Origin of the sequence: Pseudomonas sp. WHRI 8519, assembly GCF_040224055.2 — a bacterium.
Taxonomy (GTDB): domain Bacteria; phylum Pseudomonadota; class Gammaproteobacteria; order Pseudomonadales; family Pseudomonadaceae; genus Aquipseudomonas; species Aquipseudomonas putida_X.
Genome location: NZ_CP167996.1, coordinates 4,564,816 through 4,620,108, shown reverse-complemented (window position 1 = coordinate 4,620,108; position 55,293 = coordinate 4,564,816). Strand labels below are relative to the sequence as shown.

Here is a 55,293-nt window from a genome sequence, read left to right as displayed (position 1 = left end):
GTGGACTGGCCATAGCCGGGGGCATCCCAGGCGATCACCCGTGCCCGCTCGCTCAGGTTCAAGGCCACTTGCAACCAGCTGGCCGCGCCCGAGCCGATGCCATGCAGCAGCACGATGGCAGCGCCGCTGCCCGCTTCACGTACTGCCTGCAGGCCCTGGTCAAGGCGTAGCAGGCGCTGGGCGAAGCGCTGTTCGAGCAGGCTGAGCAAGGGGGCGATGAGGGTGATCGGCATCATCGGCTTACCCGCGCTTGATCGAGGCCAGCGGGTGCGCTGGTGGATAGGTCGGGGTCAACGGCTTCTTGGCACCGAGCATCACGCACATCAGTGCGTCCTCGTCGCCCACATTGATCTCTTCGCGGTACACCCCTGGCGGCACCGAGATCAGGTCGCGGTCGGTGAGGATGGTTTCGAAGCGCTCGCCGTCTTTTTCGATGATCACCTTGAGCTTGCCGCGCAGCACGAAGAACACTTCCTCGACGTCGGTGTGCAGGTGGGGCGGGCCTTCGTGGCCGGCTGGGATGACCATGGTGGAGAAGGTGAAGTGCTCGGAGGCAATAGTGTTCATGTCACTGCCAACGCCCGTGCCGCCGGTGCCCACGTAGCGCATCTGCGCGCGGCGGTACTTGGGGTCGTAGTCGGCCTGGAACTTCAGCGCATCCCAGTCGTAGCGGCGCGTTTCATAGCGCGCGATGCGCGTCTGCATCCAGCTGGCCAGGTCGGCGTCGGCGGGGCGGTCCCAGGTCTTGGGGGCGTCGTGTTGCACAGAGAGGTCGGTCATGAAGGTCTCCTTTGCTCAGGGCATGACGAACCCGCCGTTGACCGGCAGGGTTTGTCCAGTGATGAAGCGCGACAAGTCGGACAGGGCGAACAGCACCGCGCCACTGACGTCGTCGGGCAGTTGCGGGCGCTGGATTGCCCGTTGTTCGGTGTACAGGCGGTGGCGGGCCTCGGGCACATAGGCGGTGGCTTCGACCAGCACCAGGCCGGGGGCGATGGCGTTGACGGTGATGTTGGCGTTGCCCAGCTCGCGGGCCAGGCTGCGGGTCATGGCGATCACCGCCCCTTTGCTGGCGACATAGGCCAGCAGGTTCGGTGCACCCCACAGGGGGGTGTCGGACGCCAGGTTGATGACCGCGCCACGGCCACTTTCGCGCAGTGCCGGGAGGGCGGCGCGGGTCATCAGCCAGGTGCCGCGCACATTCACCTGCATGACCTGGTCCCAGGTCTCGATGTCCAGTTCCTCGCAGCTCTTGCCGCCGGAATTGGTGATCGAGGCGTTGTTGACCAGGCCGTCCAGGCCGCCCAGGCGTTTGACCGTGCGCTCGATGCAGGTCTCGATAGACTCGGGGCTGGCAAGGTCCAGGCTGACGCCGCTGACATCCAGGCCCATACCGCTCAGCTCGCAGGCAGCCTGTTGCACACGCCCGGCGAGCACATCGGCGATGACCACCCGTGCGCCGGCCTGGGCTATGGCCTGGGCAAAGGCATAGCCCAGCCCGCGGGCACCACCTGTGACCAGCACGCGGCGGCCCTGGAGAAGGTTGTTGAAGCTGCTCATCATTGGCTACTCAGCATGGCTTTGGGGAGGTAGTGCAGGACGCGCTTCTCGGCCCACACCACGGCGCCGTAGGCGAGTACGCCGATCAGCGTGAGCATGACGATGGCGACGAACACGCCTGCGGTGTTGCCCTGGCCTTCGGCATCCACCAGCAGGAAGCCCAGGCCCTGGTTGCCGCCCACCAGCTCGCCGACGGTGACGCCGATCACGGCCAGGGTCGAGGCGATGCGCAGGCCGGAGAACAACGCGGCCATGGCCGAAGGGAACTCCACCAGGCGGAAGATCTGCCAGCGGCTGGCGTTCATGGTGCGCACCAGGTTGATCATGTCGGGGTCGACGGTGCGGATGGCCGAAAGCACGTTGATCATCACCGGGAAGAACACGATCAGGATGGCGATGAGGATCTTCGGGTAGATGGTGTAGCCCAACCACATCACGAACAGCGGGGCGAAGGCCACCTTGGGCGCGATCTGCAGCGCCAGGATGTAAGGTGAAAGCATCGCTTCGGCCGAGGGCGACAGCCCCAGCGAGACGCCGATAGCGACCCCCAGCAGAGCACCAAGGGCGAAGCCGACGATGATTTCGAAGGCGGTGATCAGGGTGTGTTCCAGCAGGCCGCCGGAATGCCACATCAGCACGCTTTCCTGAGCCACCCGGCTCAGTTGCGGCATGACGAACTCGGGCATGCCGACCAGCCCCGGGCCCCATTGCCAGAGCACCAGGAACAAGACCAGCAGGGCGATGCTGCCGGCCACGGAAGGGTTGAGCTTTCTCATCGGGCGCTTACCTTGTCATTGCCGGGCCGTCATTGGGCCGCGGTTCGGGTTTCGATGAACTGGTTGCTGTAGAGCTCTTCGAGCTTGGGTTCGCGGTTGACGATGCCCTCGCTGACGTAGAACTTGCGCACGGTGTCCAGGCGCACCGGGTCGATGCGGCCGAGTACCGGCTGGCCGGCGTAGACGTATTCCACGTACAGGCGCAGGGTCTTTTCCAGCGAGGCCTCTTTGCCGGCGTAAGCCGGGACTGCACGGGCGAAGGTGGCGGCGGCGGCCTTGGGGTCATCGATGATGTCCTGCAGGCCGCGCAGGGTGGCCTGAACCACACCGCGAACGATCTGCGGGTGATGTTCGATGGCGTCGTCTGACGCGAGGATCGCCTGGGCCATGCTTTCGAACACCTGCTCGCGTGGAATCAGCGCGTACTTGAGCCCGGCGTCTTCAGCGTTGACCACCCAGTCCGGTACCCCGGCCATGGCCTGGGCCTTGCTGGCCGAGAACAGTTGCCACACGCCCGAGGGGCCGGCTGCCTGGATATCCACATCGTCCTTGCTCAAACCAGCCTTGCGCAACGAAGCGAGCAGGGCGTAGTAGGTGGTGTCGGAGTAGGACATCACCGTCAGTGTCTTGCCCTTGAGCTGGCTGACCGAGTGGATGTTTTCGCCGGCGTTGGTCGCGATCATGGTCACCCCGCCGCCACCGAGCACCGCCACTGCACGTACCGGGATGCCGTTGGGGCGCACGATGATCGGCGTATCACCGATGGCGCCGCCAACCAGGGCGTTGCCGGCGCCGATCTGCTTGGCCACGTCGACGCCGCCTTTGGCGGCGATGAAAGTCAGGTCCAGATCCTGGGCCTGGTAGTAGCCTTTCTCCTTGGCGATGATCCACGGCGCGAACGCTGGCAGGCTGGGTGGAGCAGGCAGCAGGTAGGTGACCTTTGTCGGCTCGGCCTGGGCCTGGGCTGCCAGGCTCAGTGCCAAGGCTGCCAGGGCGGTATGAGCCATGCGCTTGAGGTGTGTGGTGAACATGCTAACTCCCGAGTGGTGAGTGGGGCGTCGGTCAGTGCAGGTCGAGGTCTTCGCCGACCTTCAGCAGATCCATCAGGCGGCCGGCCAGCGGGCCGATTTCCGGCAGCTTTCGGCGTTCCAGCGGGTTGTTGCGATAGGGCAGGTCGATTTCGATCTCTTCGATGATCGTGCCGGGGCGGGCGCTCATCACCAGCAGGCGGTCGGACAGCGCAATGGCCTCGACCAGGTCGTGGGTGATGAACAGGGCGGTCTTGTTTTCCTCGAACAGCATTTGCGCCAGGTCCTGTTGCAGGATCATCTTGGTCTGCGCATCAAGGGCCGAGAACGGTTCGTCGAGAAACAGTACCTGCGGGTCGATCGCCAGGGTGCGGGCGAGCGCGGCGCGCTGGCGCATGCCACCTGACAGTTGGAATGGGTAGTGGTCGGCGAAGCCTTGCAGGTGGCAGCGCTTGAGCAGATCCTCGGCGATGGCTTTGCGTTGGCTGGCAGGCATGCCCTGGATTTCCAGGCCCAGCTCGACGTTGCGGCGGATGCTGCGCCACGGCATCAAAAGGTCTTTCTGCAGCATGAAGGCGACTTTCGGGACCGGGCCGTTGACGGCTTCACCGCCGACCAGCACTTCGCCTTCAGTGGGCCGGTACAGGCCCGAGCCCATGTTGAGGATGGTGCTCTTGCCACAGCCTGAAGGACCGATGATCGACACCACTTCGCCGCGACGGATCTGGAAGTTCACGCCATGAATGGCGAACGGGGCATCGGCCTGGCCCTTGGCGGGGAACGCCTTGCCGACATTGCGGAATTCGATTTCCGTGGGGGCCGGGTGTTCGTTGCGCTGCGGTTCATGCCATTGCGGGGCGATTGCGTACATCTCTTTCACAGCCATGGGCGCGGTCTCTGGTCTGTTTTATAGGTGATACGCCGTTTAGTGCATGAACAATGCCAGGTGAGAAATTTCCAAAATTAAATATGAAAGTGTTTATTTATTAATGAGTTGCGAATTTCTGATATGTTTTGCTTTGTTTTATATATGAAACGTAGTTTTCTATGTGGCACAAAAATGCCCAGCAACTGCGCATGAGTTGGCTTCGTGCGTAGTTGCCGGGCATTTTCGGTAACGTGAAACTGTGTGGTTTTACAGGTGAAACGGTGTTGCGTTCATCGCCGGCGAGCCGGCTGCCACCGGGATGCGCCAGCTTTTAGCAGTTGACCAAGACAGTTGCTTCCACAGGTAAAGCGCAGGTCTGAAGAGCTGCGCGATCGAGGTGGGAGCCGGCTTGCCGGCGATGGGCTGCGCAGCAGCCCCCATAGCGGAGTTGTAATACCCCGAGCGCGCTCGACTGGGCCAGCGAGCATCTGGGTCCGCGTTGCGGCCCATCGCCGGCAAGCCGGCTCCCACTTGAATTGCGCCAGCTTTTACTTTTAGAGGTTGAGCAAGACAGCTGTTCCCACCGGGATCGCGCCAACTTTTAGAAGTTGAGCAAGGCAGTAGCTCTCTCTCAGGCCAGGGCGCGGCGCGTGGGCTTGAGGACCAGCCAGAGGGCGGCTGCAATCAGCACGCCGCCATACAGGTGGCCCATCGACAGCGATTCGTCCAGCAGCCACGCACCCCACAGCACGCCGAAAACCGGAATCAAAAAGGTCACGGTACTGGCCTTGACCGGCCCTATCTCGGCCAGCAGGCGGAAGTACAGGATGTAGGCGAAGGCCGTGCACACAAGGCCCAGGCCCAGCAGCGACAGCCATACCTGCCAGCCGCCCCAGCTGGCAGGCGGCTGGGTCAGCGCACTCCAGGCAAACAGGGGCGTCATCATCAGGGTGGCACCGAGCATGCTGCCGAGCGCTGACAGGCGGCTGTCCAGGCCACTGATCCAGCGCCGCGCCAGAAAGCCTGCGAAGCCATAACAGGTGGTTGCCGCCAGGCAGGCCAGGGCGCCTTGCAGCAGTGCCAGGTCCAGCGCCACCGGGCCCGCGCCACTGAGAATGCCGACACCGAACAGGCCAAGGAAGATGCCGCACAGCTTGGGCAGGGTCATGGCCTCGCGGAAGAACAGTGCGCCAATCAGCACACCCATCAGGGGCGTGGTGGCGTTGAAGATCGCCGAATAGCCTGCCGGCAGTACCTGGGCTGCCACCGAATAGAAGGTGGCGGGGATGCCTGAGTTGATCATGCCCAGCACCAGGCAAGCGCCGAGTTTGCCCTCGAAGTTCCAGCGTACGCGCGCTGCTGCGAGTATGGCGATCAGGCCCAGGCAGGCGATGGAGACGCGAAAGAAGGCGGTAGGCACGGTGCCCAGTTCAGGTGCGATGATGCGCATGAACAGAAAGCTCGCCCCCCAGACGGCGGCAAGGGTCAGCAGGCGGGTAAGGGCGATGGGGCTCACGGTGGTCTCCGGGTACAGGGCAGGGCGCGAGTGTACGCGATGGCGCTCGGGCTGTTCTTGTCCTTTCTTGCGCTGCAAGCCGGTAGAGGCTTCGCAAAGTTCCACCGGCGGCTAAGCTGTCTATCTCACCCCGCACCGAGGTGTCCTGCATGACCCAGCACTGGCCGGCCGGCGAAATCGCCCGAATGATCCTCGATGGCTTCGATGACTACCGCGAACACTTTCGCCGCATCACCCTGGGCGCCCGCGAGCGCTTCGAGCAGGCGCGCTGGCAGGATATCCAGCGGGCAGCAGCGGCGCGGATCAACCTCTACGAGCAGAAGGTCGGTGAGGTCAACGGCTGGCTGCGGGACGGGTTCGACGAGGAGGTGCTGCTGGAGGTCGAGCAGTGGCCGTTGGTGAAAAGTGCCTATATACGCCTGATCGACCCGCGGCTGGACGATGAGCTGTCGGAGACCTGGTACAACTCCTTGTTCTGCAGCCTGTTCAGCCATGATCAGATCAACGACGGCTGCATGTTCATCCATACCACCCGGCCTTCGATACGCAGCCACGAGCGCGCCGCACAGACCCACACCTATAGACCCGACGGCAGCCTCAAGGGCCTGTTGCGGTCTATCTTCTGCGCCTATGCGTTCGATTACGGTGACCTTGAGAGCGACCTGTCACGCCTTGAAGAGCAGTTGCGCGACTGCCTGCCTGACTGGGTGTGCAAGGACCCGGCGCTGGCCGTTGAGTTGTTCGTGCCGGTGCTGTACCGCAACAAGGGTGCCTACCTGGTGGGCCGGCTGTACAACAGCGACGAGCAGTGGCCCCTGGTGATACCGCTGCTGCACCGCGAAGGCCATGGCATCGAAGCGGATGCGCTGATCACCGACGAGGCCGAGGTGTCGATCATCTTTTCCTTCACCCGTTCGTACTTCATGGTCGACGTGCCGGTGCCGGCGGAGTTCGTCAATTTTCTCAAGCGCATCTTGCCAGGCAAGCATATTGCCGAGCTGTATACCTCGATCGGCTTCTACAAGCATGGCAAGTCGGAATTCTACCGCGCCCTGATCAACCACCTGGCCAGTACCGACGATCGTTTCATCATGGCACCCGGTGTGCGCGGCATGGTCATGAGTGTGTTTACCCTGCCGGGCTTCAATACCGTATTCAAGATCATCAAGGACCGCTTTTCGCCCTCCAAGACGGTCGACCGCGCCACCGTGATCGACAAGTATCGCCTGGTGAAGAGTGTCGACCGGGTCGGGCGCATGGCCGATACCCAGCAGTTCGCCGACTTTCGTTTCCCCCGGGGCAAGTTCGAGCCAGAGTGCCTGGCCGAGCTGCTGGAGGTGGCGCCGTCCACCGTGACCGTGGAGGGCGACACGGTGCTGGTCCGCCATTGCTGGACCGAACGGCGCATGATCCCGCTCAATCTATACCTGGAGCAGGCCAGCGCAGCCCAGGTACACGAAGCGCTGGAGGACTATGGCCTGGCCATCAAGCAGCTGGCCGCAGCCAACATCTTTCCGGGGGACATGCTGCTGAAGAACTTCGGGGTTACCCGCCATGGTCGTGTGGTGTTCTACGACTATGACGAGATCAGCTACCTGACCGAGGTGAACTTCCGCCATATCCCACCGCCGCGCTACCCGGAGGACGAGATGTCGGGGGAACCGTGGTATTCGATCGGGCCGCACGATGTGTTCCCGGAGGAGTTCCCGCCGTTTCTGTTTGCCGATATCGGCCAGCGGCGTTTATTCAGCAAGTTGCATGGGGAACTGTACGACGCGGACTACTGGAAGGGGCTGCAGGCGTCCATCCGCGAAGGCAAGGTGATCGATGTGTTCCCGTATCGGCGCAAAGGGCGCTGAGGCGGGTTGCCGGGCTGCCTGCCTAGCCCTTCAGGCACTTGAGCTCACTGAAGTCGGTACGCACCTTGGCCAGCCGCTGCTCAAGGTACTGCCGCTGGGCCGGGCTACTCTGTTGCAGCAGGTCGATCAACAGGCTGCGTGTCTGCTGTTCGCTGTTCTCAAAGGCGGCGCGGTATTGCGGGGTCCACAGGCTTTCCTTGCGCTGCAGCAATTGCGCAAGGCGCGGTTCGAAACTGGCATCGCTGCGCTGGTTCATGGCCAGCATCAGCTGTTGTTGCCAGTGCGCACGGTTGGCGATCCACTGGCGGTTCTGGTCGCCCAGCGCCTGTGCCCAGGCTTGCACACGCTGGCGTTGTGCGGTGGTGAGTTCGCCGAACCAGGGTGCCAGGCGTTTTTCCATGCGCTCGGCACGGCGGGCGACTTGTTTGGGCAGGGGGGTATCGACGTATTTCTTTTGCCGTTCACTGATGTCTTCACGGAATGCATCGCCCATCTGTGCGACCTGGGCGTCGCTCATGCCACGCAGCAGCTCGGTGGCCGACGGGGTGATCGCTTCTGCGACGCGACCGATCGCCTGGCGGGCTTCATTCATGCGCTGTTGCAGCGCCTGGTCAGTGACTTGCCCCTCGGCGACCATGGAGCGTATGCGGTCGAGCCAGTCCAGGTAGCCAGGCAGTTGGGTCGTGCAATGCCAGGCCAGGTGCTGCTTGAGCCGTTCGTCGAGCAGCGACCGCTGCTCGCGGTTCATGGCCAGGTAGTCGTCCAGCGACCACGGGACCAGCCGGTCGAGGTTGCGGTAGGCCAGGTCTATACGGCTGCAGGCCACCAGTGCCAGCGCGAATGCCGTGGCGATGATCAGGGCTTTGGACAGGCGTAGAAACATGTGCTGATCCCTTGCAGATGGCTGGCCACACGGTAGACGCGAGTACCCCGCGACGGTTCCGCCGAATCAGCGGTCGGGCGGCGCGCTGGCTTCAGGTGTAGAATAGCCGCCTTGTCTTGAGGAACATCGGAAATGGCTCTGCTTGGGCGTTACAACAGTTTGCAAATCGTGAAACACGTGGACTTCGGCCTCTACCTGGACGGCGGCCCCGACGGCGAGATCCTGCTGCCCGGGCGCTATATCCCGAAGAACGCCGAAACCGAGGTCGATGACTGGCTCAACGTGTTTCTCTATCTGGACAGCGAAGACCAGCTGATCGCCACCACCGAGAAGCCCAAGGTGCAGGTGGGCGAGTTTGCCAGCCTCAAGGTCAAGGACATCAACGGTGCGGGCATCTTCCTCGATTGGGGCCTGTCCAAGGACCTGCTGATGCCGTACTCGGAAGAGGCGCGGCCACTGAAGGTCGGCGATTACTGCGTGGTGCATGTCTACCTCGACAAGCGCACCCGGCGCATCACCGCCACGTCACGCCTGGACCGCTATCTGGACCGCACCCCGGCCGATTATCAGGTCGGTCAGCCGGTCGAGCTGCTGGTGGCGGGGGAGACGCCGATGGGCTTCAAAGCCATCATCAACAACCGCCATTGGGGCCTGATTCACAAGAATGAGATCTTCAAGTTCATGCGTTCGGGCATGCATGAGAAGGGTTTCATCAAAGAAGTGCGCCATGACGGCAAGATCGCGTTGAGCCTGCAGCCGGTCGGCCAGGCCCTGGCGGACGGGCTGCATGAGCAGATCATGCAGCGCCTGGAGGCCGAAGGGGGCGTGTTGCCGGTGTGCGACAAGAGCGACCCAGAGGTGATCAGCCGCATGTTCAACGTCAGCAAGGGCAACTTCAAGAAGGCCATCGGCGCGTTGTTCAAACAGGGCCGGATCGTCATCCATGACGATCGCATCGAGCGGGTTTGAGGTCAGGCCTGCACGAATGTGCTGAAGTCGAGCTGCTCGCCGCCCGGGCGGGTGTCGCGCAGCAGCGAATCACGGTCGGCGCTCAGCGCCAGGCTGATGGTCGAGCGGCGCTTGCCAGCATTGCGCACTTCCATCTGCTCCTGATGCGCCTTGAGGAAGTTGGTGGGGACCTTCAGGTGCTGCAGTTCGTCGCTTTCAGGGCTGTGCAGCAGCAGGTTGACCCAGTCGGGCTGGCCCTTGCGCAGCAGCGCCACCGGCACTTCGAACCACCACAGGTTGCGTTTGGGGTCGAGGATGGCGAACAGCGTGTTGGCACTGGTCAGCACTGGCTTGGCCAATGCTTCGTTGCGCCGGGCAATGGCGGCGGGTTTGTCGAGTTTCATGCAGGTTCCTGCGGCGTGACGCTATAAAGGGCTGCATTGTGAGGCGTGGCGGGTAGCGGAGCAAGGTTTGCGGGCCTCCTCGTCGCGTACCGGCGAGGAGGCCATCGACACTAACGGCGAAGCGGCTGGCTCAGCTCGGAGGTCGCGCCGTCTGCCGTGGTCACGGTGGCGGTGAAGCTGCGCATCCCCTCGGCATTCTCCAGCACCTGGGCAAACTGCGCCTGCCCCTTGGCATCGCTGTTCACCAGCACTTCCCCCAGGTACTGCTCGGCCTCAGTGCCTTGTACCTGGGCATTGCCAAACAGCTCGATCCGCAGCAGGCTCGATGCCGGGCCCTGCACTTCACCGCGCAGCACATTGCCTTCCAGGGCCAGCAGCCGTGGGGCTTGCTGGTTGTGGTTGGGCAACGCCTGGCAGGGCTTGGGCTGGCCCTGGGCATCGCAGATCACGGCCTGGTCCTTTTTCGGCAGCTCTGCACCGACCCCGCGTGAACCTACGTACAGTGCATGGGCCTGGGCTGGCACGCCAAACACGATGGCGCCTGTGCGCTGATCGGGTACGCAGGAGCCGCCAGCTTCGCAGCGGCGGATATCCTGGCTGTTGCCCCAGATCCGGTTACCGGTCAGGCGCGTGGTGGTGACCTCCGGCTCTGGGCGCAGGGCCACGCCGATGCGGTTGCCGTGGATCAGGTTGCCGTCGAGGATATTGCCTTGGCCGGTGACGCTGACCCCGATCGAGTTGCCGCTGAAGGTGTTGGCGCCCAGATAGTTACGGTTGCCCCAGTTGATCTGCAAGCCGTCGGAGTAGTTTTCGAAACGGTTGCGGACCACGCTGTTGTCGTTGCCCAGCAGAATCTCGATGCCTTGGGACGGCTCTGGGTTGGCGTCAGTCGAGCGGAACAGGTTGTCGGCCACCAGGTTGAACGCCGCGCCGCGGGTCAGCTCCAGGCCGTCGCCATTGTCGATCAACTGGTTACGCAGCACCTTGTTGTTCACCGTGGTGGTGGCTGTGGGGTTACCGGCACCGTCATCGCCGGTGAGCATGATGCCGGCACCGCCCTTGTTGGCGACGATGCGGTTGTCTTCGATGACGTTGTGGCTGGCGCGGTTGACCAGAATGCCGATGCAGAAGTTACGCACTTCCAGGCCACTGAGGTGGACGCCCTGGGTGTCGCGCAGCACCAGCCCTGGGTTGGTGGTGGTGCGCACGTTGGTGCCGAACTGGCCGGGCAGGGCGCCGGGGCAGGTACGTACACCCTGGTCCTTGATGTAGCCGGCGCCGTCAATGGCGATGTATTGGCCGTCGCGCGCCCAAGGCAGGCCGGTGATCTGCACCGGGCCTTTGATTTCAGGCAGCGCGCGGGTCGGCCGAATGACGAACGGCGCTTGGCCGACTGCGGCGATGTCGATGCGGTAGTGGCCGGGGTTCTGGTTGCTGGTTTCGATCGCCCAGCGCAGGGTGCCTGGCTGGCCGTCGTCGGCGTAGCGGTCGACCCGCAGGGTTTCGGTGGCCGGTGCGCCAGCGAGCGCAGGCAGGGGAAGCAGCGGCAGCAAAGCTGCGAGCAGGGGCATCAAACGCATGGGTGCAGGGTTCCGTAAGCTGTTGTTTTTATAGGCATGCAGCCGCCATTGGGCTGCTGTTTGCCCGCGATTCTAGGGCAGCAGGCCGGCAATGCGCAGGCGTAGGAAGCCGATTCAGTGCGGTATTCGCCCGCAGATTTACCGCTCAGCTTGCGAGTGCAAAAATGTTTGAAACTCCTGGCGTGGCCGCTGGGTCCACCTTCTGTCGACACGGTTTACGTGTCTCCATTTGCAGGAGATTTGCCATGAGCGGCACCAAAGACAAAATCAAAGGTATGGCCAACGAAGCAGTGGGCAACATCAAGCAAGGTGTTGGCAAAGTCACCGACAATGACAAGCTGCGTGCGGAAGGCAAGGCCCAGGAAGTCAAGGGCGAAGGGCAGCAGATCAAGGGTGACGTCAAGGATGCTGTGAAAAAGCCTTGATCGAAGTATGAGCACAGCCCCGTCGCCAGCAGACGGTGATGGGGCTGTCGTTCAAGAGTGCGAATTTTCTTCAAGTCCAGCAGGGAGCAGCACACCAGTCGCGTGGTCTATTAGACTTCCCTGATGTACTGATCAAGCGGCGAAAGGAGACGCTATGATTTTTCCCGACCTGGGTGGCTTGCCCCTTCACCGTATTCTGGTGCGCACCGTCAAGGAGTTCCTTGACGACGAGATGTCCACTTACGCCTCTGCGCTTGCTTACCAGATGCTGTTTTCCTTGTTCCCGTTCCTGCTGTTCCTCATTGCGCTGATCGGCTTTCTGCACTTGCCGGACTTTTTTTCCTGGCTGCGCCTGCAGTCGGAACTGGTATTGCCCCCCCAGGCGTTGGAACAGGTCAACCCGGTCATCGATCAGTTGCAGCAGTCCAAAGGTGGCCTGCTGTCGGTGGGTATCGTCATCGCGCTGTGGACTGCATCTGCAGGCGTACGGCTGATGATGAGTGCCATGAACGCCGCCTATGACGTGCCCGAAGGGCGCCCGGTGTGGAAGCGCATACCGTTGTCGATTTTCTATACCGTCGGCATTGCCGGTATGTTGCTGGCTGCGGCCGCATTGATGGTGCTGGGGCCGCAGGTGATGGAGTGGATCGCCGCGCAGATTGGCATGCAGGAAGTGATCGTCACGGTGTGGACGATCTTGCGTTGGCCGGCAATCATCATCCTGATGATGGTGGCGGTGGCGGTGATCTACTACGTGATGCCCGACGTGAAACAGAAGTTTCGCTTCATCACCCCAGGCTCGGTGCTGGCGGTGGTGGTCTGGATCATCGCCTCGCTGGCTTTCGCTTACTATGTGAAGACTTTCGCCGATTACAATGCCATGTATGGCAGTATCGGTGCGGTCATCGTGTTGCTGTTGTATTTCTACATTTCTGCCGCCGTGTTGTTGTTGGGTGCGGAGATGAATGCTGTGATCGAACACATGTCCGCTGAGGGCAAAGACCCTGGCGAAAAGGACTTCGATGGCGATGAACCCAAGCAGACCCTGACCGTGCTCGGCCATGAACACCCTGTCGAGCCCCAGCCCACCGAGCCGAACCCGCGATGATCCGTGACATCCTCAAGATGGGCGACGAACGCCTGCTGCGCGTCGCTGCACCCGTGCCAGCAAACCTGATCGGCAGCGCCGAACTGCAGCAGTTGATCGACGACATGTTCGAAACCATGCGCCATGTCGGCGGCGTGGGGCTGGCCGCACCGCAGGTCGGTATCGACCTGCAACTGGTCATTTTCGGTTTCGAGCGCAGCGAGCGTTACCCGGATGCCGAAGCGGTGCCACAGACCATTCTTCTCAACCCGGTGATCACCCCGCTGTCCACTGAGATCGAGGAGGGTTGGGAAGGCTGCTTGTCTGTACCCGGCCTGCGCGGGGTCGTGCCTCGCTACAAGCACATCAGCTATGAGGGCATCGACCCGCAGGGCAATCCGGTCAACCGGGTCGCTGATGGGTTTCATGCCCGCGTGGTCCAGCATGAGTGCGACCACTTGATCGGGCGGCTGTACCCTTCGCGGATTCAGGATTTCGCCAAGTTCGGTTACACCGAGGTGCTGTTCCCTGGCCTGGACGCCAGCGACGATTGACCCTGCACCATCGCTATCAGCCGTTTGCTGCGTTGATAGCGGGCCAGGCGTGACCCCAGCGCTTCAGGCAACACGCTCGCAGGGGAGAAACCCAGGCGGTGGTAAAAGGCTTCGAGGTCCGGGTGGCAGAACAGCCACGTGGGGCCACGCCCTTCGCCCAGTGCTGCGTGGACCAGGCGTGCGGCGACACCTTGGTTTCGCCACGCTGGCGCTACCAGCAGGCCGGTGAGCCACTGGCCACCGGCAACAGCGCTCAAGCTCAAGCCACCAATGATTGCGCCGCTGCGCGCCACCCACAACTCACCGTCGCTGGCTGCGCGCATACGCGAGCCATTCTGGCGATAGAAGTGGTCCAGCAGCCGCCGTTCCAGGTCGGTCAGTGGGGTACAAAGGAGTGGAGGCATGGCGTTCCGCTGGCAAACAGCTCTAGCCCAATGATTTCGGGCCATCAAACCGTTTCGCTTTGTCGCAGATTGTTGCAAAAACTGCAAGGGTGAATGTCCGAGTTCGGGGTTCAACTATTCCATACCGGGAGTAGAATTTGACCTATCCCCCCTGGCAGTACGACACAGCGGGATCGGTACTTCGTGTCATCTTTGCAGTTGATGACAACTTCTCCGCGCCATTGACGGCATATGAAGTCAATCGATCAGCTTGATTGATTCAAAGGCCAAACATCCATGAAACCATTACTGATTCTTGCATTGGTCGGTATGTCCTCGTTCGCCCTTGCCGATGAGGCCAAACCCGTCTCCACCGAGCCTGTGGCCCAGCAGTACGACTACTCCATGAACCTTGACATCAAACGGGTGATCAACCTGTCGACCATCCCCAATGTCTGCGAAGTGGTGCCTGCGACCATGACCTATGAAGACCATCAAGGCCAGGTGCACACCATTCAGTACCGGGCCATGGGCGAAGGTTGCCAGCAGGGTTGATGGTCCTGCGTCAGCGGCCTATTCGCACCGGGCAGTAGCGGGCAGGCCGCTTGCGTCACCCTCGGGTCATTGGCGGGTCAGTACCTGCCGTACCACCTCCAGCCCTCGTTTCAGTTCAGCCCGGCTGCTTGCCGCCGACAGGCTGATGCGCACGGCCTGCACCTCGCTCGCGCCAATGGCGAAGACACTCGCCGGGACGACCTCCACACCTTGCTCACGGCACCGCCGTACCACCCCCTCAGCCCCCTGCGGCGTGCCCAGCCACGCATGGGGTGAAGGCTGGCCTGTGTTGTGCAACCCATCGGCCAGCAGCCTGCGTGCCAGGCGCCAGCGCTGGCTAAGTTCTGCTTTCTGCCAGGCCAGCCGCCGGGCGGCAGTGCCGTCATCGATCCACTGGCAGGCGACATGCAGAGCCAATGGCGACACTGGCCAGTGGCTGGCCTGGGCGTGCGGGTCGACCTGTGACAGCAACTTCGGGCTGGCCACGATCCAGCCCAGCCTCAAGCCTGCAGCCACCGTCTTGGACAGGCTGCTGATGTAGATCCCCTGATCGCCCAATAATGGGTAGAGCGGCGGTCGTCCGCTGAGCGCGCCATAAACATCATCCTCGATCACCAGCAGCCCCAGGCGTTTGACCACCCCAGCGATTGCCTGGCGGCGACCATCATCCATGCAGGCGCCTGTAGGGTTGTGCAGGGTGGGGGTGGTCACCAGCACGCGGGCACCGCTGGCGCGCGCCACCCGGTCCAGGTCATCGGGCCGCAGGCCTTGGTCGTCCAGGGCCACGCCATGCACGGGCAGCCGCAGTTGCCGGCAGGCGGCCTTGATGCCCGGCGCGGTCAGGGCTTCCAGCATCACGGGCTCGCCCGCCTGGCAGAATGACTGCAGTACCAGTGCCAGCGCTTGCTGGGCGCCGCCGCACAGCAACAGTTGGTCCGCCGACAGGGCCAGGCCGCGATTGGCCAGCCAGTGGGCGCCACGGATGCGCCCCAGCAGCAACTGCTCGGGGCCCAGGTAATGATCGAGCAAGCCCTGGTCGCGATCTTGCAGCAGCTGGCGCAAGCAGTCGTGCAGATCATGATTGTGCGGATCGGCGACTGGCACATTGGTCGACAGGTCGATCAGCGTTTTTTGCCCTTCGCAGTGCTTGAGGCGAAACAAGGTCGCTTCCTTGCTTCCAGCCAGCACATAGGTCCCGCGGCCCACCTCGCCGGCCACCAGGTGGCGGGCGGCGGCTTCACGGTAGGCTTGTTGGGTGGTGCTGGGGTTCAGGCCCAGTTTCCAGGCTAGCCGCCGTTGCGGCGGCAGGCGGTCACCGACCTTGAGCACGCCGCTCTCGATTGCGTTGCCTATTGCATCGACCAAGGCTAGATACCGGGGTTGGTCATCATCGACGAGCTGCGGGATCCACACGAAATTGCTACCCATGCAATATAAGGTTGTACCCATACAATGCCCGTCGCTTAGGATCGGATCAACTACACACCGAGAAGGGATGATCGCCATGTTCGACCTCGCCGCCCTGCGCGAAGCCGCCGATTACGTTCACCAACACGTACCCGCCACCCCCCAGCACGCCTGGCCGTTGCTGGCTGAGCGGCTGGGCTGCAAGGTGTGGGTGAAGCACGAAAATCACGCACCTACCGGGGCCTTCAAGGTCCGGGGCGGGCTGGTGTATGTGCGCTCGCTGCTGGCCGGGGGCAATCCTCCCCGCGGGCTGGTGACCGCGACACGTGGCAACCACGGGCAAAGCATGGCCCTGGCGGCGCGGCAGGCAGGCATTGCGTTGGTCATCGTAGTGCCTGAGGGCAACTCCTCAGAGAAGAACGCTGCCATGCGCTCACTGGGCGCCGAGTTGGTCGAGTATGGTGTGGACTTCGATGTGGCCCGTGAGGAAGCGGCGCGGCTGGCTGAAGAATTGGGTTATGCCATGGTGCCTTCGTTTCACCCGGAGTTGGTGCGCGGCGTGGCCACTTATGCCCTGGAGCTGTTCGAGGCTGTGCGTGATCTGGACTGCGTTTACGTGCCGATTGGCATGGGGTCAGGCATTTGCGGGCTGATCCAGGCGCGTAACCTGCTAGGTTTGAGTACCCAGATCGTCGGTGTGGTGTCCAGTGCCGCCGATGCCTATGCACAAAGCTTCGAGCAGGGTCGTATCGTTACCACCGCCACTGCTGAAACCTTCGCCGATGGCATGGCTTGCCGGGTACCCCATCCACAAGCCTTTGCCCTGGTGCACGAACATGCTGCGCGGATCGTGCGGGTCACTGACAGTGAGGTCGCCGAGGCCATGCGGGTTTACCACGAGGCTACGCACAACACTGCCGAAGGTGCAGGCGCTGCAGCGCTAGCCGCGTTGATGCAAGAGCGCGAACGGCAGGCCGGCAAGCGTGTGGCGGTGGTGTTGAGCGGGGCGAACGTGGACCGGGGCCGGTATGCGCAGATTCTCACGGGTAGTGAAGGTTTTGAATGATTCTTTTGCCATGAGTGCCAGCTGGGTTTGACAGCCTTGTTGTGATGGGAACCTGATGCAACCTACTCGTGGTAGGCTCTACGGCGCTCATCAGCGGCCATCGAGTACCCCATGCCTTTCTCCAACGGTTTTCTCCTCAGCCTGTCCTTGTGCCTGGATATCGGTGTGGCCAATATCGCCATGATCACCTTGGCCATGCAGCGCGGTTTCCTGCAAGGCTTCTGGCTCGGCCTGGGGACGTGCGTCGGTGACCTGGTGTACGCAATCGCAGCGCTGGCCGGCATGACCGTGTTGCTGCAGTTCGAGAGCGTGCGCTGGGCCTTGTGGCTGGGTGGTTCGGCGCTGCTGGTGTGGTTCGCCCTGAAGATGCTGCTGGCGGCCTGGCGCGGCGGGCATATGCAAGTGCGTAGCGAGGCGGTGGCGGAATCGGCCTGGCGCGAGTTCATGCGCGGTATCTTCCTGGCCATGTCGTCGCCCACCGCCATTTTGTGGTTCGCCGCTGTCGGTGGCGTGCTGATATCCCGCTCCGGTGGCGGTAGCTTGCTGGAAGCCGGCTTGTTTCTTGGCGGCTTTTTCGCCGCAGGGCTGGTCTGGTGCCTGAGCCTGTGCGGCATCGCCAGCCATGGTGGGCGCCTGCTCGGTGACCGTTTGCTGACCTGGTCGTACCTGCTTTCGGCGGCGATTTTCTGCTATTTCGCGGTGTACGTGATCGTTTCAGGTTATCGCGAATTTATACTGGCCAGCCCGGCGGTGTAGGCGGCTACTGGGGGGCAACCACGCTCTTCAGCCTTTTTTCTGCCTGTTGTCGATTTGCAGCGGTCCCGTTCGACCAGTGGTGAAGGCGCCGAGTACCGGCGCCACCAGCACGTCGGAGAGCTCCTCATGAATACCCAGGCCGAAAGCGAAATCCGTGAACTGATCGAGCGCTGGATGCAAGCGGTGCGCGATCGTGACATCCCAGCAATCACCGCCCCCTATGCCGACGACATCGTCGCCTTCGATGCGATCAAGCAATTGCAGTTCAAGGGCAAGGCCACGTACCAGGCCCATTGGGAATTGTGCATGGGCTTTTGCACCGGCCCGATGATTTTCGAATTGGCCGAACTCACGGTATACGCCGATGGCGACCTGGGCCTGGCCCATTGGCTCAACCGCTGCGGCCCGTCGGACGACGAAAGCCAGTGCGGTTTCATGCGTGTCACCGTGGGCTATCGCAAGGCCGCCGGCCAGTGGCGGGTCATCCACGAACATTGGTCGGCGCCTTTCGATATGGAAACCCAGAAAGCGCTGTTCGATCTCAAACCCTGATCCGCTATCGCCAAACGCACGTTGCCAATGCCGTGGAGATCACCATGAAATACCTGTGCCTGGTCTATTGTGACGAGGGGCTGCTGCACAGCCTGCCCGACAGCCCCGAAGATGCCGAATGCATGGCTTACGCCGAGTCGCTGCAGCGCTGTGGGCGCATGCTCGCGGCCGAGGCGCTGAAACCGGTGCAGACCGCAACCACGGTGCGCGTGCGCAGTGGCCACATGAGCCTGACCGATGGCCCGTTCGCCGAGACCAAAGAGCAGCTCGCGGGTTTTTACCTGGTCGATGCCCGCGATCTCAACGAGGCATTGAACATTGCCAAAGGCATCCCGGCAGCACGGGTCGGCAGCGTTGAAGTGAGGCCCGTGCGCGACCTGCAACCCTGACCGCAACGGAGAACAACAAGAATGAGCCTTGCCCAACCTGCGCAAGCGCAGCACGAGTTGTCCATCAGCCGCCTGATCGACGCCCCGCCCGCCAAGGTGTTTCGTGCCTGGACCGAACCCCGGTGGCTGATGCAGTGGTGGGGGCCGCATGGCATGACCACGCCGGAATGTGAAATGCAGCTCTGGGTCGGCGGCCTGTTTCGTACCTTGATGCGCGCGCCCGACGGTACCGAGTACCCCACCCAGGGTGTGTTCCTGGAGATTGCCGCGCCACGTCGGCTGGTGTTCACCGATGCGTTCGGGCCAGGCTGGGTGCCGTCTGCCAAAGCCTTCATGACCGCAGTGGTGACGTTTGACGAGGAACATGGCAAGACCCGCTATACCGCTCGGGCCTGGCACTGGAGCGCTGCCGACTGCACGGCCCATGAAGAAATGGGGTTTCACCAGGGGTGGGGAGAAAGCCTGGACCGCCTGGTGGAGGTGGTGACCCAGCGGATGCCGGACTGATGGCAACGCTGTTGCAGGTGCGCGCTGAAATCGAGGCGGTTTACCGCCGGGACTCACGGCGTATCCTGGCCACGCTGATCCGCCTGCTGGGGGATTTCGACCTGGCAGAGGAGGCCATGCATGATGCCTTCTTCATTGCCGTCGAGCGCTGGCAACGCGACGGTATCCCGCAAAATCCACGTGCATGGCTGGTATCGACCGGCCGTTTCAAGGCCATTGACGCGGTGCGGCGCCGCGCGCGTTTCGACCGTTCCCAGGCTGACCTGATCATGCTCATCGAGGGCCAGGGGCCAGACCCCAGTGAAGAGGCGTTGCTCGCCGATGATCGCCTGCGGCTGATTTTCACATGTTGCCACCCGGCCCTGGCTGCCGATGCGCAGGTGCCTTTGACCCTGCGCGAAGTCTGTGACCTGACCACCGAGCAGATCGCCCGTGCCTTCCTGCAGAGCCCGGCGACCATCGCCCAACGCATCGTGCGCGCCAAGGCCAAGATCCGCGATGCACGCATCCCTTACCAGGTGCCGGAGCTGAACGAATTGCCTGAGCGCCTGGAAAGCGTGTTGCGGGTGATTTACCTGGTGTTCAACGAAGGCTATTCGGCGTCTTCGGGCGAGGCTTTGTTGCAGCAGGCGTTAAGTGACGAAGCGATTCGGCTGGGCCGCTTGCTGGTGCAGTTGCTACCGGACCCGGAGGCGGTCGGGTTGCTGGCGCTGATGTTGCTGCAGGTCTCACGCCAGCGAGCACGGTGCGATGCCGAGGGCAATCTGGTGCTGCTCGACCAGCAGGATCGAAGCCTGTGGGACAGTGCGCAAATCAATGAAGGTTGTGAACTGGTGCAGCGGGCGTTGCGCAGCCGGGCGTTCGGTGCCTACACGGTGCAGGCGGCCATTGCAGCGGTGCATGCGCAGGCCAGGAGCGCCAGTGAAACGGACTGGGCACAGATTGTCGGCCTTTACGATGTGCTGCAGCGGCAATGGCCGTCACCAGTGGTGGCGCTCAACCGAGCGGTGGCACTGGCCAAACGGGATGGGCCGCAGGCGGGGTTGGTGGAGGTTGAAACGATCCTGGCGACGGGTGAGTTGCGCGACTACCACCTGGCGCATGCGGCAAGGGCGGAGCTGCATTGCCAGTTGGGGCAGGTTGAAAAGGCCCGTGCGGCCTGGCGGCAGGCGCTGGACTTGACGCGTCAGGCGCCGGAGCGGCGGCATATCGAGGGCAAGCTCAAGGCGTTGGAATGACCCGGCAGCACCGGCCCTGTCGCCGGTACTGCCTGAATGATCAGCTGGCGACGAAGTTCGGCGGCGATATCAGCTCTACCGTCTGCTGCTTGCGCGGCGCCAGGATCTCTGCCTCGCCCTCTACCACCAGCTCATCGTTCTGGTTGTACACGTTGGTGGCGATACGCACTTTGAATTTGGGCAGCTTTTCGAGGATTTCCAGGCGTACGGTCAAGGTATCGCCGATTTTCACCGGCTTCTGGAAGCTCATCTTCTGGCCCAGGTAGATGGTCCCGGGGCCGGGCAGGGTGCAGGCCACTGCCGCGCTGATCAGCGCGCCGCTGAACATGCCATGGGCGATGCGCTCACGGAACATGCTCTTGGCTGCGAATTCGGCATCCAGGTGCACCGGGTTGTGGTCACCCGACATCGCGGCGAACAGCTGGATGTCACGTTCTTCCACAGACTTTTCGTAACTGGCCTTCTGGCCGACTTCTAGAGCTTCGTAAGGCGTGTTGGTGACCTGGGTCATTGGCGCTTCCTTGATGGGCGGACAAGGCCGTTATCATTCACTGCGGGCAGGGCGGCCAAGGGCCAGCGCCTGTTCCAGCCACGCGAGGATATCGGCGGTGACCTCGTCCCGGTTGAGTTCATTGAGCACTTCGTGGCGCGCCTTCGGGTAGACGCGCAGTTGTACATGTCGATTGCCGGTCGCGCGCAGGGCGTCGGCCAGATGGGTGAGACGCTTGCCGGCACTCACCGGATCACATTCACCGCCAATCACCAGCAACGGCAGGTTCGGATCGATCTGCGCAAGGTTCTTCGCCTGGCTGATCTGCGCCAGGCCGAGCAGCAAGTCTAGCCACAACTGGTTGCTGCAGCGAAAACCGCACAAAGGGTCGCTGACGTACCTGTCCACCTCGTCAGGGTCGCGGCTGAGCCAGTCGAAGGGTGTGCGGTTGGGTTTGAACGCGTTGTTGAACGAACCGAACGACAGCCACTCGATCAGCCCACTCTTGCCTTGCGGCCCTTGGCGCCAGGCCTCCAGCCGGGCGATCAGGCGCGCCAGGCGATACAGCGCCGGCGGCTGGAAATTGGAGCCACTGAGGATCGCCCCGTGCACGCTGCCACTGTGGTGCATCAGGTAGGCCTGGGCGATGTAGCTGCCCATGCTGTGGCCGAACAGGAACAGTGGTGTGCAGGGGAACTGCTGGCCGATGTGCTGGGTGAGCAGGGCCAGGTCGTTGACCACGGCATTCCAGCCATGTTGCCGGGCGAACAGGCCGAGGCTGCCCTGTTCGGCGGTACGCCCGTGGCCGCGCAGGTCTGCAGCCAGCAGCGCATAGCCGGCAGCGCTCAGCGCCTGGCCCAGGTGCTGGTAGCGCCCGCCGTGTTCGGCCATGCCATGGGCCAGCAGCACCACCGCCTTGACCGGGGTAGCCGGCAGCCATTGGTGCACGTAGAGGTTGCAATGCTCGCTGGCCGGCAGCCAAAAGGCGTCGTAAGGCATGGCGTATCCTTTGCGCTGGGGTACGATCACAGAGTATGCGCAAGCGGCCGGATTGCAGGAAGGGCACAAATAAGATTCACAATGTTAATGGCGGCCCTTGGCATATAGGCCACCTCTGGCTTACCTGCTAACGTCGGTTGAACGCCTTTTTGCCATCAGGCAAAGGGATTACAGGCTAAGAGCGGGTTCAGGCAGAGGAACAATAATAAATGCAAGCCGACTTCTGGAATGACAAGCGCCCGGCGGGCGTGCCTTCCACCATCGATATCCATGCGTATAGCTCGGTCGTCGAGGTTTTCGAGCGCTCCTGCAAGCGCTTCGCTGACCGCCCGGCGTTCAGCAACCTGGGCAAGACCCTGACCTATGGCGAACTCGACCGCCTGTCGGCGGCCTTTGCTGCCTGGCTGCAGCAGCACACCGACCTGGTGCCGGGTGACCGCATCGCCGTACAGATGCCCAACGTGCTGCAGTATCCCATTGCGGTGTTCGGCGCCCTGCGCGCCGGGCTGATCGTGGTCAACACCAACCCGCTGTACACCGAGCGTGAAATGCGCCACCAGTTCAAAGACGCCGGTGCCCGCGCCCTGGTCTACCTGAACCTGTTCGGCAAGCGGGTCCAGGAGGTGTTGCCCGATACCGGCATCCAATACCTGATCGAGGCGAAGATGGGCGACCTGTTGCCTACGGCCAAGGGCTGGTTGATCAACACCGTGGTCGACAAGGTAAAGAAAATGGTCCCGGCCTATCATCTGCCGCAAGCCATCTCGTTCAAGCAGGCACTGCGCGAGGGCGCGGCGCTGAGCCACAAACCGGTAACGCTGAGCCTCGACGACATCGCCGTGCTGCAGTACACCGGCGGCACCACGGGCCTGGCCAAGGGCGCCATGCTCACCCACGGCAACCTGGTGGCCAACATGCTGCAGGTGCTGGCGTGCTTTTCGCAGCATGGCCCGGACGGGCAGAAGCTGATCAAGGAAGGCCAGGAGGTGATGATCGCGCCGCTGCCGCTGTACCACATCTATGCCTTTACCGCGAACTGCATGTGCATGATGGTCACCGGCAACCATAACGTGTTGATCACCAACCCGCGCGATATCCCTGGCTTCATCAAGGAACTGGGCAAATGGCGGTTCACCGCACTGCTGGGGCTGAACACCCTGTTCGTGGCGCTGATGGATCACCCGGGCTTCCGGCAGCTGGATTTCTCGGCGCTCAAGGTGACCAACTCTGGCGGTACGGCGCTGGTCAAAGCCACCGCCGAACGTTGGGAGAGCCTGACCGGCTGCCGCATTGTCGAGGGCTACGGCCTGACAGAAACGTCGCCAGTGGCCAGCACCAACCCTTATGGCGAGCTGGCACGCCTGGGTACCGTGGGCATACCGGTGGCAGACACCGCGTTCAAGGTGATCGACGATGAGGGCAATGAACTGCCGTTGGGCGAGCGGGGCGAGTTGTGTATCAAGGGCCCGCAGGTGATGAAGGGGTACTGGCAGCAACCCGAGGCGACGGCGCAGACCCTGGATGCCGATGGCTGGCTGAAGACTGGCGACATTGCGGTGATCGACCCGGACGGCTTCACGCGTATCGTCGACCGCAAGAAGGACATGATCATCGTCTCTGGCTTCAACGTGTACCCCAACGAGATCGAGGACGTGATCATGGGCCACCCGAAAGTGGCCAACTGCGCCGCCATCGGCGTGCCGGACGAGCGTTCGGGGGAGGCCGTGAAACTGTTCGTGGTGCCCCGTGAGGGCGGCCTGAGCGTCGATGAGCTGAAGGCCTACTGCAAGGCCAACTTCACAGGTTACAAAGTGCCCAAGCACATCGTGCTGCGTGAGTCGTTGCCGATGACACCGGTGGGCAAGATCCTGCGTCGCGAGCTGCGCGACATCGCCTAGGGAGCTGCAAGCTTCAAGCTTCAAGCTGCAAGCTGCAAGCGGGGCGCGCATGGCTCTAGCTTGCAGCTTGCGGCTTGAAGCTCGCCACTTTAAGTCAAATACTCTAAAAATGACTTGTATCGTTCATTGAGTCATTTTTGTGACCATAAGGCCCGATTTGGCCTCTAGGCGACCCTTTGCAAAGCTGTTACTCTCGGCCCGCTTTCAGATGATTCGGTTTGCAACGAACCGCCATCTCATATCAATAATAAACGCATCGACGCGTAAATCGAACTTCGCTGTTGCTGAAGGAGTGGGCTTCCATGATCGACCATTTTTGGAAGGATAAATACCCAGCCGGGATTACGGCGGAAATCAATCCTGACGAATTTCCCAATATCCAGGCGGTACTCAAGCAATCCTGCCAACGCTTTGCCGATAAACCGGCCTTTAGCAACCTGGGCAAGACCATCACCTACGGCGAGTTGTATGCCCTGTCGGGCGCTTTTGCGGCCTGGCTGCAGCAGCACACCGACCTCAAGCCGGGTGATCGCATTGCCGTGCAGCTGCCGAATGTCCTGCAGTACCCGGTAGCAGTGTTCGGCGCCATGCGCGCCGGGCTGATCGTGGTCAACACCAACCCGCTTTACACCGCACGGGAGATGGAACACCAGTTCAACGACTCCGGTGCCAAGGCCCTGGTGTGCCTGGCCAACATGGCTCACCTGGCCGAAAAGGTGGTACCCAAGACCCAGGTCAGGCATGTCATCGTCACCGAAGTGGCCGACCTGTTGCCACCGCTCAAACGCCTGCTGATCAACAGCGTGGTCAAGTACGTGAAGAAGATGGTGCCGGCCTACAACCTGCCGAACGCCGTGCGCTTCAACGATGCCCTGGCGCGGGGCAAGGGCCAGCCGGTGGTCGAGGCCAACCCGCAAGCCAATGATGTTGCCGTGCTGCAGTACACCGGCGGTACCACCGGTGTGGCCAAGGGCGCAATGCTGACGCACCGCAACCTGGTGGCCAACATGCTGCAGTGCCGGGCGCTGATGGGGTCGAACCTGCATGAAGGTTGCGAGATCCTCATCACGCCGCTGCCGCTGTACCACATCTATGCCTTTACCTTCCATTGCATGGCCATGATGCTGATCGGCAACCATAACGTGCTGATCAGCAACCCGCGTGACTTGCCGGCAATGGTCAAGGAACTGGGCAAGTGGAAGTTCAGCGGCTTCGTCGGCCTCAACACCCTGTTCGTTGCCCTGTGCAACAACGAGGCGTTCCGTGCGCTGGACTTCTCGGCGTTGAAGATCACCCTGTCCGGTGGCATGGCGCTGCAGCTGAGTGTGGCCGAGCGCTGGAAAACCGTCACCGGTTGCGCCATTTGCGAAGGCTATGGCATGACCGAGACCAGCCCGGTTGCGGCGGTCAATCCGGCCGAAGCCAACCAGGTCGGTACCATCGGTATCCCGGTGCCCTCGACCCTGTGCAAGGTCATCGATGACAGTGGCAGCGAGCTGCCGCTGGGCGAGGTGGGCGAGCTGTGCGTCAAGGGGCCGCAGGTGATGAAGGGCTACTGGCAGCGTGAAGAGGCCACCGCCGAGATCCTCGACAGTGACGGCTGGCTCAAGACCGGGGACATTGCCCTGATCCAGCCCGATGGCTACATGCGCATCGTCGATCGCAAGAAGGACATGATCCTGGTCTCGGGCTTCAACGTGTATCCCAACGAGCTGGAGGACGTACTGGCTGCCCTGCCGGGCGTACTGCAGTGCGCTGCGATCGGTGTGCCGGACGAAAAGTCGGGCGAATTGATCAAGGTGTTCATTGTGGTCAAGCCGGGCATGACCGTCACCAAGGAGCAGGTGATGGAGCACATGCGTGCCAACGTCACCGGCTACAAGGTGCCGCGTTACATCGAGTTCCGCGATGCGTTGCCAACCACCAACGTGGGCAAGATCCTGCGCCGCGAGTTGCGTGATGAAGAGCTGAAGAAGCAGGGCCTGAAGAAGATCGCCTGATCCTCACCAACGCCCGGCAATATCCGCATCACACTGGAAATCCGGGGCCGCTTCGCGGCCCCTTTCGCGACATCCCGCCGCGCCTGCCGGGGAGTGCAATCAGCGCAGTTTTTCCAGCATCTGGTAGTACCACATCCCCGCCGCCAACAGCGGATTGCCCAGCAGGTCCCCCATCGGCACCTTGATGTGCTTGCACCCGGCAAAGGTATCGAACTTCTCCAACGTACCGGTCAGCGCCTCGGCCATGATTTCGCCCATGATGTGGCTGGTGGCGATGCCGTGCCCCGAATAGCCCTGGCAGTACCAGACGTTGTCCGAAAGCTTGCCCAGTTGCGGTATGCGATTGACCACGATCCCCATCGCGCAACTCCACTGGAACTCGATCGGCACCCCTTTGAGGGCCGGGAAGGTGCGCTCGATGCATGGGCGCAGCTCACCTGCGATATCACGTGAATCCTTGCCTGAATAATTGGCGCCGCCGCCGAACAGCAGGCGTTTGTCGGCAGTGAGGCGATAGTAGTCGAGCACGAAACGGCAGTCGTACACCGCCAGGTCCTGGGGGTTGATCTGTTCGGCCAGTTCGCCCAGCGGCGCGGTGGTGACGATGCCGCCCATGGCGGGGAAGATCTTGCCCTTGAGCTGACGCTTTTCCAGCTTGTGGTAAACGTCGCCGGCCAGCATCACCTGGCGTGCTTCTATTCGGCCTTGGGCAGTGACCACTGCAGGGCGCGGGCCGTGCACGATGTCCAGCACCTCGGAGTTCTCGAAGATCAGCGCGCCCAAGGCGTGCGCGGCACGCGCTTCGCCCAGGCACAGGTTGAGCGGATGCAGGTGCAAGTTGCGCAGGTTCTTCAGGGCGCCCAGGTACAACGGGCTTTGCAGATGTTCGGCAACCGCGTTGCGGTCGAGCATCTGCACCTGGTCGCCCATGCCGCGGCGATGCGCCTGGGCTTCGAAGGCGCGCAGTTCGTTGAGGTGTGACGGTTTCATCGCTGCATGCAGGTGGCCGCGCTTGAGGTCACAGTCGATGCCATAGCGCTCGATCCGCTGCTCGATGATCTGGTGCCCGCGCCAGCGCAAGTGCCAGATAAAGTCATCCACCTCGCTGCCCAGGCGGTCGCGCATCTGCGTGCGCATGGCCTCGTCGCCCGAGAGGCTGCCGGTGACCTGTCCGCCGTTGCGGCCGCTGGCGCCCCAGCCGATGCGGTTGGTTTCCACCACCGCCACTTTCAGGCCGCGCTCGGCCAGCTCCACGGCGGTGGCCACGCCGGTGAAACCGCCGCCGATAATCGCCACGTCCACCTGCACAGTGCCCTTGAGCTGCGGGTACTGCGTGTGGTCGTTGAGCGAGGCACTGTAATAGGAGGGCGCGCGCTGGGCCGGGCCGTTGTTCACTGCTGCGTTCATGGGTGTTCCTTATTTTGAATAGGGTGAGGCTCAGGCCTGGTGCAGGTACCAGCGCCAGTCCTGTTCGCTGACTTCGGCCATGAACTGGCGGTACTCGGCGCGCTTGACCTTCAAGTACACCCCGAGGAAGTCCTTGCCGAGTGCTTCGCGTGCCCACGCCGAACGCTCCAGGGCGTCGAGGGCGGTCAGCCAGTCGGTGGGCAGGTGCTCGGTGGCCTGGGCGTAGCCGTTGCCTTCGACCGGTGCGCCCGGGTCGAGTCGTTCGCGGATGCCGCAGTGGCTGGCCGCGAGAATCGCCGCGGCGGCCAGGTACGGATTGGCGTCGGCGCCACAGATCCGGTGTTCGACATGGCGGCTGTTGGCCGGCCCGCCGGGCACGCGCAAGCTCACGGTGCGGTTGTCGACACCCCAGGTTGGCGCCAGCGGTGCATAGCTGTTGGCCTGGAAGCGGCGGAACGAGTTGGCGTTGGGGCAGAACAGCAGCAGCGCGTCGCGCAGGTGGCGCAGCATGCCGGCAACCGCTTGGCGCAGCAGCGGGGTGCCGGCCTTGTCCTGGCTGGCGAACAGGTTGTTACCGGCGCTGTCGGCCAGGCTCAGGTGCATGTGCATGCCGGTGCCGGCCAGTTGCGCGAAGGGTTTGGCCATGAAGCACGCCTGCATGCCGTGGGCGTGCGCCACGCCTTTGACCAGGCGCTTGTAGCGCACGGCCTGGTCCATCGCTTCCAGAGCATCGCCATGCTCGAGGGTAATTTCCACCTGGCCGGGGGCGTACTCCGAAATCGCCGTGCGGGCCGGGATGCCCTGGGCTTTGCAGGCCGCGTAAAGGTCGGCGAGAAACGGCTCTATCTGCTCCAGTTCACGCAGGCCATAGACCTGGGTGCTGCGCGGGCGGCCACCGTCGTTGTCCAACGCCGGTTGCGGACGGCCCTGGGCGTCACGCTGCTGGTCGAGCAGGAAGAACTCCAGCTCGCAGGCCATCACCGGGTGGTAGCCATCGGCCTTGAGCGCTTCGATCGTGCGTACCAGTACATGGCGTGGGTCGGCGACGCTGGCCGGCAGGCCTTCGCTGGGGTGCATGCTGACTTGCACGGCGGCGGTCGGTACGCGGCGCCACGGCAGGCGCACCAGGCTGCCCTCCAAGGGGTAGGCGCGACAGTCGATGTCGCCGACGTCCCAGACCAGCCCGGAGTTTTCCACGTCATCGCCGTTGAGGGTCAGGCCCAGGATGGTGCTGGGCAGTGGGCGGCCGCTCTGGTACACCGCCAGCAGTTCCTCGGGGTGCAGCAGCTTGCCGCGCGGCACACCGTTGGCGTCGAGGATGAACAGTTCGAACAGCTCGATATCGGGGTTGTCGGCAAGGAAACGTTGGGCGTGTTCTACGGGTGCAAAGTGCATGAGAAATTCGCTCGTGAGCATACAGGGCCGCCGCCTGGTGGCGGCCCGGCTGAGTCAATCGGCCGAAGGGTGGCCGGGTTTTGTCAGATGCGCGAGTGAAGTGTCCGGTGGGCGGGCGTGGCGACAGTGCCAGAGAGCCCAGAAGGCCAGGATCACATGGACCAGCGGGTTCTCACCGGCGCACGTGCGGGCCTTCGGTAGCGAAGGGCGCGAAAGCGGCGGGGCGATGGGCTGGGCACAGATCATGCGTTGGATACTCACATGCGACGTCAGGTTGATTAAAGCAGTGAATGGCAACCTTCACTCTGGTATCGGCTAAACATTCGGGCGGGCCGGTACACACAGCAAAATGCCGGTAAATCTGCGACAATCGCGCATCCATCGAATGCCGATCATGCACAAGCAGGCTCACCTGCATCACTAAAAAGCCCCATGACTGACCACGCCATCGACAAACTGCTGCAAAACCTCGACCACGCCATGATCGCCGACCGCCATCGCCTGCGCCGGCAACTGCATGAGCTGCGCAAGCGCCCCGACGAGGCCAAGCTCGCGCAGTGGGTGGAGAAGGTCCAGGCGTCTTGCGCCCAGGTCACCGCGCGCCAGCACAGCGTGCCGCGCATCCGCTACGACGACAGCCTGCCGATTGCCGCCAAGCGCGACGAGATCAAAAAGGCATTGGCCGAAAACCAGGTCCTGGTGATTGCCGGTGAGACCGGTTCGGGCAAGACCACCCAGTTGCCCAAGATCTGCCTGGAGCTGGGCCGCGGCAGCCACGGCCTGATCGCCCACACTCAGCCACGGCGGATTGCGGCGCGCAGCGTTGCTGCCCGGGTGGCTGAAGAGCTGGGCACACCGCTGGGCGCCCTGGTCGGTTACCAGGTGCGGTTTGAGGACCAGAGCGACGCCAACACCTTGGTCAAGCTGATGACCGATGGCATCTTGCTGGCCGAAACCCAACATGACCGCTTCCTCGAGCGCTACGACACGATCATCGTCGACGAGGCGCACGAGCGCAGCCTGAACATCGATTTTTTGCTCGGCTACCTCAAGACCCTGCTGCATCGCCGCCCGGACCTGAAGCTGATCATCACCTCGGCGACCATCGACCTGGAGCGCTTCTCCAAGCATTTCGACGGGGCGCCGATCATCGAGGTGTCTGGTCGTACCTATCCGGTGGACACTTGGTATCGCCCGCTGACCAGCGAACAGGACGAAGAAGGCAACCAGGTCGAAGAGGACCTCACCGTCGACCAGGCCATCCTCGCCACCCTCGATGAGATCGCCCATCACGAGCGCGGCGAGGGCAAGGGCCCCGGCGACGTGCTGGTGTTCCTGCCGGGGGAGCGCGAGATTCGCGATGCCGCCGAAATCCTGCGCAAGGCCCAGTTGCGTCATACCGAGATCCTGCCGCTGTATGCGCGCCTGTCTCCGGCCGAGCAGCAGCGTATCTTCCAGTCGCATACCGGCCGGCGTGTGGTGCTGGCCACCAACGTGGCAGAAACCTCGCTGACCGTGCCCGGCATCCGTTATGTGATCGACACCGGTACTGCGCGCATCAGCCGCTACAGCTACCGTGCCAAGGTCCAGCGTTTGCCGATCGAAGCGGTGTCCCAGGCCAGCGCCAACCAGCGTAAAGGCCGTTGCGGCCGTGTCGAGCCGGGCATCTGCATTCGTCTTTACAGCGAAGAAGACTTCAACGGCCGGCCAGCCTTCACCGACCCCGAGATCCTGCGCACCAACCTGGCGGCGGTGATCCTGCAGATGCTGCACCTGCGTCTGGGCGCCATCGATGCCTTCCCGTTCATCGAGCCGCCCGATGGCAAGGCCATCAGTGACGGCTTCAACCTTCTGCAGGAGCTGTCGGCGGTCAACCGTGAAAACCAGCTGACGCCCCTGGGCCGTCAGCTGGCGCGCCTGCCGATCGACCCCCGGCTGGGCCGGATGCTGCTCGAAGGCGCTCGCCAGGGCAGCCTGCAGGAAGTGCTGATCGTCACCAGTGCATTGTCGGTGCAGGACCCACGCGAGCGCCCGCCGGAGCGTCAGCAGGCGGCTGACCAGGCGCATGCGCAGTGGAAGGATGTGGATTCCGATTTCGCCGCGCTGGTCAACCTGTGGCGTGGCTTCGAGGAGCAGCGCCAGGCGCTGACGGCCAACCCGCTGCGTAACTGGTGCCGCAAGCATTTCCTCAACTATTTGCGTCTTCGCGAATGGCGCGATGCCCATCGTCAGTTGTCGCTGATCTGCCGTGACCTGCAGCTGACGGTCAACAAGGAACCGTCCGACTACCAGAAGATGCACAAAGCCATCCTCAGCGGGCTGCTCAGCCAGATCGGCCACAAGACCGAAGACGGCGACTACCAGGGTGCGCGTCAGCGGCGCTTCTGGGTACACCCTTCCTCGGGTATTGGCCGCAAGCGCCCGCAATGGGTGATGGCCGCCGAGCTGGTGGAGACCACGAAGCTGTATGCGCGCATGGTGGCCAAGATCGAGCCCGACTGGATCGAGCCGCTGGCGACTCACCTGGTCAAGAAGAACCACTTCGAACCGCACTGGGAGAAGAAGCGTGGGCAGGTGGTGGCCTACGAACAGATCACCCTGTACGGGTTGATCCTGGTCGGCCGCCGCCCAGTGCACTATGGCCCGATCGACCCGGTTACCTCGCGTGAACTGTTCATACGCGAAGGGCTGGTTGGCGGCGAGATCCAGTCGCGGGCCAAGTGCCTGGCCGCCAACAAGCGTCTGCTTGAAGAGCTCGATGAGCTGGAAGCCAAGGCGCGCCGGCGCGACATTCTGGCGGATGAAGAAACCCTTTACGCCTTCTACGAAGCGCGCCTGCCAGCGGAGATCCACCAGACCGCGACGTTCGACAGCTGGTACCGCATGGGCAGCCAGAAGGACGCCAGCCTGCTGATCATGCGTGAGGAAGACGTGTTGGCCCGCGAGGCCAGCGAAGTCACGGCGGCGCAATACCCGGACAGCTTGCAGGTAGGCGAACTGCGCCTGCCGTTGAGCTACCACTTCGAACCGGGCCACCCCCGCGACGGTGTGACTGTAAGGGTACCTGCGCCGCTGCTGCCAAGCCTGCCGGGCGAGCGCCTGGAGTGGCTGGTGCCGGGCTTGCTCGAAGCCAAGTGCGTGGCGCTGGTGCGTAACCTGCCCAAGGCGTTGCGCAAGAACTTCGTACCGGTCCCGGACTTCGTCAAGGCGTCGCTGGCGCGCATGACGTTCGGCCAGGGTGCCTTGCCTCAGGCCTTGGGCCAGGAGCTGTTGCGCATGACCGGCGCCCGTGTGTCCGATGAGGCCTGGGCAGAGTCGGTAGGCCTGGTCGAAGGGCATCTGCGCATGAACATCGAGGTGGTCGATGGCCAGGGCAAGTTCCTCGGAGAGGGCCGCGACCTGGCCGAGCTGACCGCACGCTTTGCCGCCGCCAGCCAGGCAGCGCTGGCGGTGCCGCGCGAAGACAAGAGCGCGCAGCCGGTTCAGGCCAAGGCCTTCAGCGAGGTCAAGCAGACCGCCCAGCAGAAGATCGCCGGGCTGTCGATGACGGTGTACCCGGCGTTGGTGGAAGAGAGCGGCAGCGTGCGCGAAGGGCGTTTCTCGACCCAGGCCGAAGCCGAGTACCAGCATCGCCGTGCTTTGCAGCGCCTGTTGCTGCAGCAGTTGGCCGAGCCTGCCAAGTTCTTGCGTGGCAAGCTCCCGGGGCTGACCGAACTGGGCTTGCTGTACCGCGAACTGGGCCGCGTCGAAGCGCTGGTAGAGGACATTCTGCTGGCCAGCCTCGATAGCTGCATCCTCGAAGGGGAGGCCACGCTACCGCGCGATGGCGCGGCATTGGCCGGGCTTGCCGAGCGCAAGCGGGGAAGCTGGGCGGAACATGCCGAGCGCCTGGCCCGCCAGACGCTGGAGGTGCTCAAACTCTGGCACGGCTTGCAAAAGCGCTTCAAAGGCAAGATCGACCTCAGCCAGGCGGTGGCGCTTAACGACATCAAGCAGCAGTTGGCCAACCTGGTGTATCCGGGCTTCGTGCGCGAGACGCCTGGGGTGTGGTTCAAGGAGCTGCCCCGTTACCTCAAAGCGGTGGAGTTGCGCCTTGAGAAGCTTGGCAGCCAGGTGCAGAAGGACCGGGTTTGGAGTGGCGAGCTGACCAACCTCTGGGCCCAGTACAAGGCCCGTGCCGACAAACATGCCCAAGAGGGCAAGCGCGACGCGCAGTTGACCTTGTACCGCTGGTTGCTGGAGGAATATCGGGTGTCGCTGTTTGCCCAGCAGTTGGGCACGAAAGTACCGATTTCTGACAAACGTCTCAGCAAACAGTGGTCTCAGGTAGAAGCCTAAACCCGGGAACTTGTGGCAATATTGAAGCAATTCGGGGCCGCATTGCGGCCCCTCGCGGGTTCAACCTGCGCCTTGGACTTGGTACTAAAGTGCTATTACTCCAGCCAGCGCCCTGTGGCGATGGCCTTTGACCAGAGGAACGATCGTGCATAACGTCGTGATCAGCGGCACCGGCCTGTATACCCCGGCCCAGAGCATTTCCAACGAAGAACTGGTGGAATCTTTCAACACCTGGTCGCAACAGTTCAACCGCGACAACGCTGCGGCCATCGAGCGCGGCGAGGTCGAGGCTGCGCCTCTTTCGGACGCTGCCTTTATCGAGAAGGCCTCGGGTATCAAGAGCCGCTTCGTCATGGACAAGGCTGGCATTCTCGACCCGCAGCGCATGAAGCCGAGGCTGGCGGAGCGTTCAAATGACGAGCAGTCGATCCTCTGCGAGATGGGCGTGGCCGCTGCCCGTCAGGCGCTCGAGCGCGCAGGGCGCACGCCTGCCGATGTCGACGGTGTGATCGTCGCTTGCTCCAACCTGCAGCGCCCGTACCCGGCCATCGCCATCGAAGTCCAGCAGGCGCTGGGTATTGAGGGCTTCGCCTTCGACATGAACGTGGCTTGCTCCTCTGCCACGTTCGGTATCCAGACCGCAGCCAACAGCGTGCAGTTGGGCCAGGCCCGTGCCTTGCTGGTGGTCAGCCCGGAAATCTGTACCGGGCACCTGAACTTCCGCGACCGCGACAGCCATTTCATTTTTGGTGACGCCGCCACCGCCGTGCTGGTCGAGCGTGCCGACCAGGCCACCTCGGCGCACCAGTTCGATATCCTCGGTACCAAGTTGCAGACCTCGTTCTCCAACAATATCCGCAACAACTTCGGCTTCCTCAACCGTGCTGCGGAAGAAGGTATCGGGACGCGGGACAAGTTGTTCGTGCAGGAAGGCCGCAAGGTATTCAAGGAAGTGTGCCCGATGGTCGCCGAGCTGATCGGCAAGCACCTGGGTGAGAACGGTCTGCAGCCCTCAGACGTCAAGCGCTTCTGGCTGCACCAGGCCAACCTGAGCATGAACCACCTGATCGTCAAGAAGCTGCTGGGGCGTGAGGTGGCCGAGGAAGAGGCGCCGGTCATTCTCGACCGTTATGCCAACACCAGCTCGGCGGGGTCGGTGATCGCCTTCCACCTGTACCAGGATGACTTGGCCAAGGGTTCACTGGGCGTGTTGAGCTCATTTGGGGCAGGTTATTCGATTGGCAGTGTGATTCTGCGCAAACGCTGACGGTGTGCACTGGCGCTGCGCCGGGTTGCCGGCGGCGGGGCCTGTGTATTTCTGGCAGGCGAAAAAAGGCGGGAAATGCCGGATGGGGTCGGCATTTCCCGCCTTGAGTGAAGCTTGGCCGTTGCAGCTTAGAACTTGGCTTCCAGGTCCACCTGCAGCGTGTCGACATCGGCGTTGCTGTTGGGCAACTGCGACAGGTCGGTCTTGGCCATCAGGTAGGCAGCGCCCAGCGAGAAGTTCTTGTCGATTTCATAACCGACCTTGAACTTGTGGCCGCGCGAGCCGGTGTAACCGTTGCCGAAGTCGGAGTCGGTGAACAGGCTGACCACGGCGTTGCGCTGTACATCGCGGTAGTTGTAGTCCAGGCTCCAGGCGCCGACTTTGGTTTTCAGGCCAGCCAGCCAGGCCTGGTCTTCGCCGTCGGTGCTTTCGGTGTTCTTCACGTACTGGCCATAGGCCGACAATGGGATGGCGAGGCCGGTGAAGTCCAGCTGGCCGAAGCCTTCCACCAGGTTGAACTCGTTGGTGGTGTTGCCGAACGACTGCAGGATGGTCGCTTCCTTGTCGTTGTCGTAGCCATAGATGCTCGCGCCGACGGTGAGCTTGAGCACATCGGCGGGGGCGAACTTGGCGCCCAACTGGCCGTGGTAGACCTGGGCGTCGTGCTTGTACTGCACGCCGTCGCCGTCCACGTTGTCCTTGAGCGTGTACTGGCCCGCGCTGGCGAAGACTTCGGCGCCGCCGAGGTCGGCCTTGTAGGTAGCGGCAACGCCTTCCGGGTTGATGTCGCCGTCCCAGATGATGTCACCCATGCTCACCCAAGGCTGTGCCATCTTGCCGCCGATCAGGTGCAGGTTCGGGATTGCGGTGGGGTGCCAGTCGAGGTAGGCCAGGTCGACCCACAGCGATTTCTTGTCGAAGTAGTTGTCGAAGCTCTGGTTGGTCGAACGGCGGTCTGCGCTGCTGCCGGTGGCGATGCGGATGCCAGCGTCGACTTGCGGGTTGATCTCGCTGTAGAAACCGACGCGGGCGCGGACGCGCTGGCGGTCCTGGTTGCCGCTGCTGCTGTTCGGGTCGTCGACGTTGACGTCCTCGTAGCGCAGGCGCACATCGCCTTTGACCTGGGTCTTGGCAGCCCATGCCACTTTTTGTTCGAAGGAGCTCATGCGTTCAGACTGAGCTTTCTGGTCGGCCTTTTCCTTGGTTTCTTTTGCCAGGTCACCTTGCAGTTCGTTGTACTGCGCCTGGTTGATCGAGCCGTTGGCGCGGAGCATTTCGAGCAGCTTGGCGTCGACAGCCGCACTGGCCGGAGTACTCAGAGCCAGCATCATGCCGGTAAGGCTCACTCCGGTAAGTGTAGAAACAAGACGCATAAGGTTCTCCCTACTGAAAAATATTGGGGAGGCTCAGCGTCCACCCCCATGTTGGCATGTCTTCGGAAAGGGCCTGAATAGACAGGTTCTGAGGTTCCGGAAAACAGGCGCAAGTATTGCGGGGGCGAATGACAGAATAATGTCTATTTGGTGGCACTGCCGTTAAGTAATTGAGAATCAAAGGGTCGGGCCGGCATTCGGCATTTGAGTGAGAGGCCGGTATTCCCTGATACTGATGCCCTCACTCCGCGAGTCGACATCGTGACCAGCCTCTACAGCCTTGCCCATTTGCGTGACCTCCCTGCGGCGACCTGGGACGCCCTGGTGCCTGCCGGCCAGCCGTTCCTGCGCCATGCCTTCCTGAGCGCCATGGAGGACAGTGGCAGTGTCGCGCCAGCTACCGGCTGGGCGGCAGAACACTTGGTGCTGGAGCGTGACGGGCAGGTGCGTGCGCTGCTGCCGGCGTACCGCAAGTGGCACTCGTACGGTGAGTACGTGTTCGATCATGGTTGGGCCGACGCTTGTGAGCGTGCCGGTATTGCCTATTACCCCAAACTGCTCGGCGCCGTGCCGTTCAGCCCGGTCAGCGGCCCGCGCCTGCTCAGCGTCGACCCGGCCGATGGCCTGCTGGTGCTCCAGGCGTTGCCTGAGTATTTGAGCAAAGCCGGGCTATCCGGGGCTCACATCAACTTCACCGACCCTGGCCTGGATGCAGATATGGCCGGCTTGCCTGGCTGGATGGAGCGCCTGGGGTGCCAGTTCCACTGGCGCAACCGTGGCTACCGCGACTTTCAGGACTTTCTCGACAGCTTGAGTTCGCGCAAGCGCAAACAGATGCGCAAGGAACGTGAGCAGGTGGCGGGGCAGGGCATCGACTTCCGTTGGTACCGTGGCGATGAACTGGAAGAGGCCCAATGGGATTTCATCTACCTCTGCTACGCCAATACCTACGCCGTGCGTAGGCGTACGCCGTACCTGACCCGCGAATTCTTCAGCCTGCTGGCCCAGCGCATGCCCGAGGCCCTAAGGGTAGTGATGGCCCGTCAGGGCGGTCGCGATGTGGCCATGGCCCTGAGCCTGGTGGGTGGCGACAGCCTGTTTGGGCGCTATTGGGGCTGCCTGGATGAGTTCGACCGGCTGCACTTCGAGACCTGCTTCTACCAAGGCATGGACTTTGCGATTGCCGAAGGCTTGCAGCGCTTCGATGCCGGCGCGCAGGGCGAGCACAAGCTGATTCGTGGCTTCGAGCCGGTGCTGACCCGCTCCTGGCATTATCTGCTTCACCCAGGGCTGCGCAGGGCGGTGGGTGATTTCCTGCAGCAGGAGCGGGCAGGGGTCATGGGGTATGCCGAGCAGGCGCTTGAGATGTTGCCTTACCGCCGGGATTGAGACCTGCCAGGCCTCAATCCACCCCGACGAAGCCGCCCGTCTGGTGATGCCATAGCCTGGCATACAACCCTTGCTGGGCCAGCAGTTCACTGTGGCTGCCACTTTCGACGATATGCCCCTGGTCCAGCACCACCAGGCGGTCCATCCGCGCAATGGTCGAGAGGCGGTGGGCGATGGCGATCACCGTCTTGCCTTGCATCAGGGTTTCCAGGCTTTCCTGGATCGCCGCTTCCACCTCAGAGTCCAGCGCTGAAGTGGCCTCGTCCATGATCAGGATGGGCGCGTTCTTGAGCAGCACCCGCGCGATCGCGATGCGCTGGCGCTGGCCACCGGAGAGCTTGACCCCGCGCTCGCCCACATGCGCGTCGAAGCCCGTGCGGCCTTGGGCATCCGACAACTGCGGAATGAATTCGTCGGCACGGGCCCGGCGCACGGCTTCGTGCAGTGCTTGCTCGCTGGCATCAGGGCGCCCGTACAACAGGTTGTCGCGGATCGAGCGATGCAGCAGTGAGGTGTCCTGGGTGATCATGCCGATCTGCGCCCGCAGGCTGGCCTGGCTCACCTCGGCGATATCCTGCCCGTCGATCAGGATACGCCCGCCCTGCACGTCGTAAAGGCGCAGCAGCAGGTTGACCAAGGTAGATTTGCCGGCGCCGGAGGGGCCGATCAGGCCGATCTTTTCGCCCGGGCGGATGTCCAGGTTCAGCCCGTCGATCACGTTGCGAGCCTTGCCGTAGTGGAAGTCGACGTTATCGAAGCGCACCGCGCCACGGGTCACTTTCAGCGGCGCTGCCATGGGTTTGTCGGTGACTGTGACCGGCTGGGCGATGGTCTGCAAGCCGTCCTGCACCATGCCGATGTTCTCGAAGATGCCGTTGACCACCCACATGATCCAGCCCGACATGTTGACGATACGGATCACCAGCCCGGTGGCCAGGGCGATGGCGCCGACGGTGATCAGCGATTGGCTCCACAACCAAAGGGCCAGGCCGGTGGTGGCGACCACCAGCAAGCCGTTAAGGCTGGTGATGACCACGTCCATGCTGGTGATCACCCGCGACGCCAGCTGGGTCTTTTCAGTCTGCTCGCGAATCGCTTCGCGGGCGTACTGCTGCTCGTAGTCGGTGTGGGCGAACAGCTTGAGGGTGGCGATGTTGGTGTAGCCGTCGACGATACGCCCCATCAGCTTGGAGCGGGCATCGGAGGAGACCACCGAGCGTTCCTTGACCCGTGGCACGAAGTAGAACAGCGCGGCGACATAGCTGGCAATCCAGGCCAGTAACGGCAGCATCAGGCGCCAGTCGGCCTCGGCGAACAGCACCAGCGAGGTGATCGCATAGATCAGTACATGCCACAACGCATCCACCGCCTGTACTGCCGAGTCGCGCAGGGAGTTGCCGGTCTGCATGATGCGCTGGGCGATACGCCCGGCAAAATCGCTCTGGAAGAAGTTCAGGCTCTGCTTGAGCACATAGGTGTGGTTTTGCCAGCGGATCAGGCTGGTCATGCCCGGGTTGATGGTCTGGTGTACCAGCAGGTCATGCAGACCGAAAAACACCGGCCGTAGCAGCAGGATCACCACCAGCATCCAGATCAGCTCACCGCTGTGCTCGCTGAAGAAGTTGGCATTGGGCGTGCCCTGGGCCAGGTCGATGATGCGGCTCAGGTAGCTGAACATCGCCACCTCGATCAGCGAGGCGACCAGGCCGACCACCAGCAGGGCGAGAAAACTCGGCCACACCTGGCGAAGGTAGTAAAGGTAGAACGGCCACACCTGGGTGGGCGGCGACTCGCTGGGCGCATCGCGGAAAATATCGATCAGTTGCTCGAAACGTCGGTACAGCATGGGTGACAACACTCCTGTTCAACCCGACCCTCAGGCGGTTTCACGTCCTTGTGAAGCCTGCGGTCAGTCGATGCGTTTGGCTGACTTGATGAACACCGGGTCGGCCGGCACATCGCGCATGCCTTTCTTGACGGTGGTGGGGGAGTTGACGATCTGGTCGACCACTTCCATGCCCTTGGTCACTTTGCCGAACACGGCGTAGCCGGCGTCGCGGCCCGGGTTGAGGAAGTCGTTGTCGGCCACGTTGATGAAGAACTGGCTGGTGGCCGAGTTCGGGTTGGACGTGCGGGCCATCGACAGGGTGCCGCGGGTGTTCTGCAGGCCGTTGCTGGCTTCGTTGCGGATCGGGTCACGGGTCGCTTTTTGCACCATCTGCTCGGTGAAGCCCCCGCCCTGGACCATGAAGCCCGGGATCACGCGGTGGAAAATGGTGTTGTTGTAGAAGCCGCTATCGACGTATTCGAGGAAATTCTTGGTACTGAGCGGCGCCTTCTCGGCATTGAGCTCGATTTCGACCTGGCCGAAGCTGGTGTCGAGCACTACGTGAGGGGTCTTGTCGGAGGCCATGACGGTGGTGGCAAAGGCGACCGAGCAGGCGGTGAGCAGAAGTTTTTTCAGCATGAGCTCAAAGATCCTTGAGAGGTGGAAGCGGCTGCGAGGAACTGCAGCAAAGTCTGGTTGAAGACTTCGGGTTGATCGAGGGGTGTAGCGTGCCGGGAATCATCGATGACTACCAGCCTTGCCTGCGGCATCAGGGCAACGTAGCGCTCTTTGAGTTGGACCGGGGTGTAATCGTGGTCGGCAGCGACCACCAGCGTGGGACAGTGTATCTGGCCGATGCGTTCCTGCACGCCCCAGTCGACGATGGCGTCGAAACTCTTGAGGTAGGCGCGTTTGTCGTTGCGTGCCCAGCGTTGCGCCATCTTCTGGCGCAAGTCGGCTTGCTCCGGTTTGGGGAACAGGCGCTGGGCCAGGCCCTTGCCGACTGTCTCGACACTGAGGATGCGTGCCAGGCCCCAGCGCTTGGCCCACCAGGCCCAGTCGCTGGGTGTGCGGCGTTTGACCTCGGGGGCGCTGTTGACGATGCACAGGCTGCGCAGCCATTGCGGATGGTCGACGGCGAACTGGAAGCCGACCATGCCGCCCATCGACAGCCCCACGAAGTGCACCGGGCCGGTCTGCAGGTGTTCGAGCAGGGCCAGCAGGTCTTCGCTGAATGTGGCGATCTGGTAGCCCTCGCGGGGCTTGTCGGAGCGGCCGTGGCCGCGGATGTCCATGAGGATCACCCGGTAATGACGGCTGAGCGCGGGTAGCTGCAGCTCCCAGTCCTGGCTGCTGGAGCCCAGGCCGTGCAGCAGTACCAGGGGGTCGCCCTGGCCGTATTCCTGATAATGCAGCGAGCATCCTTCATGTTCGAAATAGGCCATGGGCGCGGTTCTCTCAGGCTTGCGGCGGGGCTGCGAAGGGCACGTCCAGTGGCGCGGTATCGAAATTGCGCAGCAGGTCGATGAGGATCTGCGTGGCCGGGCCCAAGGTCTTTTCTTTGCTCGAATAAAGGTAGAACAGTGGATGTCGGCTGCCACCCTGGTCCAGTGGCAGCGGCTTGAGCACCCCTTCGCGCAGTTCGCGGTCGATCATGTGCCGCGGCAGCCAGGCAAAACCCAGCCCGCTGCTGACGAAGGTGGTGGCGGTACCCAGGCTACCGACGGTCCAGCGCTGTTCGGCGCCTAGCCAGCCCACATCGCGGGGTTGGGCGCGGCCGGAGTCGCGGATCACCACCTGCAACTGGCTTTCCAGGTCCTGGAAGGTGATCTCCCGGCCCAGGCGGTGCAAGCTGTGCTCGGGGTGGGCGACGGCCACGAACTCCACAGCACTGAGCTCGGTGCCCAGATAGCCGCCGATGCTGTAGCTGCTGATGGCAAGGTCGGCGATGCCTTCATGCATGACCTCCTCCACGCCCGACAGCACTTCCTCGCGCAGGCGCACCCGGCAACCCCGGCTCTGTGGCATGAACGCCGCCAGGGCACGTACCAGGCGGGCACTGGGGTAGGCGGCATCGACCACGACCCGGACCTCGGCTTCCCAGCCTTGCTCCATGTGGTGCGCCAGGTCTTCCAGCTGGCTGGCCTGCTTGACCAGGTGCCGTGAGCGGCGCAGCAGTACGTTGCCTGCCTCGGTCAGCACGGCTTTGCGGCCATCGATGCGCAGCAGTGGCACGCCGAGCTGCTCTTGCATGCGCGCCACCGTGTAACTGACCGACGACTGAGAACGGTGCAGAGCTTCGGCTGCCTGGGCAAACCCACCGTGATCGACCACTGCCTGCAAGGTTCGCCACTGATCCAGGGTTACGCGCGGCGCTTTCATCTTTGGCTCCTGTTGACCTAAGCTGCGCTCTTTCAAGGAGAGCGCCCCATGAAGAAATGTTGTGCGGCAATACTGATGTGCCTGCCCCTCGGGGCCATGGCTTACCCCATCGACGTGGAGAAGGAACTGGCCGGAGTCAAGCTGGACTACACCGCCTACGACACCGCGTACGACATCGGCGCCATCACCCTGAACAACTATGGGCAAGTGCCGGCGGCCTGCAAGGTGACGTTCCGCAACGGCCCGGAGGCGCCACGGGTACGCCGGGTGAACGTACCGGCGGGCAAAAGTGTGGACGTCACGGCCAAGTTCAACCGGCAGATCATCAAGCTGCGTATCGCCTTGGACTGCAAAGCGGTATAAAACTGATTATTCGATAAATTGAACCCACTTTTTACGCTTTTTTATCGATAGGTCAAGCCTTAATCTCACCTCCATCGAATCGCAACCCTTTCTGCCGATGGAGGCACCCCATGTCCCGCGTACTGATCATCGAAAGCAGCGCCCGCCAACAGGATTCCGTTTCCCGTCAACTGACCCGTGACTTCATCGAACAATGGCAAGCAGCGCACCCGGCCGACGAGATCACTGTCCGCGATCTGGCGGTGGCCCCGGTTCCGCACCTGGACGCCAACCTGCTCGGTGGCTGGATGAAGCCTGAAGAACAGCGCAATGCCGCTGAGCTGGACGCCCTGGCGCGCTCCAACGTGTTGACAGATGAACTGCTGGCGGCCGACGTGCTGGTGATGGCTGCACCGATGTACAACTTCACCATCCCCAGCACGCTCAAGGCCTGGCTTGACCACGTCCTGCGTGCCGGCATCACCTTCAAGTACACCCCGACCGGCCCGCAAGGCCTGCTGACCGGCAAGCGTGCCATTGTGCTGACGGCCCGTGGCGGCATCCACGCTGGCGCCACCAGCGACCATCAAGAGCCGTACCTGCGCCAGGTAATGGCATTCATCGGCATTCACGATGTGAACTTCATCCATGCCGAAGGCCTGAACATGAGCGGTGACTTCCACGAAAAAGGCCTCAACCAGGCCAAGGCCAAGCTCGCCACGATGGCCTGAGCGGCAACGAATTCCCAACCCTGACACCTTGTTTGCTCCTTTGGGTGTACCTGCCCGGCCTCGATGGCCGGGCTTTTTTGTGGGTGAATCGCTCACGCCCATGAAATGCGCAACCCCCACACTGCGCAGGGTTGAACACATCGGTCGCAACCCGCTAAGGTCGCGGCCTTGATTTACGAGAGGCAACCATGGGCTACCTGATAATCGTCGCGCTGATCCAGGCGTTTTCCTTCAGCCTGATCGGCGAGTACCTGGCCGGGCACGTCGACAGCTACTTTGCCGTGCTCGCACGGGTGGTACTGGCGGGCCTGGTCTTCCTGCCGCTGACCCGCTGGCGCCAGGTCGAACCGCGCTTCATGCGCTCCATGCTGCTGATCGGTGCGCTGCAGTACGGCATCACCTATGTCTGCTTGTACCTGAGCTTCCGCGTGCTGACCGTACCTGAGGTGCTGCTGTTCACGATTCTCACGCCCTTGCACGTGACCCTGATCGAGGACGCGCTGAACCGCCGTTTCAATCCTTGGGCCTTGCTCGCCGCCCTGGTGGCGGTCGCAGGTGCGGCGGTGATCCGCTTCGACAGCATCAGTGGCGACTTCTTCATTGGCTTCCTGCTGCTGCAGTTGGCCAACTTCACTTACGCTGCCGGGCAGGTGCTGTACCGCCATCTGGTTGCCCGCCACCCCAGCGACCTGCCACATTACAAGCGTTTCGGCTACTTCTATCTGGGTGCGTTGATCATTGTGCTGCCGGCCTTCCTGCTGTTTGGCAACACCCAGCATTTGCCGAGCACCGACGTGCAATGGCTGGTGCTGCTGTTCCTCGGGCTGTGTCCGACGGCGCTGGGCTTGTACTGGTGGAACAAGGGTGCGTGCATGGTCTCAGGCGGTACGCTGGCAGTGATGAACAACCTGCACGTGCCGGTGGGGCTGCTGCTCAACCTTCTTATCTGGAACCAGCACGAGCCATTGGGGCGCCTGTTCATCGGTGGTGCAATCATCCTGGCCTCGGTGTGGCTGAGCCGCCTGGGCAGCCGTACGCATGCACCGCTGGTGCGCAGGGCCTGACATGCACACCATCCTGGTCATCGTCGCGCCGATCTTTGCGCTGATCCTGGTCGGTTACCTTTGCCGCCGCACCAACAAGCTTGGCGACAAGGCTGCGGCCGAGATCAACAAGATGGTGGTCTGGCTGTGCCTGCCGGCCCTGTTGTTCAAAGTCACGGCCACTGCAACCTGGAGTGAGGTATGGCACCCAGGGTTCATCGTGGCCTTTGGCGCAGGGGCCCTGGCCATGTTCGTGGCCACCCTGGCCTGGCGGCTGTGCAACGGCCACGGGCTGGTCGCGGCCAGTATCGATGGGCTCAGCGCGGGGTATGCCAACACCGGCTATATCGGCATCCCATTGTGTTTGCTGCTGTTTGGTCAGCCCGGATTGCAGCCGGCGTTGATCTCGTCGTTGATCGTGGTCTGCCTGGTATTTGCGATATCGCTGACGCTGATCGAGATCGGCCTACAGGACGAGAAGCGGATCGGCCGCGCCATGTGGGTAGTGGGCAAGGCGCTGGCGAAGAATCCCTTGGTGATTTCGCCCGTGGTGGGGGCTGCTTGGGCAATGACCGGTCTGGGCGTGGCGGAACCGGTGATGCATTTTCTCGACATGCTCGCCGTGGCGACCACGCCGTGTGCGTTGATTTCGCTGGGGGCGTTTCTGGCAGAGAAACGCAGCGGCGCCCAGGCCAGCCCATGGCCACTGATTGCGATGAAGCTGGTGGGGCAGCCGGCGCTGACGTGGGTGTTGGCGTTCAAGGTGTTCAGCCTGCCGACCATGTGGGCCGCTTCAGCGGTACTGCTGGCTGCACTGCCGACGGGGACCGGGCCGTTCATGCTGGCGGAGTATTACAACCGGGAAGCGGGGCTGATATCGCGCACGATCCTGTTGTCGACGGTGGCTTCTCTGGTCACCTTGACTGGTTTGCTGTACCTGCTGGGGTATGCGGGGTGATTTGGAGTTGCTGTGCAGCCCTTTCGCGACACAAGGCCGCTTCCATGGACGAATCTTGAAGCGCACATGGCCTGCACGCCTTACACGCTGTTACGTCTAGCGGATAACTAAATCAGATTTAGTCCCTTTCCTGTAAGGCATTTCCCAAAGATACTGCCGGTGATTGTGGTGTGCTGGGTTGGCCACTAGTCTCGGCTGGTCGTTGAGTTTCAACGATCGGCTTTGACAGGCCGACTCAAATTGCAATCCATAGCTTTGCCTTCAATGGTGGCTGTGCGTGGGGCGCCTTCGGGTGCGCCGGGTTTCTCAATTTGACCGGTCTGTCAACCCGTGCACAGCTGCCACCCTTTGTTTGACAGCAAAGGGCGGTGGTCCCGATCCACAAATTGAGGGTTACATCATGCTGAAGATAGTCCCCGATCCACCCTACAACCTCCACTCCCTGGAAGACACGCTGCTGATGGCCGCCGACTATGCGCTATGTGCAGAAACCGTTGCTCAGCAAGCCGTTTTGTTGCAACCGAGGTCACCCGTTTCGGTGTTGATGATGACGTCCATGAAAGAACTTGAAACCCTTCGTAGGCTACTTGAATCAGCGCTGGCTCAAGTCCAAAAGCCAGCGGATTCTCAAACGTTACATTAATCCGCATCATGATTTGCCTGGGCTGACCTGTGGTGATAGAGCGAGTCCAGGCATCTGGAACTTCAGGGAGATGAATCTGTGGCCACCGAAGAAACCAACTTCACTGTTGGCAGAACCATCTTTTACCAAGGTGAAAATCAAAACCATCCATTATTCCGCATCGAACCCGGCATCCCTTGCCAGAGTGCTCGCGAACAGGCCTCGGAACTGATGGGTTATGCCCGTGACCTGTCCATCGACGGTCTGATGGAAGATAAACCCCAGCTACTTTGGGCCTCGCATTACCTCTGCGCCCTAGCCAAGGCCCTGCTTGATGATGCCGAACTGGGGATGATGAAAAGCTCTTGAACCAGTCACTGCGCCGTTCCCCTTTTGTGTTTATGCGGGGTAACTGAGGGCCTCATCGCCGGCAAGCCGGCTCCCACCACGACCGTGCAGTTCTTCAGGCCTGCGCTTTACCTGTACAAGCAACCGTCTTGTCCAATTTCTAGAGGCCGGCGCAATCCAAGTGGGAGCCGGGCTTGCCGGCGATGGGCCGCAAAGCGGCCCCTGGGATCTCAAGCCTCGCTCAGGTCTTCCAGGCGATGCGGCGCTCGCTCCGTCGAAGCGCGCCCCGCCAGCCCGATGCGCATGTCATTGCCGCTCGGCTGCTGATACAGGCTCAGCCCGAACTCCGGCAACACTGCCAGCAGGTAATCGAAGATATCCCCCTGGATCCGCTCGTAATCCGCCCACACCGTGGTGGTGGTGAAGCAGTAGATCTCCAGCGGCACCCCCTCGGCGCCGGTCTGCATCTGCCGGACCATGCAGGTCATGTCCTGATGCACGTTGGGGTGGTTTCTCAGGTAAGCCAGGGCAAAGGCGCGGAAGGTGCCGATGTTGGTCAACTGGCGACGGTTGGCCGACAGCTCGGCCACAGGCCCCAGTGCTTCGTTCCACTCATGAAGTTCCTGGCGCTTGCCGGCCAGGTAGTCACCGAGCAGGCGCACGCCGCTCAGGCGCTGTTCTTCTTCCCGGGTCAGGAAACGCACGCCCGATGCATCGATGAACAGGCTGCGTTTGATCCGCCGGCCGCCCGATTGCTGCATGCCCCGGTAGTTGCGGAACGACTCGCTCATCAGCCGCCAGGTTGGGATCGAAACGATGGTCTTGTCGAAGTTCTGCACCTTCACCGTATGCAGGGTGATATCGACCACATCGCCATCGGCACCAACCTGGGGCATCTCGATCCAGTCGCCGACATGCAGCATGTCGTTACTGGTGAGCTGCACGCTGGCGACGAACGACAGCAAGGTGTCCTTGTACACCAACAGCAATACGGCCGACATCGCACCCAGCCCAGACAGCAGCAACAGGGGGGAACGGTCGATCAGCGTGGCGACGATGACGATGGAGGCGAAAATCCACAGCATCATCTTCGCCAGTTGCACATAACCCTTGATCGAGCGGGTGCGGGCATGTTCGGTGCGGGCATAGATGTCGAGCAGGCCATCGAGCAGGCACGACAGCGCCAGGGTCATGAACAGCAGGGTGAAGGCCAGCGCCATGTTGCCAAGGAAATGCTGGGCGGTATCGGACAGCTCCGGTACCAGTTTCAGCCCGAACTGGATCACCAGCGACGGTGTGGTCTGCGCCAGGCGGTGAAACACCTTGTTGTGGCGCAGGTCGTCGAGCCATTTGAGCGCAGGCTGACGGGCCAGCAGGCGCGTGCCGTGCAGGATCAGAAAGCGCGCCAGGCGGCCGATTACCAGGGAAACCAACAGCAGCACGGCCAGGCCGATGGCGGCGTGGAGCATGGGGTGTTGGTCGAGGGTGCCCCACAGGTCGAGGCTGTCGCGCCAGAGTTTTTGCATATCCATGAGCTTCAGTACGGTCTTTGCTTGCGAAACGAAGCGCCATTAGAGCGCGGTTGGCGACAAAGTTGCCAAAAGAAATTCGGCTCCGGCTGCAGAAAACGTTACCCTATGCAACTGAATTTCCCGCACTTGCCTGAGGTTACCTCCGTGTTCTCCCAATTCGCCCTGCATGAACGCCTGCTTAAAGCCGTGGCCGAGCTTAAATTTGTCGAGCCAACTCCGGTGCAGGCCGCGGCCATCCCCTTGGCCCTGCAAGGGCGTGATCTGCGGGTGACCGCGCAGACCGGCAGCGGCAAGACCGCGGCCTTCGTCCTGCCGCTGCTCAACCGCCTGGTCGACCTCAAGGGCGCGCGCGTCGAGATCCGCGCGCTGATCCTGCTGCCGACCCGTGAGCTGGCCCAGCAGACCCTCAAGCAAGTGCAGCTGTTCTCGCAGTTCACCTACATCAAGGCGGGCCTGGTCACCGGCGGTGAAGACTTCAAGGAACAGGCCGCCATGCTGCGCAAGGTGCCGGATGTGCTGATCGGCACCCCGGGCCGCCTGCTCGAGCAGCTCAATGCCGGCAACCTCGACCTGTCCCATGTACAGGTGATGATCCTCGACGAAGCCGACCGCATGCTCGACATGGGCTTCGCCGAAGACATGGAGCGCCTGTGCAAAGAATGCGAAAACCGTGAGCAAACCCTGCTGTTCTCGGCCACCACCGGCGGCGCGGCCCTGCGCGACATCATCGGCAAAGTGCTGAAAAACCCTGAGCACCTGATGCTCAACAGTGTTTCGCAGTTGGCCGAAGGCACCCGCCAGCAGGTCATCACCGCAGACCACGACCAGCACAAAGAGGCGATCGTGCAGTGGCTGCTGGCCAACGAAAAGTTCGACAAGGCGATCATCTTCACCAATACCCGCGTGCTCGCTGACCGCATCTACGGCCACCTGGTCGCCAAAGACGTAAAAGCGTTCGTGTTGCACGGTGAAAAGGACCAGAAGGACCGCAAGCTGGCCATCGAGCGCTTCAAGCAAGGCAGCTCCAAGGTACTGGTAGCCACCGACGTGGCGGCCCGTGGCCTGGACATCGACGGCCTGGACCTGGTGATCAACTTCGACATGCCGCGCAGCGGCGACGAGTATGTGCACCGCATTGGCCGCACCGGCCGTGCCGGCGGCGAAGGCCTGGCGATCTCGTTGATCACCCACAATGACTGGAACCTGATGTCCAGCATCGAGCGCTACCTCAAGCAGCAGTTCGAGCGCCGTGTGATCAAGGAAGTCAAAGGCACCTACAACGGGCCGAAGAAGGTCAAGGCGTCGGGCAAGGCGGCCGGCACCAAGAAGAAAAAGACCGAGAAGAAGGCTGGCGACAAAAAAGCGGCTGCCAAGCGTAAGCCGACCGCCAAGCCAAAGGCCAACGCGCCACTGGCGAGCTCCGATGGCATGGCGCCGTTGAAGAAGCGCAAGCCTGCTGCTGAGTAATACCCTGCGCTAAGGCGCAATCGGCGGCAAGCCGGCTCCCGGGTGTTCACCTGCGAGAGCGGCTTTGCCGGCGATTGCGCCCAGCAGTCCTGCTGTCAATCCGCTTTCTTTTCCGCCTCTTTCAATTCCTTGATCCGCTTGTCGATCAGCTGACACTTGTCGGGCAGGTCCTTGCTCGCCGTGCCCAGCTCCATCCCTTGGAGCTCATCATTGATCTCCTTCGCTTTCTGCGGGTTTTGTTCGGTCAAATGGCTCACCAGCTCTGCCAGTTCCTCACGTTTCTGGGTAGCCTCTTCCGGTGTGCAGGCCCAGGCGGGCAGGGCGCAGAACACGGCAGTCGCACAGGCGATGCGCAGCAGCGGTTTCATCCTTTATACCTCCGGCGGTGGTTGTGCTCGGTGGAGAGCTCGTGAGGCCCGGAAGTTCAGCGTCCGTGACGGGCGGCCGTGCCGGCAAATCTGGCTACCCCTGTGCCGAGAACATTGGAACGTACTCAAACCCCGGCTGGTCCCAACCTGTGTACTCCATTCGTACATAGCAAGAGGCCATAGCCATGAGCATCACCTACGACTGGGACTTGATCGAGCGTTTGTTGCACGAGGTGCAGAACGGCGCCGGTCATAGTTTTACACCACGCCCCTATGCCGAGCAGCACGCTGCGGCGATGGCCTGCGAAGGTCAACAAGTCACCGATGTGGATCAACTCAAGACCCGTGCCTGCGAGTACGAGAAGCTGCTGTTCGAGCGTGGCTTCATCGAAAGCCGGCCGCCGGAAGAGGGTGGTAACGGCGAGAACTTCGTACTGACCGAACGTGGTTCGCGGCTGATGAGCCTGATCGACAGCAGCATCCCGGGCTTCGAGCACCCCCGCCAGGTGCTCGATGAACAGGAGGATGCGCTGGACGAAACCACCTTCGAGCAGGTGTCGGCGAAGGCGCAGATCGCTTGAGGTCGTATTGAGGCTGGCAAGGCCTGCTCGGAAAAACCGATAATCGGCAGTTCCTGAATACTGCCGAGCCTTGCCCATGCCATCGATCACCCAAGAGGTCCGCCCATGAGTGCGGCCCGCAAGAATCCCGATGCGTTTGCCTTTCAGGTCATGCTGGGGCTGTGCCTGATCTGGGGTTGCCAACAGGTATTGATCAAATCTGCTGCGGTTGATATTGCGCCGGTGATGCAGGCTGCACTGCGTAACGGCCTTGCCGCCGTGCTGGTTGGCTTGATGATCTGCTGGCGCGGTGGCTGGGGGCAGGTCGGGAGCACTTGGCGTGGCGGGCTGCTGGCCGGCGGTTTGTTTGGCCTGGAGTTCCTGTTCATCGCCGAGGGGCTGAAGCTGACATCCGCGGCGCATATGTCTGTGTTTCTCTACACCGCACCGGTGTTCACGGCACTTGGGCTGCACCTGATGCTGCCCAGCGAGCGGCTGCGCCTGTTGCAGTGGCTGGGCATCGTCTTGGCGTTCGGCGGCATCGCTACCGCATTTGCCGGGGGGCTGTCGTTCGAGGAGATGGACGGGCGCATGCTGCTCGGCGATGCATTCGGTGTCCTGGCCGGTTTGGCTTGGGGGGCAACGACGGTGGTGGTACGGGGTTCGCGTTTGTCTGAGGCGCCTGCGACGTTGACGCTGTTCTATCAACTGGCGGTGGGGTTTGTCGGGTTGGTGCTGATCGCCTTGTTTAGCGGCCAGATCGACCAGGTCGTGTGGACCCCTTTGGCGGTCGGCAGCGTGCTGTTCCAGGGTATTGTGGTTTCGTTCGTCAGCTACCTGACGTGGTTCTGGTTGCTGCGCAAGTACCTGGCTTCGAATCTGGCGGTGTTTTCCTTCATTACCCCGTTGTTTGGGGTGACGTTTGGCGTGCTGTTGCTGGATGAACCGCTGAGCGTGAATTTTGTGCTTGGGGCAGTGATGGTTTTGCTCGGCGTGGTGCTGGTCAGTGCCGAGCCTTGGGTGAAGCAGCAGTTGCGCAGGTTTGTGGGATAGGCGTCGTCTTTGCTGTACGTGCCGACCGGATCGGTAATCATCCGATCGCGCTCGATGAGATCAGCGTGGCTCTGGGGCCGCTATGCGGCCAATCGCCGGCAAGCCGGCTCCCACCTCCGACCGCGCAGTTCTTCAGATCTACGCTTCAACTGTGCACTCAACCGCCTTGTCCAGTTTCTAACAGTCGGCGCAATTCATGTGGAAGCCGGCTTGCCGGCGATAGGATCGGTGCTGATCAGCCTCGATCCATCAGGCAACCCGTCCTGCAATCTGGCAGTCGCGGTTATGGCGTGTGCCCGTAAGCACCAACACCCCCGCCAGCCCCAACCCAGCCGCCGCCGTTGCCAGCGCCGGCTGCAAGCCCCCGCTGTAATGGTTGCTCAGCGCCGCCAGCAACGGGCCGCTCAACTGTCCCAGCGCAAAGCACGCTGTCAGCAGCCCGGCATTGCGCTGCGTGGCATGGGGCGCCAGCTCCCGCGAGCGTTGCATCACCAGCTGCATGCATGCCAGAAACGGCGTACCGCAGAGCACCACGCCCAAGGCCAAGCCAAGGCCGCCGCCCATCAGGCAGGCCAGTACGCCAAGGCCTTGCAGCCACAAGGTCGCGGTCAGCCAGGCCGAAGTGCGGCCGGCGCGTCGCACACTCACCAGCACCACGCCCAACGCCGCCGCCACACCAAACCCCGGCCAGAACAGGTCCGCCATCCAGTTGCCTTGGAACTGTTGGTTGGCCATTTGCGCCAGGAACGTGGCCGGCAGGATGTAGCCCACGCCATACAAGCCATACACCAGGCCAAGGCGGCCGATGCCAACGCTGCGTGTCGCGCCTCCCTGCACCGTGCTCAGCACCACAGCGGGTGCCTGAGCGCGAGGCAGCCAAGGGCGCACCGCCAGCAACATGACCAGCGCGGCAACGCTATACACCAGCCACAACGCCGCGGAGCTCAACCCAAGCGAGTGAGCGACCAGTGCCAGCAGGCCGGTCACGGCGATGCCCAGCCCAGGCCCGGCGAACACCAGGGCGCCAAGGCGCGGACGATTGTTGGCGTTGGCCAGTTGCTGGCTGAGGCTGGTGATCATCACCAGCACCCACGCACTGGCTACGCCCGTACCGAAACGCAGCAGCAGGTGGCTCCAGAACCCGTCCGCAGCCCAGGACGCCAGGGTCAGCACCACACAGAGCCACAGCCCGCCGTGCAGGCACAGCCTGACCTGGGCGGGGGTGCGGGCGAACATGGCATACGCGGCACCAACGAAATAGCCAAGGTAGTTGGCTGCTGCGACAAGCCCTGCGCTGGTCAGGTCGAACTGGCCTTCGGCGATCAGTTGCGGCAGTTGCGGGGTGAGAGCGAAGCGGCCGATGCCCATGGCCATCATCAGCGCCACGGCGCTGGCCAACAGTTGTACGAATGGCGACATGAGAACACTCCCGCAAGCCTGTAAACGATGAAGGGGAGGTTAGGGCGCTTTTGTTTTCAATAAAATTGAATAATGATGATGAAGTTGTTCTGTTTTGGAGAATGTCATGGAGTTCAGCCAGCTGCGTATTTTCCAGGCGGTCGCTGAGGAAGGTTCCATCACCCGCGCCGCCGAGCGCTTGCACCGGGTGCCGTCGAACCTTTCGACGCGCTTGCGCCAACTCGAAGAGCAACTGGGCGTGGAACTGTTCTTGCGTGAGCGCCAGCGCCTGCAGTTGTCACCCGCCGGCAAGGTGCTGCTGGATTGCGCCAACCGTCTGGCGGCGCTGCGGGACGAAGCCATGGCCGCCGTGCAGGGCGGGCAGCCGGCCGGCGATTTCATCCTGGGTACCATGTACAGCACCGCGGCCATTCACCTGCCAGCGTTGTTGGCGCGTTACCACCAGGCCTATCCGGCCGTTAACCTGCAGGTGCAGGCTGCCCCCAGTGGCGAGTTGCTCGAGGGGTTGCTCAGCCACCGCCTGGATGCCGCCCTGGTGGATGGGCCGCCGAGCCTGGCGGGGCTGGATGGTGTGCCCTTGTGCGAAGAAGAACTGGTACTGATCACCAGCCCCGAACACCCACCGGTGCACAGCGCCAGCGATGTGGCGGGCAAGGCGGTGTTCACTTTTCGTCAAGGGTGCTCCTACCGGATGCGCCTGGAGGCGTGGTATGCCCATGCCCATACGCCAATGGGGCGGGTAATGGAAATCGAGTCTTATCAGAGCATGCTGGCTTGTGTGATAGCCGGCGCAGGGGTGGCGCTGATGGCGCAGTCGATGCTCGACAGCCTGCCGGGGCGGGACCGCGTGCGGGTCCACCGGCTGCAGGCGCCGTTCGATCAGGCGGTGACCTGGCTGATGTGGCGGCAGGGGATGCGTGGGGCGAATTTGCAGGCGTGGGTCGATTTGCAACAAAGCGAAACGATTAACCAGCCGTCGGAATCCACCGTTTCCGCTTGATCCGCGTCAAACTTGCCCCTATCTGTAACAACAAGGGCATGCGTAATACAGGACATCGGACTATGATCTGTATGAAACATCGTAGGATTGATTGACCGAGAGGCTGACCCGTCAAGGGGGCACTATGAAAAACCAAATGTTCAACTGGCTCCACGACTTGGCTGTCGCCCTGGGGCTGATACCACCACCTCTACAGCCGGTGCCGATCCCGACTGATGAAGAGCAGCGCAGGCGCCAGCCGCGTCGTCGCTGAACACAACGAGGCCGCGATATCAGTGATGATGGCGCGGCTTTTTTCGTTGTTGCCGGGATGCATGCTTTGATTTTGCGCTTGTATGGGACCGAGCACTGCCCGCGCGGCACTCGATCCCAAGGGCGCTGTTAAGGCCTGCGCCATCCTCAAGCCAGCGTAACCACTCCCACCGGTTTGCGCGACAGCAGGCTGACCAGCACGAAGCTCACCAGGCCAACCGCCAGGCTGTAGTAGATCGGCGTATTGGCGTCCAACCCATCCTTGAACATGAACAACAGCGCCGTGGCAAAGCCCAGCGTCATGCTGGCAATGGCCCCTGCGGTGGTCGCACGTTTCCAGAAGATCGCCCCGATCAGCGGGATCAGCATGCCGCCGACCAGCAGGTTATAAGCCAGGGTCAGTGCGCTGATCACATCGTTCACCGCCAGCGCGATGCCCAGCACCACCAAGCCGGTGAGCAGGGTGAACAGGCGACTGACACCCAGGCTCGATTGCTTGCCGCCACGCAATTTAGGCAGCAGGTCTTCGGTAATGGTGGTCGAGGCGGCCAGCAGGCCGGCGCTGGCGGTCGACATCATCGCAGCCAGGGCAGCGGCCATCAGCAGGCCACGGATACCATCAGGCAACTGGCTCTTGATCATCTCGGCGAACGCGTTGTTCGGGTTGGCCAGGTCCGGCATCAGCACGTGCGCTGCCATGCCGATCAGGGCACAAGCCAGGCCATAGAGCACGCAGTACAGGCCTGCAGTGGTACCGGCACGTTGGCAGACCTTCTCGTCGCGGGCGGTGAATACCCGCTGCCAGATGTCCTGGCCAATCAGGATGCCGAAGAAGTAGATCAGGAAGTAGGTGATGATGGTGTCCCAGCCGATGGTGGTCCAGGCGAAGCTGGCCGCCGGCAGCTTGGCTACCAGGGTGTCCCAGCCACCAGCGTTGTACAGGCACACCGGCAGCAGGATGAACATCAGGCCCACGGTCTTGATCACGAACTGGACGATGTCGGTCAGGGTCAACGACCACATGCCGCCGATGGTCGAGTAGACCACCACCACCCCGCCGCCGAGCAGCAGCGACATCCAGAACGGCAAGTCCAGCAACACCTGCAGGACAGTCGCCATGGCCAGGGTCGAGGTGACGCCGATCATCAGCGCGTAGGCCAGCATGATTGCCGCACTGGCCTGGCGCGCCATGGGGTTGTAGCGCCGCTCCAGTACCTGGGTCACGGTGAAGATCTTCAGGCGCAGCAGCGGTTTGGCGAGGAACAGGTTGAGGGCGATGATGCCCAGGCCCAAGGCTGCGCATAGCCAGAAGCCGGAGATGCCGTGCACATAGCCAAGGCGTACGGTGCCGACGGTGGAGGCGCCGCCGAGCACGGTGGTGGCCATGGTGCCCATGTACAAGGTCGGGCCCAGGTTGCGCCCTGCCACCAGGTAGTCTTCGTGTGTTTTCGCGCGCCGCATGCCATACCAGCCCAGCCCGAGCATGCCGGCGGTATAGATCATTACAACAATGATGTCCAAGGCCATTGGGGGTCTCCCGATTATCTTTATTATGGCGAGATCGACCACTCAGGCGGCTTCACGGCGCCTGGCGGTCTTGTCTTGTGTTGGCGGGCCTCTGTGGCCCTCCCTCATGGCTCCTGCCGGGGTGCAACAAGTTTCAGCGGCGCACGACGCCCGGTAGCACGCAGAGCATTTCGAACAGCAGGTTGGCACCGAGCAGCGAGGTGTTGCCGGTGGTGTCGTAAGGCGGGGAGACTTCGACGAGGTCACAGCCGATCAGGTCCAGGCCGTGGCAGCCGCGAATGATCTCCATCGCCTGGATGGTGGTCAAGCCGCCAATTTCCGGGGTGCCGGTGCCAGGTGCCCAGGCCGGGTCGATACCGTCGATGTCGAAGGACAGGTACACCGGGCCGCCGCCGACCTTTTCACGTACTTCGGCCATCAGCGGTTCCAGTGACTTGTGCCAGCACTCTTCGGCCTGCACCACGCGAAAACCTTGGCGGCGGCTCCAGTTGAAGTCGTCGGCGGTATAGCCCTGGGCGCGCAGGCCGATCTGGACCACGCGGTCGCAATCGAGCAGGCCCTCTTCCACCGCGCGGCGGAAGGTGGTGCCGTGGGCGATCTTCTCGCCGAACATATGGTCGTTGACGTCGGCGTGAGCGTCGATGTGCACCAGGCCGATCTTGCCGTGTTTCTTGTGCAGGGCGCGCAGGATCGGCAGGGTGATGGTGTGGTCGCCACCCAGCGTCATCGGGATGACGTTGTGCTCGACGATCTCGTCGTAGGCTTCTTCGATGATGCGCACGGCATCGAGCAGGTTGAAGGTGTTGATCGCCACGTCACCGATATCGGCCACCGACAGCGAGTCGAACGGGGCGGCACCGGTGGCCATGTTGTACGGGCGGATCATCACCGATTCGGCGCGGATCTGCCGTGGCCCGAAGCGGGTGCCGGAGCGCAGCGAGGTGCCGATGTCCAGGGGCACGCC

At 62.5% G+C, this 55,293-nt stretch carries 54 protein-coding genes (2 of these 54 cut by a window edge); 28 read left to right on the top strand and 26 right to left on the bottom strand.

The window, feature by feature from the left end; all coding sequences use genetic code 11:
* From ABRP30_RS21020 to ABRP30_RS20990, 7 genes are all read right to left on the bottom strand, one after another.
* Positions 1-236, bottom strand: partial view of an alpha/beta fold hydrolase gene (locus ABRP30_RS21020; protein ID WP_349974661.1) — the beginning only. The gene continues 622 nt to the left of window position 1, outside the view; 236 of the gene's 858 nt are visible here — the first part of the coding sequence; it begins with the start codon at positions 234-236; the stop codon falls past the left edge of the window.
* A 4-nt stretch (positions 237-240) separates the two neighbouring features.
* Positions 241-780: a cupin domain-containing protein gene (locus ABRP30_RS21015; RefSeq protein WP_241806048.1), complete on the bottom strand. Its 540-nt coding sequence runs from the start codon at positions 778-780 to the stop codon at positions 241-243.
* A 15-nt stretch (positions 781-795) separates the two neighbouring features.
* Complete coding sequence (locus ABRP30_RS21010; protein ID WP_267817980.1) at positions 796-1,563, bottom strand: SDR family oxidoreductase; 768 nt, start codon at positions 1,561-1,563, stop codon at positions 796-798.
* Positions 1,560-2,336: an ABC transporter permease gene (locus tag ABRP30_RS21005; RefSeq protein WP_241806050.1), complete on the bottom strand. Its 777-nt coding sequence runs from the start codon at positions 2,334-2,336 to the stop codon at positions 1,560-1,562. The genes ABRP30_RS21010 and ABRP30_RS21005 overlap by 4 nt, the downstream gene beginning before the upstream one ends.
* A gap of 29 nt (positions 2,337-2,365) precedes the next feature.
* Entirely contained in the window at positions 2,366-3,343 is a 978-nt protein-coding gene (locus ABRP30_RS21000; RefSeq protein ID WP_241806134.1) for an ABC transporter substrate-binding protein, read from the bottom strand.
* A 55-nt stretch (positions 3,344-3,398) separates the two neighbouring features.
* On the bottom strand, positions 3,399-4,235 hold the full coding sequence (locus ABRP30_RS20995) for an ABC transporter ATP-binding protein (RefSeq protein WP_349974840.1): 837 nt from the start codon (positions 4,233-4,235) through the stop codon (positions 3,399-3,401).
* Between the two features lie 628 nt (positions 4,236-4,863).
* Positions 4,864-5,748 (bottom strand): DMT family transporter, encoded by an 885-nt coding sequence (locus tag ABRP30_RS20990; protein ID WP_349974660.1) that lies wholly within the window; start codon positions 5,746-5,748, stop codon positions 4,864-4,866.
* Positions 5,749-5,897: 149 nt separating this feature from the next.
* On the opposite strand from ABRP30_RS20990, the gene aceK reads away from it, so the two are divergent.
* On the top strand, positions 5,898-7,607 hold the full coding sequence (gene aceK, locus ABRP30_RS20985) for a bifunctional isocitrate dehydrogenase kinase/phosphatase (protein ID WP_349974659.1): 1,710 nt from the start codon (positions 5,898-5,900) through the stop codon (positions 7,605-7,607).
* A 22-nt stretch (positions 7,608-7,629) separates the two neighbouring features.
* Here aceK and ABRP30_RS20980 read toward each other — a convergent pair whose 3' ends face one another.
* Positions 7,630-8,490: a DUF6279 family lipoprotein gene (locus tag ABRP30_RS20980; RefSeq protein WP_349974658.1), complete on the bottom strand. Its 861-nt coding sequence runs from the start codon at positions 8,488-8,490 to the stop codon at positions 7,630-7,632.
* A gap of 132 nt (positions 8,491-8,622) precedes the next feature.
* On the opposite strand from ABRP30_RS20980, the gene ABRP30_RS20975 reads away from it, so the two are divergent.
* The gene (locus tag ABRP30_RS20975) at positions 8,623-9,459 is read left to right on the top strand and encodes a S1 RNA-binding domain-containing protein (protein ID WP_267817975.1); all 837 of its coding nucleotides are present in this window, start codon (positions 8,623-8,625) and stop codon (positions 9,457-9,459) included.
* Positions 9,460-9,461: 2 nt separating this feature from the next.
* On the opposite strand, the gene ABRP30_RS20970 is transcribed toward ABRP30_RS20975, so the two are convergent.
* Together ABRP30_RS20970 and ABRP30_RS20965 are read right to left on the bottom strand one after the other, a co-directional pair.
* Positions 9,462-9,842, bottom strand: a complete 381-nt coding sequence (locus tag ABRP30_RS20970; protein ID WP_241806055.1) for a hypothetical protein — start codon at positions 9,840-9,842, stop codon at positions 9,462-9,464.
* Between the two features lie 110 nt (positions 9,843-9,952).
* Positions 9,953-11,422 (bottom strand): NosD domain-containing protein, encoded by a 1,470-nt coding sequence (locus ABRP30_RS20965; RefSeq protein ID WP_349974657.1) that lies wholly within the window; start codon positions 11,420-11,422, stop codon positions 9,953-9,955.
* A 245-nt stretch (positions 11,423-11,667) separates the two neighbouring features.
* On the opposite strand from ABRP30_RS20965, the gene ABRP30_RS20960 reads away from it, so the two are divergent.
* The 3 genes from ABRP30_RS20960 to def all read left to right on the top strand — a co-directional run bounded on the left by ABRP30_RS20960 (position 11,668) and on the right by def (position 13,488).
* Positions 11,668-11,847 (top strand): CsbD family protein, encoded by a 180-nt coding sequence (locus ABRP30_RS20960; protein ID WP_267817971.1) that lies wholly within the window; start codon positions 11,668-11,670, stop codon positions 11,845-11,847.
* A 154-nt stretch (positions 11,848-12,001) separates the two neighbouring features.
* On the top strand, positions 12,002-12,955 hold the full coding sequence (locus ABRP30_RS20955) for a YihY/virulence factor BrkB family protein (RefSeq protein ID WP_349974656.1): 954 nt from the start codon (positions 12,002-12,004) through the stop codon (positions 12,953-12,955).
* Complete coding sequence (def, locus tag ABRP30_RS20950) at positions 12,952-13,488, top strand: peptide deformylase (protein ID WP_349974655.1); 537 nt, start codon at positions 12,952-12,954, stop codon at positions 13,486-13,488. Before ABRP30_RS20955 ends, def begins: the two co-directional genes overlap by 4 nt.
* Here def and ABRP30_RS20945 read toward each other — a convergent pair.
* Positions 13,443-13,892 carry a GNAT family N-acetyltransferase gene (locus tag ABRP30_RS20945; protein ID WP_349974654.1) on the bottom strand — a complete coding sequence of 150 codons (450 nt, stop codon included), beginning with the start codon at positions 13,890-13,892 and terminating at the stop codon, positions 13,443-13,445. The genes def and ABRP30_RS20945 overlap by 46 nt on opposite strands.
* 276 nt (positions 13,893-14,168) lie before the next feature.
* Between ABRP30_RS20945 and ABRP30_RS20940 the strand changes: the two genes are divergently transcribed.
* Positions 14,169-14,426, top strand: a complete 258-nt coding sequence (locus ABRP30_RS20940; RefSeq protein WP_008098787.1) for a DUF2790 domain-containing protein — start codon at positions 14,169-14,171, stop codon at positions 14,424-14,426.
* A gap of 66 nt (positions 14,427-14,492) precedes the next feature.
* Here ABRP30_RS20940 and ABRP30_RS20935 read toward each other — a convergent pair whose 3' ends face one another.
* Positions 14,493-15,854, bottom strand: a complete 1,362-nt coding sequence (locus ABRP30_RS20935) for a PLP-dependent aminotransferase family protein (RefSeq protein ID WP_349974839.1) — start codon at positions 15,852-15,854, stop codon at positions 14,493-14,495.
* Between the two features lie 76 nt (positions 15,855-15,930).
* Here ABRP30_RS20935 and ABRP30_RS20930 point away from each other — a divergent pair, with 76 nt between their 5' ends.
* The 6 genes from ABRP30_RS20930 (at position 15,931) to ABRP30_RS20905 (ending at position 20,341) form a co-directional block, all read left to right on the top strand.
* Positions 15,931-16,899 (top strand): threonine dehydratase, encoded by a 969-nt coding sequence (locus tag ABRP30_RS20930; protein WP_349974653.1) that lies wholly within the window; start codon positions 15,931-15,933, stop codon positions 16,897-16,899.
* Between the two features lie 111 nt (positions 16,900-17,010).
* Positions 17,011-17,655: a LysE family translocator gene (locus ABRP30_RS20925; RefSeq protein WP_349974652.1), complete on the top strand. Its 645-nt coding sequence runs from the start codon at positions 17,011-17,013 to the stop codon at positions 17,653-17,655.
* Between the two features lie 126 nt (positions 17,656-17,781).
* Positions 17,782-18,207, top strand: coding sequence for a nuclear transport factor 2 family protein (locus ABRP30_RS20920; protein ID WP_241806063.1), 426 nt, complete (start codon positions 17,782-17,784; stop codon positions 18,205-18,207).
* Positions 18,208-18,251: 44 nt separating this feature from the next.
* Positions 18,252-18,596, top strand: a complete 345-nt coding sequence (locus ABRP30_RS20915; protein ID WP_241806064.1) for a YciI family protein — start codon at positions 18,252-18,254, stop codon at positions 18,594-18,596.
* 21 nt (positions 18,597-18,617) lie between these two features.
* Positions 18,618-19,103 (top strand): SRPBCC family protein, encoded by a 486-nt coding sequence (locus ABRP30_RS20910; protein WP_241806065.1) that lies wholly within the window; start codon positions 18,618-18,620, stop codon positions 19,101-19,103.
* Entirely contained in the window at positions 19,103-20,341 is a 1,239-nt protein-coding gene (locus ABRP30_RS20905) for an RNA polymerase sigma factor (RefSeq protein WP_267817953.1), read from the top strand. The genes ABRP30_RS20910 and ABRP30_RS20905 overlap by 1 nt, the downstream gene beginning before the upstream one ends.
* Positions 20,342-20,381: 40 nt before the next feature.
* Here the strand turns inward: ABRP30_RS20905 and ABRP30_RS20900 are convergent, their stop codons facing one another.
* A complete protein-coding gene (locus ABRP30_RS20900) occupies positions 20,382-20,852 on the bottom strand; it encodes a MaoC family dehydratase (RefSeq protein WP_349974651.1) in 471 nt (156 codons plus the stop codon).
* Between the two features lie 33 nt (positions 20,853-20,885).
* A complete protein-coding gene (locus tag ABRP30_RS20895) occupies positions 20,886-21,830 on the bottom strand; it encodes a lysophospholipase (RefSeq protein WP_349974650.1) in 945 nt (314 codons plus the stop codon).
* Positions 21,831-22,039: 209 nt separating this feature from the next.
* Between ABRP30_RS20895 and fadD2 the strand changes: the two genes are divergently transcribed.
* Together fadD2 and fadD1 are read left to right on the top strand one after the other, a co-directional pair.
* Positions 22,040-23,728, top strand: coding sequence for a long-chain-fatty-acid--CoA ligase FadD2 (gene fadD2 / locus ABRP30_RS20890; RefSeq protein WP_349974649.1), 1,689 nt, complete (start codon positions 22,040-22,042; stop codon positions 23,726-23,728).
* Between the two features lie 302 nt (positions 23,729-24,030).
* Positions 24,031-25,728 carry a long-chain-fatty-acid--CoA ligase FadD1 gene (fadD1, locus tag ABRP30_RS20885; protein ID WP_241806069.1) on the top strand — a complete coding sequence of 566 codons (1,698 nt, stop codon included), beginning with the start codon at positions 24,031-24,033 and terminating at the stop codon, positions 25,726-25,728.
* 99 nt (positions 25,729-25,827) lie between these two features.
* Here the strand turns inward: fadD1 and ABRP30_RS20880 are convergent, their stop codons facing one another.
* The gene (locus ABRP30_RS20880; RefSeq protein WP_349974648.1) at positions 25,828-27,135 is read right to left on the bottom strand and encodes an FAD-binding oxidoreductase; all 1,308 of its coding nucleotides are present in this window, start codon (positions 27,133-27,135) and stop codon (positions 25,828-25,830) included.
* 30 nt (positions 27,136-27,165) lie between these two features.
* A complete protein-coding gene (locus ABRP30_RS20875; RefSeq protein ID WP_349974647.1) occupies positions 27,166-28,530 on the bottom strand; it encodes a glutamine synthetase family protein in 1,365 nt (454 codons plus the stop codon).
* 432 nt (positions 28,531-28,962) lie between these two features.
* Between ABRP30_RS20875 and hrpA the strand changes: the two genes are divergently transcribed.
* Positions 28,963-32,868: an ATP-dependent RNA helicase HrpA gene (gene hrpA, locus ABRP30_RS20870; RefSeq protein WP_349974646.1), complete on the top strand. Its 3,906-nt coding sequence runs from the start codon at positions 28,963-28,965 to the stop codon at positions 32,866-32,868.
* Between the two features lie 145 nt (positions 32,869-33,013).
* Positions 33,014-34,135 (top strand): beta-ketoacyl-ACP synthase III, encoded by a 1,122-nt coding sequence (locus tag ABRP30_RS20865; RefSeq protein WP_241806073.1) that lies wholly within the window; start codon positions 33,014-33,016, stop codon positions 34,133-34,135.
* 128 nt (positions 34,136-34,263) lie between these two features.
* Here the strand turns inward: ABRP30_RS20865 and ABRP30_RS20860 are convergent, their stop codons facing one another.
* Positions 34,264-35,508, bottom strand: coding sequence for a putative porin (locus ABRP30_RS20860; RefSeq protein ID WP_349974645.1), 1,245 nt, complete (start codon positions 35,506-35,508; stop codon positions 34,264-34,266).
* A 261-nt stretch (positions 35,509-35,769) separates the two neighbouring features.
* Here ABRP30_RS20860 and ABRP30_RS20855 point away from each other — a divergent pair, with 261 nt between their 5' ends.
* Positions 35,770-36,897 carry a GNAT family N-acetyltransferase gene (locus ABRP30_RS20855; RefSeq protein WP_349974644.1) on the top strand — a complete coding sequence of 376 codons (1,128 nt, stop codon included), beginning with the start codon at positions 35,770-35,772 and terminating at the stop codon, positions 36,895-36,897.
* Positions 36,898-36,910: 13 nt separating this feature from the next.
* Here the strand turns inward: ABRP30_RS20855 and ABRP30_RS20850 are convergent, their stop codons facing one another.
* From ABRP30_RS20850 to ABRP30_RS20835, 4 genes are all read right to left on the bottom strand, one after another.
* Positions 36,911-38,743, bottom strand: a complete 1,833-nt coding sequence (locus tag ABRP30_RS20850) for an ABC transporter ATP-binding protein (protein WP_349974643.1) — start codon at positions 38,741-38,743, stop codon at positions 36,911-36,913.
* A 63-nt stretch (positions 38,744-38,806) separates the two neighbouring features.
* Complete coding sequence (locus ABRP30_RS20845) at positions 38,807-39,364, bottom strand: peptidylprolyl isomerase (RefSeq protein WP_349974642.1); 558 nt, start codon at positions 39,362-39,364, stop codon at positions 38,807-38,809.
* Positions 39,358-40,170 carry an alpha/beta hydrolase gene (locus ABRP30_RS20840; protein WP_349974641.1) on the bottom strand — a complete coding sequence of 271 codons (813 nt, stop codon included), beginning with the start codon at positions 40,168-40,170 and terminating at the stop codon, positions 39,358-39,360. Before ABRP30_RS20840 ends, ABRP30_RS20845 begins: the two co-directional genes overlap by 7 nt.
* Positions 40,171-40,183: 13 nt before the next feature.
* Entirely contained in the window at positions 40,184-41,107 is a 924-nt protein-coding gene (locus ABRP30_RS20835) for a LysR family transcriptional regulator (RefSeq protein ID WP_012315658.1), read from the bottom strand.
* A gap of 48 nt (positions 41,108-41,155) precedes the next feature.
* Here ABRP30_RS20835 and ABRP30_RS20830 point away from each other — a divergent pair, with 48 nt between their 5' ends.
* The 6 genes from ABRP30_RS20830 (at position 41,156) to ABRP30_RS20805 (ending at position 45,172) form a co-directional block, all read left to right on the top strand.
* On the top strand, positions 41,156-41,470 hold the full coding sequence (locus tag ABRP30_RS20830; protein WP_241806080.1) for a 3-phosphoglycerate kinase: 315 nt from the start codon (positions 41,156-41,158) through the stop codon (positions 41,468-41,470).
* Positions 41,471-41,580: 110 nt separating this feature from the next.
* Positions 41,581-42,180, top strand: a complete 600-nt coding sequence (locus ABRP30_RS20825) for an FMN-dependent NADH-azoreductase (RefSeq protein ID WP_349974640.1) — start codon at positions 41,581-41,583, stop codon at positions 42,178-42,180.
* 188 nt (positions 42,181-42,368) lie between these two features.
* The gene (locus ABRP30_RS20820; RefSeq protein WP_267817921.1) at positions 42,369-43,244 is read left to right on the top strand and encodes a carboxylate/amino acid/amine transporter; all 876 of its coding nucleotides are present in this window, start codon (positions 42,369-42,371) and stop codon (positions 43,242-43,244) included.
* A 1-nt stretch (position 43,245) separates the two neighbouring features.
* Positions 43,246-44,181, top strand: coding sequence for an AEC family transporter (locus tag ABRP30_RS20815; protein WP_349974639.1), 936 nt, complete (start codon positions 43,246-43,248; stop codon positions 44,179-44,181).
* Between the two features lie 400 nt (positions 44,182-44,581).
* Positions 44,582-44,824 (top strand): hypothetical protein, encoded by a 243-nt coding sequence (locus tag ABRP30_RS20810; RefSeq protein WP_349974638.1) that lies wholly within the window; start codon positions 44,582-44,584, stop codon positions 44,822-44,824.
* A gap of 78 nt (positions 44,825-44,902) precedes the next feature.
* Positions 44,903-45,172: a DUF3077 domain-containing protein gene (locus ABRP30_RS20805; RefSeq protein WP_267817914.1), complete on the top strand. Its 270-nt coding sequence runs from the start codon at positions 44,903-44,905 to the stop codon at positions 45,170-45,172.
* Between the two features lie 209 nt (positions 45,173-45,381).
* On the opposite strand, the gene ABRP30_RS20800 is transcribed toward ABRP30_RS20805, so the two are convergent.
* The gene (locus ABRP30_RS20800) at positions 45,382-46,683 is read right to left on the bottom strand and encodes a mechanosensitive ion channel family protein (protein WP_267817912.1); all 1,302 of its coding nucleotides are present in this window, start codon (positions 46,681-46,683) and stop codon (positions 45,382-45,384) included.
* Positions 46,684-46,788: 105 nt separating this feature from the next.
* Here ABRP30_RS20800 and ABRP30_RS20795 point away from each other — a divergent pair, with 105 nt between their 5' ends.
* Positions 46,789-48,150 carry a DEAD/DEAH box helicase gene (locus tag ABRP30_RS20795; RefSeq protein WP_241807212.1) on the top strand — a complete coding sequence of 454 codons (1,362 nt, stop codon included), beginning with the start codon at positions 46,789-46,791 and terminating at the stop codon, positions 48,148-48,150.
* Positions 48,151-48,245: 95 nt separating this feature from the next.
* On the opposite strand, the gene ABRP30_RS20790 is transcribed toward ABRP30_RS20795, so the two are convergent.
* The gene (locus tag ABRP30_RS20790; protein WP_349974637.1) at positions 48,246-48,518 is read right to left on the bottom strand and encodes a hypothetical protein; all 273 of its coding nucleotides are present in this window, start codon (positions 48,516-48,518) and stop codon (positions 48,246-48,248) included.
* Positions 48,519-48,703: 185 nt separating this feature from the next.
* Here ABRP30_RS20790 and ABRP30_RS20785 point away from each other — a divergent pair, with 185 nt between their 5' ends.
* On the top strand, positions 48,704-49,099 hold the full coding sequence (locus ABRP30_RS20785; protein ID WP_267817906.1) for a transcriptional regulator: 396 nt from the start codon (positions 48,704-48,706) through the stop codon (positions 49,097-49,099).
* Positions 49,100-49,204: 105 nt separating this feature from the next.
* Complete coding sequence (locus tag ABRP30_RS20780) at positions 49,205-50,131, top strand: DMT family transporter (protein WP_349974636.1); 927 nt, start codon at positions 49,205-49,207, stop codon at positions 50,129-50,131.
* Between the two features lie 249 nt (positions 50,132-50,380).
* Here the strand turns inward: ABRP30_RS20780 and ABRP30_RS20775 are convergent, their stop codons facing one another.
* A complete protein-coding gene (locus ABRP30_RS20775) occupies positions 50,381-51,550 on the bottom strand; it encodes an MFS transporter (protein WP_349974635.1) in 1,170 nt (389 codons plus the stop codon).
* A gap of 106 nt (positions 51,551-51,656) precedes the next feature.
* On the opposite strand from ABRP30_RS20775, the gene ABRP30_RS20770 reads away from it, so the two are divergent.
* Positions 51,657-52,550: a LysR substrate-binding domain-containing protein gene (locus tag ABRP30_RS20770; RefSeq protein WP_349974634.1), complete on the top strand. Its 894-nt coding sequence runs from the start codon at positions 51,657-51,659 to the stop codon at positions 52,548-52,550.
* 124 nt (positions 52,551-52,674) lie between these two features.
* Positions 52,675-52,803: a PA1414 family protein gene (locus ABRP30_RS20765; RefSeq protein ID WP_008090807.1), complete on the top strand. Its 129-nt coding sequence runs from the start codon at positions 52,675-52,677 to the stop codon at positions 52,801-52,803.
* A gap of 146 nt (positions 52,804-52,949) precedes the next feature.
* Here ABRP30_RS20765 and ABRP30_RS20760 read toward each other — a convergent pair whose 3' ends face one another.
* The gene (locus ABRP30_RS20760; protein WP_241804682.1) at positions 52,950-54,329 is read right to left on the bottom strand and encodes a sodium:solute symporter; all 1,380 of its coding nucleotides are present in this window, start codon (positions 54,327-54,329) and stop codon (positions 52,950-52,952) included.
* A 133-nt stretch (positions 54,330-54,462) separates the two neighbouring features.
* Positions 54,463-55,293 carry the 3' portion of an agmatinase gene (gene speB, locus ABRP30_RS20755; RefSeq protein WP_012315641.1) on the bottom strand. It continues 120 nt past the right edge of the window, so the window shows 831 of its 951 coding nt (coding positions 121-951); its start codon lies beyond the right edge, outside the window; its stop codon occupies positions 54,463-54,465.

Bases quoted from the DNA above. Each gene is read 5' to 3' on its own strand.
- ABRP30_RS21015 (WP_241806048.1), bottom strand. From the start codon at position 780: ATGACCGACCTCTCTGTGCAACACGACGCCCCCAAGACCTGGGACCGC.
- ABRP30_RS21010 (WP_267817980.1), bottom strand. From the start codon at position 1,563: ATGATGAGCAGCTTCAACAACCTTCTCCAGGGCCGCCGCGTGCTGGTC.
- ABRP30_RS21005 (WP_241806050.1), bottom strand. From the start codon at position 2,336: ATGAGAAAGCTCAACCCTTCCGTGGCCGGCAGCATCGCCCTGCTGGTC.
- ABRP30_RS21000 (WP_241806134.1), bottom strand. From the start codon at position 3,343: ATGGCTCATACCGCCCTGGCAGCCTTGGCACTGAGCCTGGCAGCCCAG.
- ABRP30_RS20995 (WP_349974840.1), bottom strand. From the start codon at position 4,235: ATGTACGCAATCGCCCCGCAATGGCATGAACCGCAGCGCAACGAACAC.
- aceK (WP_349974659.1), top strand. From the start codon at position 5,898: ATGACCCAGCACTGGCCGGCCGGCGAAATCGCCCGAATGATCCTCGAT.
- ABRP30_RS20980 (WP_349974658.1), bottom strand. From the start codon at position 8,490: ATGTTTCTACGCCTGTCCAAAGCCCTGATCATCGCCACGGCATTCGCG.
- ABRP30_RS20975 (WP_267817975.1), top strand. From the start codon at position 8,623: ATGGCTCTGCTTGGGCGTTACAACAGTTTGCAAATCGTGAAACACGTG.
- ABRP30_RS20970 (WP_241806055.1), bottom strand. From the start codon at position 9,842: ATGAAACTCGACAAACCCGCCGCCATTGCCCGGCGCAACGAAGCATTG.
- ABRP30_RS20965 (WP_349974657.1), bottom strand. From the start codon at position 11,422: ATGCGTTTGATGCCCCTGCTCGCAGCTTTGCTGCCGCTGCTTCCCCTG.
- ABRP30_RS20960 (WP_267817971.1), top strand. From the start codon at position 11,668: ATGAGCGGCACCAAAGACAAAATCAAAGGTATGGCCAACGAAGCAGTG.
- ABRP30_RS20955 (WP_349974656.1), top strand. From the start codon at position 12,002: ATGATTTTTCCCGACCTGGGTGGCTTGCCCCTTCACCGTATTCTGGTG.
- def (WP_349974655.1), top strand. From the start codon at position 12,952: ATGATCCGTGACATCCTCAAGATGGGCGACGAACGCCTGCTGCGCGTC.
- ABRP30_RS20945 (WP_349974654.1), bottom strand. From the start codon at position 13,892: ATGCCTCCACTCCTTTGTACCCCACTGACCGACCTGGAACGGCGGCTG.
- ABRP30_RS20940 (WP_008098787.1), top strand. From the start codon at position 14,169: ATGAAACCATTACTGATTCTTGCATTGGTCGGTATGTCCTCGTTCGCC.
- ABRP30_RS20935 (WP_349974839.1), bottom strand. From the start codon at position 15,854: ATGGGTAGCAATTTCGTGTGGATCCCGCAGCTCGTCGATGATGACCAA.
- ABRP30_RS20930 (WP_349974653.1), top strand. From the start codon at position 15,931: ATGTTCGACCTCGCCGCCCTGCGCGAAGCCGCCGATTACGTTCACCAA.
- ABRP30_RS20925 (WP_349974652.1), top strand. From the start codon at position 17,011: ATGCCTTTCTCCAACGGTTTTCTCCTCAGCCTGTCCTTGTGCCTGGAT.
- ABRP30_RS20920 (WP_241806063.1), top strand. From the start codon at position 17,782: ATGAATACCCAGGCCGAAAGCGAAATCCGTGAACTGATCGAGCGCTGG.
- ABRP30_RS20915 (WP_241806064.1), top strand. From the start codon at position 18,252: ATGAAATACCTGTGCCTGGTCTATTGTGACGAGGGGCTGCTGCACAGC.
- ABRP30_RS20910 (WP_241806065.1), top strand. From the start codon at position 18,618: ATGAGCCTTGCCCAACCTGCGCAAGCGCAGCACGAGTTGTCCATCAGC.
- ABRP30_RS20905 (WP_267817953.1), top strand. From the start codon at position 19,103: ATGGCAACGCTGTTGCAGGTGCGCGCTGAAATCGAGGCGGTTTACCGC.
- ABRP30_RS20900 (WP_349974651.1), bottom strand. From the start codon at position 20,852: ATGACCCAGGTCACCAACACGCCTTACGAAGCTCTAGAAGTCGGCCAG.
- ABRP30_RS20895 (WP_349974650.1), bottom strand. From the start codon at position 21,830: ATGCCTTACGACGCCTTTTGGCTGCCGGCCAGCGAGCATTGCAACCTC.
- fadD2 (WP_349974649.1), top strand. From the start codon at position 22,040: ATGCAAGCCGACTTCTGGAATGACAAGCGCCCGGCGGGCGTGCCTTCC.
- fadD1 (WP_241806069.1), top strand. From the start codon at position 24,031: ATGATCGACCATTTTTGGAAGGATAAATACCCAGCCGGGATTACGGCG.
- ABRP30_RS20880 (WP_349974648.1), bottom strand. From the start codon at position 27,135: ATGAACGCAGCAGTGAACAACGGCCCGGCCCAGCGCGCGCCCTCCTAT.
- ABRP30_RS20875 (WP_349974647.1), bottom strand. From the start codon at position 28,530: ATGCACTTTGCACCCGTAGAACACGCCCAACGTTTCCTTGCCGACAAC.
- hrpA (WP_349974646.1), top strand. From the start codon at position 28,963: ATGACTGACCACGCCATCGACAAACTGCTGCAAAACCTCGACCACGCC.
- ABRP30_RS20860 (WP_349974645.1), bottom strand. From the start codon at position 35,508: ATGCGTCTTGTTTCTACACTTACCGGAGTGAGCCTTACCGGCATGATG.
- ABRP30_RS20850 (WP_349974643.1), bottom strand. From the start codon at position 38,743: ATGCTGTACCGACGTTTCGAGCAACTGATCGATATTTTCCGCGATGCG.
- ABRP30_RS20845 (WP_349974642.1), bottom strand. From the start codon at position 39,364: ATGCTGAAAAAACTTCTGCTCACCGCCTGCTCGGTCGCCTTTGCCACC.
- ABRP30_RS20840 (WP_349974641.1), bottom strand. From the start codon at position 40,170: ATGGCCTATTTCGAACATGAAGGATGCTCGCTGCATTATCAGGAATAC.
- ABRP30_RS20835 (WP_012315658.1), bottom strand. From the start codon at position 41,107: ATGAAAGCGCCGCGCGTAACCCTGGATCAGTGGCGAACCTTGCAGGCA.
- ABRP30_RS20830 (WP_241806080.1), top strand. From the start codon at position 41,156: ATGAAGAAATGTTGTGCGGCAATACTGATGTGCCTGCCCCTCGGGGCC.
- ABRP30_RS20825 (WP_349974640.1), top strand. From the start codon at position 41,581: ATGTCCCGCGTACTGATCATCGAAAGCAGCGCCCGCCAACAGGATTCC.
- ABRP30_RS20820 (WP_267817921.1), top strand. From the start codon at position 42,369: ATGGGCTACCTGATAATCGTCGCGCTGATCCAGGCGTTTTCCTTCAGC.
- ABRP30_RS20815 (WP_349974639.1), top strand. From the start codon at position 43,246: ATGCACACCATCCTGGTCATCGTCGCGCCGATCTTTGCGCTGATCCTG.
- ABRP30_RS20810 (WP_349974638.1), top strand. From the start codon at position 44,582: ATGCTGAAGATAGTCCCCGATCCACCCTACAACCTCCACTCCCTGGAA.
- ABRP30_RS20800 (WP_267817912.1), bottom strand. From the start codon at position 46,683: ATGGATATGCAAAAACTCTGGCGCGACAGCCTCGACCTGTGGGGCACC.
- ABRP30_RS20795 (WP_241807212.1), top strand. From the start codon at position 46,789: ATGCAACTGAATTTCCCGCACTTGCCTGAGGTTACCTCCGTGTTCTCC.
- ABRP30_RS20790 (WP_349974637.1), bottom strand. From the start codon at position 48,518: ATGAAACCGCTGCTGCGCATCGCCTGTGCGACTGCCGTGTTCTGCGCC.
- ABRP30_RS20785 (WP_267817906.1), top strand. From the start codon at position 48,704: ATGAGCATCACCTACGACTGGGACTTGATCGAGCGTTTGTTGCACGAG.
- ABRP30_RS20780 (WP_349974636.1), top strand. From the start codon at position 49,205: ATGAGTGCGGCCCGCAAGAATCCCGATGCGTTTGCCTTTCAGGTCATG.
- ABRP30_RS20775 (WP_349974635.1), bottom strand. From the start codon at position 51,550: ATGTCGCCATTCGTACAACTGTTGGCCAGCGCCGTGGCGCTGATGATG.
- ABRP30_RS20770 (WP_349974634.1), top strand. From the start codon at position 51,657: ATGGAGTTCAGCCAGCTGCGTATTTTCCAGGCGGTCGCTGAGGAAGGT.
- ABRP30_RS20765 (WP_008090807.1), top strand. From the start codon at position 52,675: ATGAAAAACCAAATGTTCAACTGGCTCCACGACTTGGCTGTCGCCCTG.
- ABRP30_RS20760 (WP_241804682.1), bottom strand. From the start codon at position 54,329: ATGGCCTTGGACATCATTGTTGTAATGATCTATACCGCCGGCATGCTC.